The sequence below is a fragment of the Armatimonas sp. genome (assembly GCF_031410135.1).
Lineage (GTDB): Bacteria > Armatimonadota > Armatimonadia > Armatimonadales > Armatimonadaceae > Armatimonas.
Genome location: NZ_JANNYP010000442.1, coordinates 1 through 50,773, shown reverse-complemented (window position 1 = coordinate 50,773; position 50,773 = coordinate 1). Strand labels below are relative to the sequence as shown.

The following is a 50,773-nucleotide window of genomic DNA, read 5'->3' as shown; positions in this document are numbered from 1 at the left end:
AGTTTTTTATTCATATTCGACAACACCCCCCCACCCACCCGCCGGGTTTGTTTTGGGGTGGAGGGGCCGGGGGAGGAGGGCTAGTCTATCGGAAGCATGGGCAGCATGAGCCGCAAGAAGAACTTGACGACAGGTAGCAGGAAATTGCCAATCACCCCGGTGTACGAGAGGCCAAGTAAGACAAAGAAGCCGTACTTCTGCATGAAGCTCACGTAGATTTTCCCAAGCCCCTCAGGCAGGAGCGCGGCGACCACGTGGGAGGCGTCCATCGGGTGCACGGGAATCAGGTTCTCGGCAAAGACCAAGACATTGATCATGGTGCCGATAATCAGCCCGATAAAAACATACTGGAACCAGTCAGGTAGCCCGCCCAGGCTCCCGCCCGCCGCAAGGCGCACGACCAGGGAGAAGAGACTCGCGGCCACCAGGTTCATCACCGGCCCGGCGATTGCCACCAGTGCCATTCCCATGCGTCGGCTCACGCCCGTGAACTTATCGGGGTCGGTCTTGACCGGCTTGCCCCAGCCCAGCGGCATCCCGACGAGCGTCGTCACCGTCATCAGAACAAAGCCCAGAGGGTCAAAGTGTGCAAAGGGGCTGAGCGTCAGACGTCCTTGCTCGCGCGGCCCCGGATCGCCCAGCTTGTCCGCCATCCAGGCGTGTCCGAACTCATGCACCGTCGTGGAGCTAATGATCCCAAACAATACCAGTGCCCAGAACCAGATCGGCAAGGCAGGATCGGCCAGCCCGACGGAGTGTATGGTGTTTAGCAGAAACTCTTTCATGATTATCCCTCCAAAAAGCGCTGTGGGAGTCGCTCTTGCCGTAGCAAGTCGTCGTAGCTCTCCCGCTCCCAGATAAGCTCAGCCTGGCCGTTTTGCACAAAGACCACTGCCGGACGGCGGAAGCGGTTGTAGTTACTGGCCATACCGAAATTGTAGGCTCCTGTGGTCTGTACCGCGAGGACATCGCCCGAGTGTACCTCGCCAAGCCCGATCTCTGAGAAGAGCAGGTCGGTCTCGCAGTGCTTGCCCGAGACGGTCACAGTCTTGTCTTTTGCCTGACTGGCACGACCCGCGACCAGTACGCTGTACTCCGCGCCGTACATCACGGGACGCGGGTTGTCCGAGAGGCCCCCATCTACAGAGACAAAGGTCTTGGTGCGGTCGGCGAGCTCAATAGTCTTGATTGGGCCTACAGTGTAGAGCGTGGTTCCAGCCTCGGCCACCAAAGCGCGGCCTGGCTCTAGCATCAGGCGCGGTAGAGGCAGGTTATGTTGTTTCAGCGCTCCGACAACGGCATCCACCACAGAATCGGCGAAAGCTTCGTAGCTGGGCGGGTTGTGGCTGGGCAGGTAGCGCACCCCGAGGCCCCCGCCAATGTCTAGCTCGGAGCAGACAAAGCCCGTGGCTTCCCGAATGGCGGCGATAAAGCCCACCATGATCTCGGCAGCTTCCTCGTGCGTGTGGCTGTCGAGGAGCTGGGAGCCGATATGGCAGTGAATTCCCTTAAAGTCAATACTGGGAAGCGCCAGCGCATCTTTAACGGTCTGGAGCGCAAGGCCGCTGGCGACACTGATACCAAACTTACTGTCTTCTTGGCCGGTGCTGATCTTGGCGTGAGTATGGGGGTCAATGCCAGGCGTCACGCGCAGCAGAATCGCCTGACGCTTGCCCTGAGCGGCAGCGAGCTCCGCGAGGCGCTGGAGCTCGTAGGGGTTGTCTACCACAAAACGTCCCACGCCCGCCTCAACCCCGAGCTGGAGTTCCTCGCTGCTCTTGAAGTTGCCGTGATAGAGGATTTTCTCCGCCGGGAAGCCCGCTTTAAGCGCCGTGTAGAGCTCACCGCCCGAGGCGACATCGAGTGCCAGCCCCTCCTGGTCTACCAGCTTAGCCATGGCCATCGTCAGAAACGCCTTGCCCGCGTAGGAGACTTCTACCTCACCGGTGTAGCGCTCCGTGAAGACCTGTGTGAAGTGCTGACAGTTCTGGCGAACAAGTGCCTCATCCATCACATAGAGAGGCGTGCCAAACTGCGCCGCCAGTGCGAGCGTATCACACCCACCAATCTCCAAGTGTCCCTGCTCATTGACCCGCTGCGTTCCCAGCAACATACCGCTTCTGTTTTCCTCACTGCAAAGATATGAAAAAACGCGCGGCAGTTGCAAAATCAACCGTCGCGCATCGTCAGAAATATTCTACCATGCCTAATAAACTCCAATCCGCCGGTTGAAATCGGTAAAATAGAGGAGTGACCGAGGCATTTCACCGCTTTGAGGGCGATTACTGGACACAGTCCGAGTGGCGCGAGATGCCCGACACGGCCCGGCGGGTGCGGCGTGCGCTGGGCAGTGAGCCCATTGCAGCATTTCCATATCTCTTGCCCACAGTGACACTTCCGCCTGCACCACGCCCTCTTCCCCCTGGCCCTCGTCCTGGCACGAGCCTCTTGATTGATCTGGCCGATACCCAGCCAATTTATTGTGAAGCGCTCGGTCTTGCTCTGACAACACTTGAGCTTGAAGGGGGCGCACTCTGGGGGTTTTCTTTGGGCGAGTGGCTCCGACTCACACCACAAACGGCCCACCAACGCCCGAGCTACCAGGCCCTGACTCTGGAGTGGGAGCTTCTGGAGCTTCCCGGCGACTCCCTCACAGAGCTGGCAGCCTCAGCGGCACATGGGCTCATGGCCGCGCACACGCTCGCGGTTCGCCTGGGAGTGCGAGTGACGCGTGAAGAGCCTCCTGTAGAGACCGCCCGTCGTGCGGCGGAGCTGGTGCTCCTCAAGCAGCGCTTTGCCCGCTCTATCGAGCTGCGCCTGCTGTCGCCAGGGACTCCCTACCCCTCGCGCACGGTCTGGCGAGCGGCGTATGGCCTGGGTTTTGGCTGGGGGCACCTGGACCTGATCCACTGGCCTGCGGCACCGCAACGCGCCCTCTTCACCCTGACCAGCGCAGGCAAGCCCGGCTACTTCTTGCCCGAGCGTGCCGCTGAGGGCGAGACGATCCCCGGTTTGATCCTAAGCTTCGAGCTACCGTCGTGCCCCGCGCCTCTGGAGACCTTTGATGCGATGGCACTAGCCCTCGCCCACTTCCGTGAGACTCTCGGAGGCCGCCCTACGGATAGCTTTGGGAGAGAGCTGGACATAGAGCGCCTAGAAGCCGAACGCGAGCAAGTGGTCGCCGCCACTCTCCAGCTAGAGCAAGCCGGGATCGCGCCCGGGAGCCGAGAAGCGCTCGCGCTGTTCTAGCACACAGTTGCCAGCGCCACACAAACTATGATAAAAGACTCTTGACTGCCTGCCTCCGATGCTCGTTGGAGGGGCGGCAGCCTCTAAAGCTGCCTGAACCGGGTTCAATTCCCGGCGGGGGCACTCAAATCTAACTCTGGAGGATCACTCAGTTGTAGCTTTATAATCGCCCCCCTTAATGGACCTTGTCTTTTGTCGCGTCGGCTCTGTGCCTGCCGCTTTGAGATCAAAAGCAAGGTGGGCACCCTGTTTTCGTAAGACACCGAAAGGTCTTTCATCCAGTGAACACATTAGGAAAATCCATTACCGAGCGCTTCTTTCAGGAGCCCTCGACAGGTTATGCGTCGCTTCAGGCGCACTGGTCTGCTCTCGTGGCGGCACGCACACCGCTCAGTGCAGCCGATCACCTTCTCTACCAAGCGCTTCGTGGCAAGGACTGGCGCAAGGGCTTCTCCCCTATCACCAACGGGACAAAAATCGCCAACGGTGCAACTTCAGGCGATGGCCCGGGGTTTACTCGTGCGCTTCGTCAGATCCGCCGGGGCTACGTCGGCCCCTTCACGGATCTACTGTCAATTAGTGCACTCCCTCAGCTTGTCGAGCTACTTCCGCAGGTCGGCTACGGAGAAAACCCCCTCCCGGAGGTGGCCTATCGCACCCAGCCGTAGCAAGCCTTAATGTAACCGAAGCCACATTTCGGGTATCATTTAACCAGACTGGCCTGCGTGTTTTCGCACGCAGGCTTTTAGGAGTGAACGAACCATGAAGCGTCTTTTACTTGCAGCAGGACTCCTGACTGCTTTTGCACCTCTCACGATGGCACGGGAGACCCGCCCCGCCCTTACATTTCTTCAGGAACTGAACGCCAAGCAGAGCGCTGCTCTGGGAACCTATAAGGCAGAGATGCCCGGTGTACCGACGATTGTTATTAAGGCCAAGGGCGCACAGCTCATCATGGCTGCCGAGGGCTTTCCCGAGCTTGATGTCACTCTCAACGACAAGGGTGAGCTGTCAGCCGCCGTTCTTCCAGAGGGCTTTAAGTTCACGCTGATCAAGGACAAAGACGGCAAAGTCACGGGCATGAAGGTCGAGACCCCGATGGGCGGCGGCGACCTCAAGCGTGTGGAAGCGGCAAAGCCTGTTGCGGCGAAACCTGAGGCAAAGAAGGCCGAGGTGCCCGATGTGCTGGGTGTCTATGAGTCCGATGAGATCGAGGGAATGCGAATCAAGGGCGAGATGGTCTGGGAGAAGGGCAAGCTGATGCTCAAGACCGACGGCCAGCCGGATCTGGAAGTAAAGATCGGCAAGGACGACTCTCTTACCACCACACCGGAGATCCCCGATGTCACGTCCATGAAGCTCACCCGCGACAAAGACGGCAAGGTGATTGGAAGCGTACTAGAGACGGCTCAGGGCAAGCTAAACTTCACCCGCAAGACGTTTCCCAAGCCCCCCGGAGCCGAGGCGCCTAAGGCAGAAGCGGCGGCGGGACTTCCTGATGTGCTGGGCAAGTACGAGGCCGAGGACCCTGCAAGCCCCGTTGCGGAGCTGGAGGTTCTGGTCAAAGAGGGCAAGCTGGTGATTATGGTCGAGGGCCAGCCCGAGATCAACTTCACGCTCGACAAGATGGACAATGTGGTTGCCCCTAACTCGCCCGAGGGAATTACCTCCAAGTTCCAGCGTGACAAAGACGGCAAGATCACGCATCTGATTGCAGATACGCCGGTGGGCAAGCTCAGTTTCAAACGCAAGACCTTCCCCAAGCCTCCCACCGCAGAGAAAACCGACGCTCCCAAGAAGGCGGATGCCGCAGATCCTCTCGCTCGACTGAAGGCACTAGAAGGGATCTATACCACCGACATGCCGGGCCTCCCTGTCGTGACCATGCGCATCAAAGACGGCAAGCTCGTGGTCGAACCCGAGGGCGACACCCCGATTAGTGATGCCAAGCTCTCCGAGAAAGATGAGCTTTCTGGTGAAGGACTGCCGGATGGTTTCACAGTAACAATCGACCGTGACAAGGATGGTAAGGTCACCGGTATGACGGTCAAGACCCCCATGGGCGATGCCAAGTTCACCCGCGCTCCGCTGAAGTAAGCGGGTTTTCTAGCCCCCGATCCGAGCGGGTCGGGGGCTTTTAACATTTCAAGGCAAGTTACGGGGTAAACTCTGCCCATGACAGATAGCAAAACCAACTTCATCAAAGGCAAGTGGGTGGCAAGTCAGAGTGGCGCGACGTTTGCGTCCACCAACCCCGCCAACACCGACCAGACTCTAGGAATTTACGCCCGCTCCGACCAGCGCGATGTCGCGCTTGCGGTGGCGGCGGCGAAGGCGGCCTACCCAATGTGGCGAAAGACCCCAGCTCCGGCGCGGGGGGCGTTGCTCACCAAAGTGGGGCGGCTTTTAGAAGAACGTAAAGAGGCATTTTCTCAGGCCATGGTCGCTGAGATGGGCAAGGTACTGGTCGAGGCGCGTGGCGATGTGCAAGAGGCCATTGACATGGCGCACTACATGGCCGCATTCGGGCGACTCCCCAACGGCAGTGTGGTTCCCTCGGAGCGCCCCGACATCTACTGTGCTGCGCGTCGCGTTCCCGTCGGGGTGGTCGGGCTGATCACCCCGTGGAACTTCCCAATAGCCGTCCCAACCTGGAAGATGTTCCCCGCGCTTCTCGCAGGCAACACCGTGGTATGGAAGCCCGCCGAGGACACGCCGGGTATGGCGGTGATGCTGGTTCAGCTAATGGCCGATGCCGGGATTCCCGCAGGCGTCGTGAACCTCGTCACCGGCTACGGCGAAGAGGCGGGCGCGGCCTTGGTTGAGGCGGAGGGCGTCTCGACAATCTCCTTTACCGGCTCGACTGCCGTGGGCAAGCACATCGCGGGGCGCTGCGGTCAGCTCATGAAGCGCGTGAGCTGCGAGCTGGGGGGCAAAAACGCCATTGTCGTGCTCGACGACGCCGATATCGAGCTGGCCGTTAAAGGCTGCCTCTGGAGCTCGTTTGGCACCGCAGGCCAGCGCTGCACCGCCGCCAGTAGATTAATTGTAGATAAAAAAATAAAAGCCCACTTTACAGAGCGCTTAGTCGCCGAGACCCTCAAGCTACGCATGGCCCCCGGCGCTGATCCCGATGCCCAGATCGGCCCCGTCGTGAATCGTACGCAGCTAGAGCGCATCCACAGCTACATCGCCATCGGCCAGAGCGAGGGCGCGACGGTGCTCACCGGCGGCACACCGCTCACCGATGCGCCGCTCGACAAGGGCTGCTTCTACGCCCCGACGATCTTCGACAGCATGACCCCCACGATGCGGATCGCCCAAGAAGAGATCTTTGGCCCCGTCACCGGGATCATCACCGTGGACGGCCTCGACGAAGCCATCGCCATCGCCAACGGCACCGACTACGGCCTCTCACTCTCGCTCTACACCGCGAACCTGCGGCGCGGGATGCGGGCCCTAGACGAGCTCGAAAGCGGGATTGTCTACATCAACCTGCCCACCAGCGGCGCGGAGATTCAGCTCCCATTTGGTGGCGTCAAGAACACCGGCAACGGCCACCGCGAGGCGGGCTGGATGGCGATGGACTGGTGCACCGAGTGGAAAGCCGCCTACATCAACTACGCCGAGGGCAGCGAGCTCGTCCGGGCACAGATCGACGTATAAAATCGAACCCACCCGGCCTCGTGCCTCGCCACCCTCCCTCTACGAAGGAGGGCGAGGGGAAACAACGTCTCCCTAGTCACTCTCCCCTTCCTTCGTAGAGGGAAGGGGCCGGGGGATGGGTTCAAAAAGAAATATTATGAATACAAAACACATTTTAGAACTCAATCAGGCCGGACTTCTGGCCGATGTCCTGGGGTTTGAGACCGACGAAGTCGCCGGTCAGACAGCAGGCAGCCATGTCTCGACGCTCTCAGGGCGGGAGTTTGTGGACTTCACGGGCGGGATCGCGGTGCATGCCTGCGGTCACTGCCACCCCAGCGTCGTGGCGGCGATCCAGGCGCAGGCGGCGCAAGTGTTGCACACTTCGGACACCATGCGCCACGCGCCGCAATTGGAGCTGGCGGACTTTCTGCGTGGAAAGCTTGCCAAGGCAGGCATCGAGAACGCGGCGTTTGTCTTTATGAACTCCGGCTCTGAGAGCAACGATGGCGCGGCGAAGCTTGCTCTGAAACTGACGGGACGCAAGAAGCTGGTGGCGTTTGTCGGGGCGTTTCATGGGCGGACGATGCTCTGCTCGGCACTCTCACGCTCCAAGACGGCGCACTGGCAGTCCCTGGAGCCGTTTCTGGCACCGCTCCGCCAGCATATTCTCCACGCCCCCGCCCCACGCTGTGCGGGCTGCACGATGGACTCCCCGAGCTGCTGTAATGTCGGGCTGGAGCAGCTCTTTGCAGAGCATGGCGACGACATCGCCGCCGTGTTTTTTGAGGCACAGCAGGGCGAGGGCGGCTACGTGCCCAGAACACCTGAGTCTGGCAAGCGCCTGCGCGAGCTCTGCGACAAGTATGGAGCCCTACTGATCGCCGATGAGATTCAGGCGGGAATGGGCCGCACCGGGCGCTGGTTTGCCTTCGAGCACCTCGGCATTGTCCCCGACATCGTGGTCTTTGGAAAAGCCGTGGGTGGCGGAATGCCGCTGGCAGGTATCGCGGCCCGTGCCGACTTACTCGCCCGCTGGACACCCGGTGAGCACGGCACCACGTTTGGTGGCAACCCCGTCTCGTGCGCCGCAGGGCTGGCCGCCGTGCGTCTGATGGAGAGTGAGAGCTTGGTAGAGCGCACTGCACGCCTTGGTGAGGAAGTCAAGGCACGCCTCGGCAAGCTCGTCGGCTCCCACGGAGTTACCGATGTGCGTGGCAATGGCTTTATGATTGGAATCGAGCTACGCACCCCCGATGGCGCTCCCGACTACGCTCGAATAGACACCGTAAAAGATGCCTGCCGTGCGCAAGACCTACTCGTGCTCACTTGTGGCGCAAGGCTCGGCGATCCGAAGGCCGACTGCGCCGTGATCCGCCTGATCCCGCCCCTGAACACGCCGGAAGATATTCTCTGGCACGGCATCGAGATCGTCGAGCGCGTTCTGAGCGCGGCGTAAACTCCGTCACACCGTCGCGCGGGCAGAGACAGTTTCCTGCCCCCAGCGCGTTTTATTCTGGTAGTCTACGGTTCCTGACGGATCGGTTTTGTAGCCACAGCGACGGATCAGCTCATCGGCGGGCAAGAACGTATCGCCCGTGGCTTTGAGCTTCACAGCAAGCTTTTTCTCTAGGTCTGCCTGAACGGACTTCAGGGCGGGATCACCCACCCGGTTGGTCTGCTGGTACGGGTCTTCCTGGTTATCGTAGAGGAGCCAGGGGCCGCTGATGTCTCGGACGTAGGTATAGCGGGCCGTGCGCACCCCTCGGTACTCACGGCCTCCACTCTTGCGCAGCCACTCGCCAAAGGGCGCGGGACAGAGAATCAGCGCCGCGTCGTCGTCCCACTTGCGCTTACCTTGCACCACCGAGGCGAGATTGCGCCCCTCGACGGTCTTGGGAATGTCTAGGCCACAGAGCCCCAGCAGCGTTGGCATGAGATCGGGCGTGCCAATCGGGCCGGTTATGGTGCGGGCTTTCCCACCGGGGAGCCGGATTAAGAGCGGCACGCGGATGGACTCGTCCCAGGGCCTTTGCTTTTTCAGCATCCCGTGCGAGTGGAGCATGTCGCCGTGATCCGACGTGTAGACAAAGACGGTGTTCTCCAGCTGTCCACTAACCTTGAGCGCCGCGAGGAGCTTGCCCATGCACTGGTCCAGCGCGTCTATATGCGCGTAGTAGCCCGCATAAGTGCTCTTTGCTGCCGCGCGGCTGGCCTCGGGGACATTGGGGCGAAAGGTGAGCGTCTTACCGTCGTAGTGCTCTAGGAGATCTTCGGGGCACATCCGATAGGGATCGTGGGGCGGGCCAAACGAGAGGCAGAGCAAGAACGGCTTCTCTTTAGCGCGGCTCTGAAGATAAGTAATCGCCTCATCGGTCTGGGCGTAGGCATCGTAGCCGGGCCAGGTGCGTTTTTGTGCTTCGTCGCCTGCAAAGTACTCGGAGTGCTTATAGTTGTGGGTGCACTCTAAGACCCGCCAGTGCTCAAACCCTCGACGACGTTCTTTCGGGATGTGCTGATCTCGCCCTGTGCCATCGATGTGCCACTTCCCGATCCACGCCGTGTCGTAGCCTGCCTGAGAAAAAACTTCGGCTAGGGGTGTTGCCTTGGTGTTTAGGCGCAGGTCGTTGAGGAACAAGCCATGTGTCAGGGGGTACTGGCCCGTCAGAAAGCTTGCGCGCCACGGGGAGCACACGGGCATGGTCGCGACGGCATGGGTGAAGTGCACACTCTCGGCTGCTAAATCATCTAAGTTTGGGGTCTTAACCTCTTTATTGCCCGCATAGCCATGGTCACACCAGCGCCACTGGTCGGAAAACACAAAGACAACGTTTTTTTTCATTGGGGTCTTAAAACAATCCCTTCAATGCGATTTTGGATCAGAAACGGCTGCGCCATCATGAGCCGCCGTGCCACGTGCTGGGCCTCAGGTGTAGTCTCAATCCAGAGAACACGGTAGCCCAATATCGCAAGACGCAGTGCTTCTTGCGCACCCTCTACTTCAATCAAAGGTGGATTCAGCGGATCGTCCAGTGGTGGCCACATTCCACATAGTATACGGCCCTCTGACCAATAATAGTCTTTTTGTTAAATCCCCCTAACCTCACCAGGAAAATTCGCCGACCATTCACATTGATAAAGGATATTTTGGATGGCAAATGTCAGAACCTGCCTTGAAGAAGTGATGAAACTAGAAGGGATTACCGGCGCAGTGCTGGTAGATCTCAAGAGCGGCAAGATGCTCGGGATTGCGGGAGATACTCCCAATCTCGACATTGAAGCCGCTGCCAACGCGGATCTGGTGAAAGCCAAGTTCAAAGTCCTCTCTTCTCTCGACACAAAAGAAACGGTTGAAGATATTGTGATCACCCTTGGACAGCGCTGTCAGCTCTTGCGTTGCCTCGGCGGTGCGCAGGGCTTGATGCTCTATCTCAATATGCATCGCCAGCTCTCGAACCTAACAAATGTACGCCTCAGGCTCAGCCAGCTTGAGGCGGAGCTGGTGATCTAAAGGAATCTCTTAAAAATGATTAAAGCAATTGTGCGAAAGGTGTGTGCCTAGAATGGCTGACTTGATTGGAATCATTGGCCTCGGAACGGGGGCTGCATTTGGCGTCGGGGGCCTGATGAGCTTTCTCAAGGGGAAGCAGCTTATGGCGGATGCCAACCGAGTGCGTTCGCGAAAATCCGCTAAGGAGAGCGAGAGCGAGGTCAAGCTCCGCGACCTTGAACAACAATTTGCGACCCGAGAGACCAGCTTCCGGCAAGAGCTCGACGAAACAGGCCGTCGCTTAAAAGAAGCAGATCAGCGCGCCGAGGCTCTGACCCAAGACCTAGCAACTCAAGTCGCTCGCATGGGCAGCCTGGAGAGTCTCCAAAACACACTGGACGAGCAGAAAAAGCAGCACGAAGCCGAAAAACTCAAGCTGAGTACGGCGCTGGAAGCCGCTCTTGCCCAAGGCTCGGGTGGCAACCCCGAAGAAGTCAGCACACTCCGGGAGCAGCTTGAGGAGACTCGAAGCAAGCTCAAAGATATCGAGGCCAAGTCTGCCGATACCGAAGCACAGCTCCTCAAGGCGGAAACACAAGCCGAGCAGCGCCTGAGTAAGCTCACCCAGATGTCGGAGAAGCTCGCTCTGGAGCTCAAGCAGACCAAAGACGCACTCGCCGCAGCAGAGAGCAACACGGGAAGCAGCGATCCTGCCTCGTCTTCCTCGCTCTCGGGCTCCGATGTCTTTCTCAGCGCGATTGTGGAGTCGTCGTACGATGCAGTCTGCGTGATGGACGAGCATGGGAAGATTATTACCTGGAACCGCGCCGCTGAGGGAATCTACGGCTACGATAGCGCAAGCGCTTTGGGAATGGACGCGAGCCTGCTGGTGGCTCACGACAGCCGCGATAGCTTCCAGAAAGCGATTAACCTGCTAGAGGGCTCGCAGCGTCCCCGCGCTCTGGACATCTACGGGGTTCGTCAAGACGGCAGTGCGTTCCCTGTGGAAGTGGTTCTGGCAACCTGGCAGGATGATGCCACGGGCGAGAAACGCTCCGTTGTGGTGACCCATGATGTTTCCGAGCGGCGCCAAGCCGAGGCCATGCGCCGCGATAAAGAGGCCGCTGAGGAAGCCAACCGCGCCAAGAGCCAGTTCCTGGCCAACATGAGCCACGAGCTACGCACCCCGCTCAACGCCATCATCGGGTTCTCCGAGATCCTCCACGATAGAACCTTCGGCGAGCTGACTCCCAAGCAAGAGCGCTATGTCGGCAATATTCTCTCGTCGGGGCGGCATCTGTTGCAGCTCATCAACGACATTCTGGATCTCTCCAAGATCGAGGCGGGCCGTGTCCAGCTAGAGTACGCTGCCTTCTCGCCGCTGACCGCGGTGCGAACCGTGGATAACTTAGTGAAGGCACTGCTCCAGAAGAAAAATATCACGCTGGAAGTCGAGGGAGGCACAACCCTGCCCCCTCTCATCGCCGATCAGGCCAAGTTCAAACAAGTCCTCTATAACTTAATCTCCAATGCCATCAAGTTCACTCCAGAGAACGGCAATGTCATGGTCGCGCTCTCAACGGTAGGCAATGGGACGCTTCTTCAGGTGGATGTCAAAGACACCGGTATTGGCATCAAGCAAGAGGATCAAGACCGTATCTTCCGCGAGTTTGAGCAAGTGGACAACTCCTACTCTCGTCAGCAGCAAGGCACCGGCCTTGGGTTGGCGCTAGTCAAGAAGTTTATCGAGATGCACGGGGGACGGATCTGGGTCAGCTCGGGGGGCGAGGGTAAGGGAAGCACCTTTAGCTTCACTGTTCCCTTTGGCCCTGAGGACTCCGGCCCGAGTCCTGAGCGCGGTCGTACGACGCGCACCAGTAAATTGGAGTCGGCTGCCTCGGTCAGTGCAAAACCGATGGCCCTGGTGGTGGAGAGTAACGCCGCCTCGGCAGAGCGGCTCACCTACCAGCTCCAAGAAGGTGGCTACGATGTGGCAAGGGCCAGCAATGGGAAAGTGGCGCTCACTCTCGCCCAGGAGCTCAAGCCCACGGTGATCACTCTGGAAGTCGAGCTGGAGGGTGAAGATGGCTGGGAAGTTCTTCGTCAGCTCAAGGCCGACGAGGCGCTCAAGAGCATCCCCGTGGTCGTGGTCTCGGAGACAAAAGACTCAGAGCGTGCCCGTGAGCTAGGAGCGGCTGAGCTGGTGGCCAAGCCTGTGGAGGCGGAGACGCTCCTCCGCACCCTCACCAATGTGCGCCAAGAACCAAGCTCCCAAGAAGCTCCAGTAGCCCGTCTCCGGCGTGGGAGGAGTGAGCGTGCAGCCGCGTAACCCTTGCCAGTCTCTGGCCCGACGAAACGAGACGGAGAAAGATCGTGTCTGAAAAAAAGATACTGGTTGTGGAAGACAACCCCGTCAATATGGAGCTGGTAACCGACCTTCTGGAAGTGGCAGGCTTTGACTTTATCAGCGCCATGACCGCTGAAGAAGGCATCCGACTCGCCGAAAAAGAGCTTCCTGATCTCATCCTGATGGACATTCAGTTGCCCGGAATGGATGGTTTAGAAGCAACCCAGCTCCTGAAGCAAAACCCGAAGACCCGGCATATTACCATTGTCGCTCTCACGGCACATGCCATGAAGGGTGACGAAGAGCGGGCGCTGGCTGTGGGCTGTATTGGCTATATCACCAAGCCCATCAACACCCGGACGTTCCCGAACTTAGTCAAAGAGTTTGCCGAGTCTGCCCTCGAAGCGCCGATGCTCCTAGATGAGCCTCTGGTCGTTGCGGAGCAAGAGCAACACGCTCCTGCCACTCTGTGGGTCACGGATGAAGCGCCCCTGATGATGGAGGCGGAGAGTGATGAGTCGTTCCTAGCCCTCTCGACCGAGAACAGTACCCCCGTGGTACTGGAGCTCGTGAGCATGGTGGAGGTGGAAGGCGCGGCGCTGGAGCCTATCTTACTCGACTTCGAGGAGCTTGAGCAAAGCAGTATCCCCCCTCTGGAGCTTGTCTCTGAGGACTCTGTGCCGGTTCTGGAGCTGGTTCAGACACCTGAGCCTACACCCGCTCCGCTCACCGCCCCTGCTGAGGTGGAAGCGCCCCGGTCGACAGCTCCTCTGCCCGACAAGCGTCGCAAGCGTGGGCTGAACTTTGCCACGGCTACCAACAACCCCACCAAGCTCTTGGTCGTGGATGACGATGAGATCAACCGGGAGATGCTCTCGGCGATGCTGCGGACGCTGGGCTATGACTCAGAGTTGGTGAGCAGCGGCCCTGAGGCATTGGAGAAGCTCAACGCCAGCTATGACATGGTGCTATTGGACTACATGATGCCTACGATGGATGGGGTCGAGGTGTGCAAGCGCATCCGTGAGGAGTCGCGCTTCAATGACATCCCGATTGTGATGGTGACGGCACTCTCCAGCAAAGAGGATCGCCTCCGCGCCGTGGAAGCGGGTGCCAACGACTGGATCTGCAAGCCGGTAGACCGCACTGAGCTTCAGGTGCGAGTGGCCTCGCTTCTGAAGATGAAACGCGCCCAAGACGAGCTCAAGAAGCACCAGAAAAGCCTGGAAGAGACCGTCCGGAGCCGTACTGCCGACCTACGTAGTGCCATGGAAGAGGTCAAGGAATCCCAAGAAGCCGCACGCCGCGCTGCCCTGGATGCGATGCAGCGCATGGCCTACACCGCTGAGTTCCGTGAGGGACCAACCGCCGCCGCGCACATCCGTGCCGTGGGTCAGTATAGCAGTGTTCTAGCACGGGCTATGGGTCTGAACGACGATGCCGCAGAGCTTCTGCTCTACGCCAGCCAGGTACACGATATCGGCCTGCTCGCCATTGAGGACAGCATTGTCAACAAGAAGGGTGAGCGCGACGAGTACGAAGAGTCGGTCTACCGCCAGCACGCGATTCTGGGAGCACGCCTGCTCTCTGGGTCACCGTCGGAGCTGCTGCGCGCCGCCGAGCTAATCGCCCTCTCGCACCACGAGCGCTGGGATGGCCGAGGCTACCCGCAGGCGCTGGAAGGGGACGAAATCCCGCTCTATGGTCGCATTGTCGCCCTCGCGGATCACTTCGACCAGTGGACCAGCTACAACCATAAAAAGCGTGCGCTTACCAACGAGGAAGCCAAGAAGAGGCTCAAAGAAGAATCAGGCAAGACCTTCGATCCTACCATCGTCGAAGCTGCTCTGAAGAACTTTGATGAGCTTGTCGAGTGGCAGCGCCGCTTCCGCCGTGCGGAGGAGCCACCAGACGATCTACCCGTCAGTGCGATCTCCTACGCCGTTTGAGAGAAACAATAGATCACCCCTGCCCCGCTGGAGAAATCCAGCGGGGCTTTTTCGTTGGCGGTACAACGTAGCTCTTGCAAAAGTCGCCGTCGGATAAATTCAGCGGCTTAAGAGGGCGACGGCGACCTTCGTCGCCAACCGAATTTACTGCTCGCGGAGGCCGGGTACCCTTTGAGTGGCTCGCCTTCTTAAGCCCGGAGACTCGTTCTCAGGGGCTTGGTGCCATGACTTTTGCAAGAGGTATAATATCTCCGTCTCCGACAAGACTGAGCCTATGAGCATGACCATTGACAACCTCCGCGTGAACCATCAGGTCACCGTTCTCCGGGACTTCACCGATGCGACAGGCATCACGATGCGCGTCGGCGAGAGCGGTGTTGTGCGGGGGCTTTCCTTGGAACAAATCCGCCTGGAAATCCACATTGAGATCGAATGCGCATCGGGAACAGTGGATCTCGTGTTTTCGTTAAAAGCGCTCACCGGCCCGCGCAACGGTCACATGCGCGAGTATTTTGAACTCGGCGAGGACGTTACCACGCCGCGCATCATCCCGGCTTTCCACAACCACGCCGAACGAAAGATGATCGTGCCCCCGCCGGAACCGGAAAAGGAATCAGCCCAGCGCCATGACTCTGCGTGGGCACGCGTGGCACAGAGCACGGAAGACCCTGACCAGCTTGAAGCCGTGGAAGAAGAGATGCGCCGGGCAATTCCCCATATCGGCGCGGCAGCGTCGATTGCCGAGATGTACGCGCAGCGAATGCGCACGTTTCAGCGCGCGGGCAACGAGCCTCGCGCCATTGCCGCCTTCACGCTGGCCGTGGATTGGATGGCAACGTACGCAGGTTGGGCGACGAGCGGCGGTGAAGGTGCGGCACTCTCCCGCGAACGCGACGATTTCCGTGCCGCCCTCGCCCGTGAGTTTGGTTACGACCCTACCGACGGCAAGTCCTGACCATGCCCCTTCCCGACGAACTTGCCAAAGAGTTCGCAACGTTCCCCACCGAGCTGCGGAAATTGGTCGAGGCGGAACTGAAGGCAGGCAACACCGTCGTCGCCATCGAGTATGGTTTTCCCGCCGCACCATGCGGTGCGTCCCTCAAACTGGCGCAGGCAGTGGCAACCAAACGCCGGAAATCGGTCGGCGAAGTGAAGTTCTACGCGCGGAATAACTCTCGCTACGCGGGAGAGTTCACCACCGAACTGCGGCATTTTTTCGTGCTCGAACCGCCGTTGCCACCCGAACCCGAACCAGATATGGACGCCATCCGCAAAGCGCTCGAACCGAAACCAGATGCGTTGACCCCACTCGCCCAGACACAAATAACTCGCGCAGAGCTTCTGCGCGGACATGCTAGGGAACCCGCCCACGTGCCGAAGCGTGCGCTGACATCCACAGAAACCGCCACCCGTGCGAAGCGTCTCCTGCATTTCCGTGACCATCGCCCGCCGCACGAAATCCAGTTTGCGCTGGAGCGGGATCTTATGACGCTGTTTGCCGCCGCCCTGCAAAACGAACGTTTGACCATGACGGCCAAGGCCAAAGTGGCCGGCACCCCGTATGACATTGAGCTGCGCTTCGAGGCGGCGATGCAACTCACGAATTGTTATTCGCTGCGCGTCGAGACGTCATGGGCCAACCAGGCGGCGACGAATCACGAGTATTACCGCAAGACGGCAGACAGTTGGTTCCGTCACTGGACGCGCGATTTTGTAGCCGCCAATCCGCCTGCCGCAGGTGCGGGTTCACTAGTTCGCTATCAGAAGATTTGCGCCGCGTCGTTGTATGCCGAAGCGCATCTCGACACGGTTCCCGCGTTGAAACAAACCCTTGTTGCAGCAATGAAGCAAGGTGCGTCCTTCGCCACATCGCACAAGGAAGGTGGCACGAACCTCCGTTGGACCGACGGGCGCTTCGAGCGCTCCGATTACGGCGACTATCCCGATCATCAGAGATTTTCCAGCGACGAGGCATTCCTGAAGTTCCTCCGGCAGTTCTACGATTGGGAAACGTCTCAGAGCACTTACCCGGATAAAGTCTCCGATTTTGACGCATGGAAACTCATCCTGCGCCTGCTCCGAACCAGCTGACTCTACCCGCTACCAATCCGGTACAATGTTCTCATGGCCTATAGTGAGTTTCGCCTCGATACCGCTCTGGAGCGTTTGGACTTACAGCTTGCCCGTGATCGTGATCTGTTTGCCCAAACTCCTGATGTGTTGCCCAGCCCAACTCTCCGCTCACAGCTTGATGAGCTCTCCGGCTACGCGCTTGACTTGCGCACCGAGAAAGGCCGCTCGGAGCTGCTCATCATGCCGATCTTGATGGATCTCTGGCGGCAGACCAACCACCAGGTCGCCGTCCTTTCTGGCCCCGAGTTCACCGTTGACCCCGCGCGAGGTCTCGGCGGCTTCTGTGACTATCTTGTCGCCCAAGGCCCCGACCCGCTGCTACTCCGCGCTCCCGTTCTGGCGGTTGTCGAGGCAAAACGGGAAGATATCCCTGGCGGCTACGGTCAGTGCATCGCCGAGATGGTCGCCGCCCGTATCTTCAACGAGCGCGAAGGCACCCCACGCGCTGTGCTCCATGGAACCGTCACCACCGGCGACCAGTGGCGCTTTCTTCGCCTGGAAGGAAGCACGGTCTGGGTAGATCAGTCCCTCTACTACCTAGATCGTATCGAGAAAATCCTCGGCTGCCTCATGGAGATCGTCAGCTCTGTTTAGCTCGCAAAGCCACTCTTTGCACTCGCAGGACGACTCTTCGCACTCGCAAAGAAACTTTCACAAGATGCGGTGCAACTTTTCCGACTCGCGGTGCCACTCAGTAGTGACGCTACAGAACCCCGCGCACAGACAGGAGAAGTATCCAGATGAACACCACGACTCAGCCCAAACGCATCGGCACCCTCGATGCTCGCATCCTCAAATCCCTCGACCTCGACGAAGCTATAGTCGCCACCGCACGCCGCCCCGAGTACGCACCGCTGCTCACTGCCCGTGAGATCACCACCGCCTTTGTAGACACCTTCGCCAGCAAAGTCGCCGCCGCTCGCACCAAGGCCGCTGAGATAGAAACCCAGCTCGCCACCCAGAAATCCACCACCGTCACCGAGGACGACACCCGCACCCAGCTCTTAGACGCCTTCGACGAAATCCAGTCCGCCGCCGCACAGAAATACGCCGAAGACCCCGCCCAAAAGCCCAAGCTCGCCGCCTACGCCATCGGCAACGGCATCCGTCGCCTGTCCCGCCCCGCGCTAGAGCAAGCCGCCCAGACTGCACTCACCGCCCTCGCCACCGACACGCTCCCCGGCATCACCCCCGATAAAGTCACCGCGTTCGCCAGCGCCCTCGCCGCCTGGAAAACCCACGACACCACCCAAACCGCCACGATCTCCGACAAGCAACAGGCTCGCCAGGAGCTAAACACCCTCCTAGAAGACCTCGCCAAGTCCCGCCGCACCATCCAACGCGCCGCCAACGCCCAGTGGCCCTACCACAAAGTAGCCACCCGCCCCATCCGCACCGAGTTCGGCCTTCCCAAAACGAGGCCACTCAAGGTATAACTTGCGAGTATCGAGCACTTTAGTGTATCGGAATATATAATATCGAAAAATAAAATAAACAGGAATTAAAGATGACGGATAGTAGCGAAACCAAAAACTGCCCTTACTGCGCAGAAAAAATATTAGTAGCAGCTGTTTATTGTCGTTTTTGTCATCATGACTTACTAAATAACGATGACAAAAATATTGTGGCTATTCCAGGCAGTAATAGACAAACTCAATTGGCAGCACCTGGAAGTTTAGCCAATCCATCATCTGAAGTTACTTATCTAGAGAATTCTGATGTTACCGTGACAAACTTACGGATATTAATTAGCGGTAAAACTTATGCATTATCGAATGTAACATCAGTAGGAGTCACTACAATACCTCAGAATCATTCTGGAGCTATCACTTTTGGATGTACAGGAACAGTTTTTGGATTATTAATCCTAGGTGTCAATGCTATTCTTGGATCAGATGGCGGAAAATTCTTCGGCATACTCGTTACCGTGCTTTCTATATTCATTCCGATTCAATTATCACAATCAAAAAAGGACAAATACTATGTAGTAATCCGAGGCTCTTCGGGAGAATTCAATGCATTATGGGCATACGATAAAGATTATATAGAAAGCATAGCCAAATCAATTAATGATGCAATAGTTAAGCGTGGATAAATATTAAACTACCGCTAAGGTTGGGTGGATTTGGGGCGGGATGTTGTGCTCTCACGGTGTGTGATGTACTCGACGAGCTGACACTCTAGCTTCTGGATCATCACTTCCACGCCCTCCAGACGACGAAGCTCCGGGTTGCCGGTTTTTTCCACGAGAAGGCTGTCCCAAAGCGCGTAGAGGCGCACGATGCTCTCATGGGTAGCGCATAGTTATTGCTCACTTCTCAGCATTGGGAACTTTCGCCTTGCCAAAAAGCTTGAGTTCCAACTGTTCCCAGAACTTCGGATTTGTGACCACTAACTTGGAAGCGAGTCCTTCGGCGATCAACTCGTCCAATTTCTGTTGGTGTTTCGGTGTCTCGTCCATGCAGGAATTTTACGGCATCGCATCACGGTGGAGCAAGTCTCCCCTTGCCTTTAGGTGAGGAACCTCTCCCCCGGCTCCTCGCGGTACAATGATTTCCGTGGAATACATCAAGATTAAACGGGCGCTGCTCTCCGTCTCCGACAAGACCGGAATCGTCGAGCTGGCGCAGGCGCTGGCGGCGCGTGGGGTGGAGCTGGTCTCTACCGGCGGGACGGCCAAGGCGCTCAAGGACGCAGGACTGGCGGTACGCGCCATCGACGAGCTGACGGGCTTTCCCGAGATGCTGGAGGGGCGGGTCAAGACCCTGCACCCCAATGTCCATGGCGGAATTCTCGCCGACCGGGACAAGCCAGAGCACTTGGCGACCATCGCGGAGCACGGGATCGGGCCGATTGATCTGGTCGTCGTGAACCTCTACCCCTTCGCCAAGACCATCGCCAACCCCGACGTGACCCTGGAAGACGCGATTGAGAACATCGATATCGGTGGCCCCGCGATGGTGCGCTCCGCTGCCAAGAACCACCAGGGTGTCGCCATCGTCGTTGATCCCACCGACTACGACCAGCTTCTGTCCGAGAACGACGGCGACGGTGTGAGCCTGACCCTGCGGCGCAAGCTGATGGCCAAGGCCTACGCCCACACCACCGCCTACGACTCCCTGATCGCCAGCTACTTCGAGAAGCAGTTTGCCCCCCCCGCCCCCGATAACGGGGGAGCCAGTGTTATCCTGCCCACAACCCTGCGCCTGAGCTTTGAGAAGGTACAAGATCTTCGCTACGGCGAGAACCCGCACCAGGTGGCGGGCTTCTACAAAGGCGCGGCGACCACGGAAGCCTGCATCGGCAACGCCACCCGCCGCGACGACTCGGGCAAGGAAGTCAGCTTCAACAACCTCTACGACCTCGACGGCGCACTGGAGCTGGTCAAAGAGTTCCCCGATGCCCCGACGGCGGCGATCATCAAACACGCCAACCCGTGCGGCTGTGCCCAGGGCGAGACCATCGCCGAGGCGTTTGTGCGCGCCCGAGAGGCCGACACGATCAGTGCGTTTGGCGGGATTCTGGCGATCAACCGAAAATTCGACCTCGCGCTCGCCGAGCAGATTGTCGGGCTGAACAACTTTTTAGAGTGCATTGTCGCGCCGGACTACGACGACGCGGCAATTGCGAAAGTGGTTGGCGGCAAGAAGTGGGGCGTGAACCTGCGGCTGCTGCAAGTGGCCGGGATCGCCGGGCCGGGCAAGGATGGCTATCTCCTGAAGCAAGTGGTCGGCGGGATGCTGGTCTCCACCCGCGACTTCCGCCCCCTAAGCGAGAGCGATCTGATCGTCAAATCCGAGCGCCAGCCCGCTGCTGATGAGCTGTCGGAGCTACTCTTTGCCTGGCGCTGCGTCAAGCACACCAAGAGCAATGCAATTGTGATCACCCAAGGCCGAGCACTTCGTGGCGTCGGGGCCGGGCAGATGAACCGCGTCCGCTCCGTGCGCCTCGCCGTTGAGCAAGCCGGGGAATTGGCCAAAGGCGCGGTGCTGGCCAGCGATGCCTTCTTCCCCTTCCCCGACGGCCCCGAGGTCGCGGCAAAGGCAGGCGTCACGGCGATTATTCAGCCCGGTGGCTCCGTCAAAGACGCCGAGACGATCGCGCTGTGCAACCAGTACAACATCGCCCTCGTCTTCACCGGCGTCCGCCACTTCCGTCATTAACCGCCGCCCCGTGAACGGGGCGTCAAGTAGCACTTCGTGCTGTAAAGCCCGTGCCGGGCTGCTGGATTTCCCAGCCCGGCACGGGCTTTACGGCGGAGGAACGACGCCACTTCACGCCTTCTTCAGGAGGCGGTCAGTGCCGCCTCCGCCTCATCGGTCCAGAACTGGCCATCGCGGAGCTTTTCGTAGACGGCGGGGCGGATGGTCTTCAGGTCGGGGAGCGCGGTGAGGGGGAGGTTCTCGATGTGCGGGTAGATCACGGTCTTACCAGAGAATCGGCTGTTTTTAACGGCAGCGAGGCCCTCTGCGAAGGTTTCGAGGCCCCCGATTGCGGCGAGTGAGTCGCCCGTGGCGAGGGTTCCGGCTTCGAGTTTTTCTTTGACGGCGTACATGTCCGCGATACTGGAGCCCGAGGTGCCGACGATCCGCACGTTCTTGAAGCAGATATCCGAGACGTCTATTTTCGCCGTGGTGCCGCGTGCGAGTCCGGCAAAGACATTGAGTACGCCGTTCTCGGCGAGGTGTGGGAAGCTCTGCTCAATGGCCTCGATGCTAGGCACCATCACAACAATATCATCGAAGCCACCCAGCGCGATGGCTTTTAGATCGGGCTCAGGGCCAGTGCGGACATTGCAGAGAATCAGCTCAACGCCACGCTCTTTCGCCAGCGGCCCAAACCGATCCGCGACCGCTTGCAAGCGGGCGTCGTGGCGGTCGGTGATGAGGAGCACACGCGGCGGCTCGGGGAGGGCGAGGGCGCGCTGGGCATGCATCATCCCCATCGGCCCGGCGGCCCCGATAAACCACGAAACCCCGCCCCCTAAGATCTCGTTGCGTGTGTTGGAGCGTGGCCCGACATAGGCGTGGCCATCGTAGTGCACCCGGCCCACATCCACGGCCACCGGGCGCGCGAGTGGCTTGTCGAAGTTCAGCAGCGCCACCCCATTTTTGGTGAGTGTCTTGGCCTTGGCCTCGAACTCATCGGGCGTGGGCGTGGTGTCAAAGCGCAGGGTCGGCTCCGTGCCATGCACCCAGCGGTACGAGGCTTCCACACAGGCCCAGGGCTCCACGAGAGCGCCTTCCGCATCATTCGAAGTAGCATCTAGTGGCAGTAAATAGCAGCCCTCGTCGCCATCAAGCAACTCGCTCCCGATCAGCCCGTACTGGCTCATCCCGCCCGTAATCGCGTAGCCGTACGCCAGGTTCGTGCCCTTGTAGTAGACATCGGCCTGGACAATAAAGCGATCCCCGATAACAAACTGCGTTGCGCGGTTCTCGCCTATCGCCACCACGGTCAAGGTCACCTCATGGCCCATCACCACAGGATTACTGGCCAAATCACGCCCGGTTAAACGCGGGTGCTCGCCGCCGAGATTGATAATCTTGATATCAGAGAAGCAGATGCCACACGCATCATGGCGGACGAGAATCTCATCGGGGCCGGGCATCGTCAGCGGCACCGTTTCGAGCCGGACACTCTCCAGCCCCGCGCCATAGAGATGCCAGCGCTTGTAGGAAGTAGGTAGGTTCACAGACTATTGTAGCGCATAGCATCCATGCGATAGAATGGGCACATGGGAAGTGCGATTCTGGAGCGCAGGACACGCATCACAGCGGAGGGAAACCTGCTTTTAAACCTACCTGAAGCCCTGCGTGGTCAGGAAGTCACGGTTCAGGTGCGCTCGTCCTTGCCTACTACAGAAACGGAACTTATCGCGGAGATCAACCGCCCTCTGTCACTTGCGATCCGCACACGCTACGAAGCTATGATGGAAAAGCGCCGTGCAGAAACTCTCAGTCCAAGCGAGTACGATGAGCTTCAAAGCTTGACAGATACCGTCGAAGGCGACCATCTACGGCGCTGGGAAAACCTTGCCAAACTCGCAAGTTTACGTGGTGAAAACCCTCTGGAGGCTGCTGCTCGTTTTAGCTTGCTTCCCAAAAACTAATGGCTGTTTCAGAACGACTACGTCGCGAGGTTGTCACCAGAGCAAACCACCTTTGCGAGTATTGCCGTTGCCATGCAAGTTTCTGTCCGTATCCGTTCTCCGTTGAACACAATGACACTCCGACCGGAGCAAGCTCCGGGGTATCTACCCGAATCCGGCTTCGCCAGATCTCCGAAAACAGCCTGACGCGATCCAGAAGGCGTAGGCTGCTCAAGAGCAAAACAACCATTCGAGTTGGCTCAGCATTCCATACGGACGCGGAGCAAGCTCCGGGGAATGTACCCGTACGCTATTCACCCACCAAGCTAATGTTCAGTGAATATGCGATCAGACGTCGGGAAAAGCGTACTTATCCGTTATGACTAATCCCGTCACCATGGCTACTTCCTGAGACTGAACCTGAGTATGCTCCCTGGTGGCTTATGCCATCGTGACCATTGCTCTCGTTCATGGCATGTTCATGATCTAAGGCTCTCTGGTAGTTGATGGTCTGAATCGTGGCTTCACTGAGAATGCTGGCTGTGCCCCAAAATGCCCCTTTACGAATATTAGGATGGCGACCTTTGAGCATCTGGTAGGTGACGGAGATGGCTTCTGCTAAGAAGGCCAGGCGACATACCCCTATCAGAACCGCGACACCCAATAAGATCCAGAGATAGACAGACATTGACGGTTTCCCCCAGCGCATTTTAACATGCAAGCCCTCCCCGGCGACAGAGGCGGTATACTTTGGGGATACGACTATGAGCGAAGCTGTAATTGACGAAAGCGGTGGGCGCTACCCCTTCCGCGAGATTGAGAAGAAGTGGCAGGCCCGCTGGGCGGATGCGAAGGTGCACAAGGCCACGCAAGACACGAGCAAGCAGAAGTACTACGTGCTCGTCATGTTCCCTTATCCGTCGGGCTCCGGCCTGCACGTGGGGCACTGCAAGAACTACGTCCCTGGCGATGTCGTGGCCCGCTTCAAGGCGATGCAGGGCTACAATGTCCTTAATCCGATGGGCTGGGATGCCTTCGGGCAGCCCGCCGAGCAGGACGCGATCAAGCGAGGCGTGAATCCGCGCACCGTGGTGCCGACGCTCGCCGAAGTTTATAAGAAGCAGCTCAATATCCTCGGAGTGAGCTACGACTGGGATCGCGAGATCAACTCCACCGACCCGAGCTACTACAAGTGGAACCAGTGGATGTTCTTGAAGCTCTACGAGAAGGGCCTCGCCTACCGCGATGCCGCCCCGGTGAACTGGTGCATCAATGAGAGCACCGTTCTCGCCAACGAGGAAGTGGTCGATGGCAAGTGCTGGCGCTGCGATGGCCCGGTGGTCAAGAAGCCTCTGCCGCAGTGGAAGCTACGGATCACCAGCTACGCGGATCGGCTCCTGGCGGGCCTGGAGGGCATCGACTGGGCGGAGGGCCTGAAAACTCAGCAGCGCGACTGGATCGGGCGTAGTGAGGGTGCGGAAGTTGATTTCGCGTGCGGCACGCATAAAATCACCGTCTTTACGACCCGCCCCGACACGCTCTGGGGTGCCACTTTCATGGTGCTCTCTCCCGAGCATCCGCTGGTGGCGGAGATCACCACGGGTGCGCAAAAAGCCACCTTGGAAGCCTACGCTGCCGAGGCCGCCAAGAAATCTGATGAAGACCGAACGGCGGAGGGCAAGGAGAAGACAGGCGTCTTCACCGGAGCCTACGCCATCAATCCCGTTAACGGAGCGCAGATTCCCATCTGGATCGCCGACTACGTTCTGACAGGCTACGGCACCGGCGCGATCATGGCCGTCCCTGCCCACGACCAGCGTGACTTCGAGTTCGCCCGCAAGTTCGACCTGCCCATTGTGCTTGTCTACGCCGAGGCCGACACGCCTGTCGAGAGCGGGCTGACCGAAGCCTTTGCCAGCGGCGGGGCTTTTCGCGAGTCCCTGGGCTCGCCGTTTTCGGGGGAGCCGCAGGACAAGAGCGTGATCGTCCCCAAGGTCGTGAAGTGGATTGAGGCGCAGGGCTGTGGGCGTGGGAAAATCCAGTACCGGCTCCGTGATTGGCTGCTCTCGCGCCAGCGCTACTGGGGCACGCCGATCCCGATGGTGCACTGCCCAAGTTGTGGGATTGTCCCCGTGCCCGAAGACCAGCTCCCGGTCGTCCTGCCAGACTGCGAGAACTACAAGCCCGGCCCCGACGGTCGCTCGCCGCTCTCGACCATTGAGAGCTTCGTCAAGACGACTTGCCCGAGCTGTGGTGGCCCCGCCGAGCGCGAGACCGACACCATGGCGGGCTCCGTGGACTCGTCGTGGTACTTCCTGCGCTTCGCCGATCCGCACAACGAGAACGCCGCTTGGGACAAGGCCATCGCCGACTACTGGATGCCGATTGACATGTACATCGGTGGGCGCGAGCACGCCGTCGGGCACTTGCTCTACTGCCGCTTCTTCACCAAGTTTTTCCAGGATCTGGGCCTGATCTCCGTGGACGAGCCCGCTGCTGCACTGCGTAACCAGGGGATGCTCAATGCCTTCACGCCCGTGCTCTCAGGAACCGATAAGTCCATCAAGCCTGGCGAGTTTGTTCACTACCCACGCGACGAGTGGATCGCGCAGTATAACGCCAACAAGGCCCCCATCCCGGCAGAGCGCATTATCGAGGTGGACGGCAAGCAGAAGATCGAGCCCATCGAGGTCGAGTTCTCCTGGCTGAAGATGAGCAAGTCCAAGCAGACCGCTGTCACGCCCGATGAGATGGCGGACAAGTACGGCGCGGACTCCCTGCGCACTCTGATCCTCTTTGAAGCCCCGTTTGAGGACACGATCCAGTGGTCCGAGGAGCGCATGAACGGTCCGTTTCGCTTCCTCGCCCGCGTCTGGGACACCGTGAGTGGAATCGTCTCTGCCCCCCCGCCTCCGGGCGCTTCGGAGACGTTGCCGTCGGTGCTGGGTGGCGATCTGCCCGACAACTGGGCGCCCATGCCCGATGCCGATGTGAAAACACTGCGCCGCAAGCTCCACCAGACCATCGCCAAAGTCACCGATGATATCGAGAGCTTCCGCTTCAACACCGTGGTCTCCGCCCTGATGATCCTCCACGATGCCCTGCGCAAGTTCTGCAACGCGGGCGGTGTGGCGCACCCCGCAGCACGGGAAACCGCCGAGGGACTGACGCTCCTACTGGCCCCCTTGGCTCCGCACCTCGCCGATGAACTCTGGGAGAAGCTGGGCGGTCAGGGATTTCTGTTCCAGACTCAGTGGCCCGTGAGCGATCCGTCGCTGGCTGCCAATGAGGAAGTGACGGTCGTGGTGCAGATCAACGGAAAAGTCCGCGAGAAGCTCACGCTCCCCGCGGGGCTGAGCAACGACGCGCTCGAAGCCGCCGCGCTGGACTCAGATAAAGTCCGCGCCGACCTAGAGGGCAAGACGATCCGAAAAGTCATCGTCGTGCCCGGCAAACTTGTCAATATCGTCGCCAACTAAATGCATTTGTTGGCGATCTCCGGGAGCCTGCGGGCTGTGTCGTCGAACACGGCACTGCTTCAGGTGGCGGCCTTGCTGGCTCCGGAGGGCGTGACGGTCACCCTCTACGACGGTCTGGTGCGCCTGCCGCACTTCAACCCGGACGACGATGACAGCTCCAATGCCGAAGTGGTGGCTCTGCGCCAAGCGGTTCGGGAGTCGGCGGGCTTGCTGGTCTCGGTGCCGGAGTACGCCCACGGTCTGCCGGGGAGCTTCAAGAACGCCCTTGACTGGCTGGTGAGTGAGGTGGATTTCTCAGGCAAGCCCGTCGCGATTCTCCACGCCTCCCCGAGTTCCGTCCATGCTCTCGCGTCGCTTCGGGAGGTTCTCAAGACTATGGACGCCCGCATCATCGAAGACGCCTGCCTGACGCTTCCTTTGCGTGGCAAGCACTTGGATGCCGCCACACTCGCCGTAGACCCGGCTTTTGCGGAGCCGCTTCAAGCCGCGCTTCAAGCTCTGACCGGCTTTATCGAAACCTCGGCATAGCGCGATAAAGCGAGCATGGACATTCTGTTTCCCTGCGACTACGACAATCTCACGACGCCCGACCCGGATTTTGCGATTGAGGTGAGCGCAGCGAGGGCGGCGGGGTTTGTCTGCCACTTTTTTGACTTCAATGCGCTTCGGGCGGGAGATGCCTACCGACTGCCAAAGGGCGAGGGGCTGCTGCTCTACCGGGGCTGGATGCTCTCGGACACGGAGTACGCGGGGTTCTATGCACGATTGGTGGCGCGGGGCTGGGAGCCGGTGACATCGCCTGCCGCCTACGACGAGGCGCACTACCTGCCGCTTGCCTACCCGAAGCTGATCGGGGAGACGCCACGTACGGAGTGGATTTTAGGCCGCGAGGAGGCCGACGCCTGGGCGCTCTACGCGGCGCAGTTTCGCACGCAAGACGCGATCCTCAAGGACTGGGTGAAGTCGGCGAAGAATCGTTGGCGCGAGGCGTGTTTCTTGCCTGCGGGAACAGAGCGCGAACCGTTCCGCGAGATCTTCGCAAACTTTCTCACGGAGCGCAGCACGCTCTTTGAGAAAGGCGTTGTTCTGCGGGAGTTTCATCCGTTTCGGGTGCTTCACAAGGACATGCGCGGGATGCCACTCCACGAGGAGTACCGCTTGTTTTTCTTCGACGGCGAGCTCCTCTTGCTGCCACAGCTCACGTTCTTCCCTGGCCCGGAGGAGCAACTGACGCGCTGGAGGGCACTCGCGCAGCGCTTTGCAACCCGCTTTCTCTCCCTCGACGTGGCACGCGATCTCTCGGGCGACTGGTGTGTGGTGGAGACGGGCGATGCTCAGGTGGCCGGGCTTCCGGGCAGCATCGCACCAGAAGCGTTTTATCGAGCGCTACGGTTGGTTGGGGCCTGAAAGTCCCCGTCTAGGCGACGCTTCGCGTCAAGCGCCCCGAGGGCGCGGAGAATACGACTTTCTCTGCGGGCTCGGCTCGCTTCGCGCGAAGCGCGGCCCAGAGGGGGATTTTCAGGCCCCCGCCCACGCTACGCCACTGCAAACTCGGCGATGGCGGGAGGAGCGTCGCTGGCGAGGATCTGGACACGGACGGCTTGGGCGAGCGTGGGTGGCACTTCCTCGACGAGCAAAGCGCCTATTTTTTCCCCGGCAAAGAGCGTGCGCCACTGACCATCGTCGGTGAGGCGGTACTCGACCGCAAAGAGCTGGATCTGCTCACCGCCTGCTTCGGAGAGGGTGACGCGCTGGACTTCCTGCATGCTCGGGAGCGTGAGCTGGAGCCAGCCACGCGGCTCGGCGCTCTGCCAAAAAGTTTCTAAATCGCTGTCGCCCGCAAGCACTGCCTCGTGGCCGTCGGTGGCGCTGGAGGCAGTGAGGGGGAAGAGCGGCAAGGCGGCTTCGAGAACAACGGGCTCCACAACCACTGGTTCCTCCACGGTCGCGAGGGGCTCGGGGGAGACCTCGGGAATCTCAGCGGCGGCATCTGGTGCTTCTGCGGCTTTGGCGGCGTCCGCTTCTTCTTGTGCTTTATCCGTCACTTTCTTGGCGACGGCAAAGACGAGCGGGGTCAGGATCAGCGGGATAAAAAAAGGCAGTGGCATGGGTTCTCTCCTTAGAATTCTTAGGGTTATGATACCCCACGATGCGCACTAGCCGCCCGAGAGAGTGGGGATCGTGGCGCGGAGCGGGTCACCATCGGCGAGGCGGCCTTTTGCGGCGAGCGGGTAGGCGACCAGCTTTACCTTGGCACTTTTCTGGAGATTGTCGCGGGTCTTCTTTCCCAGTGTCTCGGTGGTCTGGGCGGCGGTGAGGGCTTCGACAGCAGCCGCGTAGCGGTCCACGGCGGCAACATACTGCGCTTGGCCTATCTCGATTGTCGTCTGGCCGTCTAGCACCGGAATCGTGAGGGCGGTGTCCTGCGCCGTATTGACCGTGGCCCAGACCTCGGCGATATCGCGTGCGGCTTGGAGGTACTTCTGCGGGTTGCTGCCGCTTGCCACAAACGCCGGGAGCGCCTTTGCACCGAGAACGTCCTCCGTAAGCCCCTTCAGGCTGGTGCGTGCCTGCTTCACCATCGGGTGCAGGGTCTTGAGGGCACCGTCGCGCTCTTCTTGTGCACGCTGCCGGTCGTTCTGTTCGGTAATACGGGCGGATTGTTGGGCCTTAAGCTGATCTTTGAGATCGGTAAATCCGTCAATTGTCGTCTTGTCTTTGAGTAAGAGCGGTCTGCCAGTCTTTGTCTCTACCTGTTGCCAGTGTGCGATCACTTTCACCATCAAGGGGATATAGTCCAAGTTCATAACTGCCATTGCTAAAATCCTTTACTGCACTATTTTTGGTTTGTGTGACTATCCTGTCTCTTCGTGCCACCAATTGATGACTTCGTGCCAAGCACTTACCTCTTCGTGTATCCAGAGTGGGGCTTCGTGTCAGCCTCTTATGGCCTCGTGCCACCAGAAGATTGCTTCGTGTACCCCGAATGCTCTTTCGCGTGCCGAGCGTTAGGCTTCGTGTCCTCTACTCGATCTCCTTTGGCGCGTCTTTCGTCTCTTTTGCTGCCTCTGTCTTGCCGGGGATCAGCCGCAGAAGTGCCTGGAGGATCGGGTCGTCCGCACTGCGCTTGGTAGTCTCCGCCAGCGCCGTGTCCACAATGTCCTTGGACTGCTTCAACCCGAGCCCGGTCTTCTCCATCACTACCTTCATGGTGTTTACCTTGGCCTCGGTCAGCGCCAGCGCACTCTTGCCGCGCAGGAAGTCAATCCCGATCTTGGTGAGCGACCACACGGCGTAGGCCGCCGCGAGCCAGAGTATATCGGGGCCTACCACACCCATACGCTTTGGAGTCGGGCCACCGCGCACTGTGTCCGCGATGCCTAGAAGAAACCCCGAAAGCGGCTCATCCTGCTGCGCCTGCTCTGCAAACTTGTCTTCGTCCATTCTAATCTCCTTGATACTCAAAATATATCATGCATCAGCGTTTTTTTTAGTATCGTCCACTTCACCATCAGACATTGTATAACTAATTATTGACTCACCTTCAGGAGTAAAATTTATACTTATTGTTCTTCTTAATGATGCGTTTGGGTTTGTAATTCGCCATACTGCTTCTTTTATCAACTGAATATTTTTTAAATTTTTAGTTTTCATGACTATAGATTCTGATTTTTCATAAAGCAATAACGCTTTTTCTCTATCTCCACGAGATTCTTCAATTGATCCCATGTTAAAAATCGAAGAATAGTATACATCCATGCTATTATTTTCAGAAATTAAAGCAGATGATTCATACCATTGGTATGCTTCGTCTAAATAATTCTGTTTCTTCTTTATATTGCCTAACTCATTCAGAGCATGTGCTTGAGCATGATTATTATTTGTTTTTTGTGATAATGACAAACACTCACGGAATAATTTTTCCGCATGTGTGCTATCTGTAACATTGCCTCGTTCAATTAACAATTGTCCCAATCGAAGAAGAGATTCAGGAATTCTTCGTATATTATGGAGATGTCGTCTTATTTCTAAACTTTGATGACATAACATTACTGCATCATCAAATTTCCCACATTTTTCTGCTACATGTGACAATGCAAATAATGAAGTTGCAATTTCTGTCTCGTCACCTATTCGTTGCCTTATTTCAAGGCTTTCACGGTAATACCTTTCCACTTCGCCTAAGTTCATCATCGGTTGAGAGAGGAGAAGATTTCCTAGCTGATGTAGTGTGTTTGCAACCCCTGCATCATAACCTATTCGTCTTGAAATTTCAAGACTCTGTAAGTATAGCGCTTTTGATTCAGGAAAATCATGTAAATAATAATAAGCAATGCCCATCTCATGTAATGAGGAGGCTAAATTTAATTCATCACTTATAGACATGTAGTATTCTACTAATCTTTCATGGATTTTTATCTTATTATGAAAATCTCGATAGTAGTATAGGAGAACTGACCGCATTTCCAGACAACGTATCCAAAGATCATTGCGGCTATCTTTTGGTTGCCCATTTGAGTCTTGCACTTCATATTCTAAGTCTAATAAAAGATGTTCTAGTTCTTCTAATCGCCCCTGAGTTGTCCATAGTTTTTCAATTGCAAAAAGAATACCTGAAGTAAATTCATCTCTTCGCATTATCCTTGCGATATTCAATGCTTTTAATAAATTAGATTCTTCATAATCAATAACATTAATAACATCATGCGCATTAGCAGTAAAAGCACTTACAAGATATTCACTGTACTCAGTGTACGATTCTATGAATAATAACTCTAATTTTGGTATATATTTACCAAATCTAGCAATAAGTTTCTCATGAAAAAACCAAGAGAGCGCAGGGTGTATTCTAAAATGAATTCCACCATCTGATCCCATATCCTGCATCAGTCCGATTTCGACAGCAGATGAAAGTATCTGTGTCCACTTTTTTATAGATAATCCACGAAATTCTTTAGGTATACTTGTCGCGCTGGAAATTTGCGCTAGGTTTATTACACTCACAAAACCTTGGAAAAGTCCTACGATGCTTAGACGTGCAATATCTATTGTGCTCATGCTTTCTAGTCGGTACGTCAATGAGGCAGTTAGGGATTTGTCGCGGCCTTGCTCGGTTGTGTCACTCTCCGGTAGGTTCAGGGTTCCTGCTTGCAACCTTGTGAGCAGCACATCTGGCCTCGTTCCATCGGCGAGTACCGGTAACATAACTTGTAGTGCAAGTGGGTTGCCGTTCAAGAATGTGAGTAGTTTATCAAATGAGGGGAGCTTCTTGATCGCCACTTGATTCAGTCCATGTCTCGTGAGAATCGCGCCTGCCATCTCCAGCGCTTCGTGACGCGGCAGGCCACCCAGTGGAACGACGGGGCACGCGGGAACGACGGGCTCGGCCTTGCGGCGGCTGGTGACGAGCACCTTGCTTGCCGCCTTGCGTGTGATGAGATCGCTCAGGAACTCCTTCAGCTCCGCCTGCTCCGTGTCCGTCCACACTGACGGCGTACCGGTCGGGAACCCGCTCACCGGCTCGAAGTTATCGAAGATCACAAAGCAGGGAATCTGCGTGAGCAACGCAACGACTTCTTCACGTTTCTTGCCTTCGTCGTAGTGTTCCCACTCTTCGCCACGCGCTTTCCAGCGCTTGTGGTAGGCACGCCCGATCTCCCCGATCACTGCCGCAAGTGTCTTGTGGTGCTCGAACGAGAAGAAAAACACCGGGCCTTCGAGGGCACCGGTTCGGGCACGCCAGCGGGCGAACGCGGTGGCGGTCGTGGTCTTCCCGACACCTGCCATGCCCCACAGCAGCGCGACCGTGTTGTTCTGAAACGCCCGCTCCAGCTTCAGCGTGATCGTATCGCGCCCATGAAAGCCATACTCGGGCGGCTTGGGGAGCGCGAACTCTGCCGTCTCGTTTGTCGTCTCGGAGCCCGTGCCAGAGCTGCTCGCTGTCTTTGTCAGAGGCGTGACCGCGACACGCTCAAAGAGCACCGGCACCACCCAGTCTTGCAGGTTCTCGTCCGTGCCCAGCGCCGACTTGCGCCTCGGGTTGTCCTTGAGCGCCGCCACCGCTTTTTTGTGGGCACCCGCCAGATCGTCGCCCGCCCGCAAGCGCTCATACAGACTCTTCATAAACGCCGCCGCCGTCTGCACGTATACCGAGTAGCTCATCGCCACCACGCCACACGCCCCCGAGCGCAGCAGCTCATTGCCCAGTGAGACCAGCTCACTTCCCGGATCAACCATCCCCGACTGACAGGCATTGAGCAGCACAATCGGCACCTTCGCCTGCGCCAGCACCCGCCCCAGCCGCTCGCCGGAGATCAGCCCGTCTTCTTCCTGGCCCGACGCCAGCCCGTCCTCAAAGTAGAGCTTCCCGCCCAGCCCCTCTCTTTGGTAGAGCAGGGAGCTGTGTGCCGGAGCGCCTTGAAATGTCCCGTGGCCGTCGAAGTGGAACACATGGTAGTGGTTCGGTTTCTCCTGAAGCCGCCGCGCCAGCTCCGTGAAGGTCGCCGGACGCAGCACCTCGATATTCACGCGCCCCGCCTGATTCTCGAACGCCTCCAGTAAGTGCCGCGCAACCGACTGAAACGCCACGTCTTTCTCGTCATCGGGGCGGCTAATCGCCAGCAGGATATTCAGCGCCGAACCCTGCGGCGGCGGTGCGACCGTATTGGGAATGTTGGGCTCCCCCCGCACAAACGAGTGGGCCTGATAGGCCAGCTCACCGTATGTCAGCCCCGGATCGCGGATCAGCTCCCAAGGCAGCGCAATCCCCCCCGACGTATTTGCCTGCACCACAATCCGCGTCTCGCTCAGCGTATCGCGCACATTTCGGTAGAGATCGTAGGCAGCACGCTCTTTAAAAACTGCCTCAAACAGCCCAGCACTCAGCGTCTCCATCTGCGCCTCGGCTTGCAACGCCCGCTCCCGGTAGACCGCCAGCGGACACTGGAGATACTCCTCCAAGTACCAGCGCAACCGCTCCCGACTCTCGTCGGAAAAATCCAAAACAAACGGAAACGGCCCGACTGTTTCCTGTTGAAACGTCGTCGGGTCTTGATAGATCACCGTAATTGTCGGATTAGTGCCATCGGGCTCGGCGTGGTGGCGAAGAACAAGCTGCTTCATGTCTACGAACTCCTGGTAAAAAGGAAAATTCGCCGCAATAAGTCGGGTTTCCTCTTCGTCAGGCGTGCATCCCCTCGGCAACAGCGCCATTTCTGGGCGCCCTTTGGGCATGGCAAGTGAAGGGGATGTTGACGAGCGCACCAAACCCTTCGCAGGGAGGAACGACCGGTCAGCCGAAGGGTGACGAGCCTAAGCGAGCCGGGATGTAAAAGCGTCTGTAACGTAGCCGTAACGCCACGGGGATAGAGTGCAAGCTATGGAACCTAGACAAGTCTCTCGCCCGGTGCAGCAGCTCGGTGGGCTCTTTATCGCCGCGCTGGGTGCATTTCTCACCTGGCAGGTCTGGCAAGTGGCCCAAACCGGAAAATACTTTATGTCGGTCGGAGCGGCAGGCCCTGCGTTTGCCGTCATGGGCCTCGCGCTCATCGCCTTCCCCGACTCCCGCACCGAGCGGCGAGAGCGCGGCGAGTCTCTGGTCGGGCTAGAAGGCTGGGACTTACTCACGACCCGCTGGCGTATCGTCGCCGGGATCGGAGTTCTGGTGGCTATCGGGTACTTTTTTTACCTAACGAGCGGCATCTGACGCTACAATACTCTCCAGAATGCCCGACAACGAAATCGAACTCTGGGGTGGCTCGTTTCTACACACCCGCATCAAGCTACTTGTGACCCGTCTGCAAGAGCAGACCTGGGAGTGGGCTACCTACCGTCGCTGCGATGCGCTTGTCTCGCTTGATGGCCGACAGCTCACCCCCTACACAGGAGAGCCGTTTGAGCCATCAGAGTTTCAGGTGGTAGAGCATGGCTGGACACACGATCATTGCGGCCTCTGCAACTGGAGCATTGGAGAGAGCGACGATCCTCGCGATGGGACGGGCTACACCGGTGGCAAACGCTGGCTCTGCACGGGGTGCTTCGAGCGCTTCTTCTCATGAGTCTCTTAACCGTTCTGGTCAAGGAAAACAGCGATACCGACGCTGAGCCGCGTTTGCTGGGGCGCTATCTGAGCTGTGAGGAGGCGATTGCGGCGTGCAAGCGGCGCGTGGACGAGTCGCTGGCAGAGCTCTACACGCCGGGGATGAGTGCGGAGACACTGTTTCAGCACTTCAGCCTCTTTGGCGAGGAGGCGTTTGTGGCAGGAGTAGACTTTTCTTCTTGGGACTATGCCCGCTCTCAGTCGGCTGCCTTTGCTGGCGTTTCTGTCACTCGGGGTAGTCTTTCTTGAGGAGCATCACGGGTCAAGTGCCGTACCGCTGGGATTACTCACAACCCGCTGGCGTATCTCGGTTATTTTTTCTACCTAACTGGTGGCATCTGAGCCTACAGTGGCTTCTGACGAAGTCGCTCTGGCCCTAGTAGTAGTAGCCAACAACTCCCTCCCCGCGAGAAGCGGCAAACTCACACCATGCCAGAATCGCCGCCAGCTCTTCGGACTTGCCCTCTGCGGCGCGTAGGGGCACAACGCTTGCCGCCACTGCATCGGCCTTCCAGTGTCCATAGACAGGAAAATCATCGGGAGCGGGGGCATCAATGGGCCTCTCAAATAGGAGTGAGTCCATCTCCACCACTGCCCCCGCAGCTCTGAGCTGCTCCCCGATCTCCTCGCGGAGCCAATCAAACTTGCAGGTATAGAAAAGACTATTGTCAAGAGGTTTTGCGTAGAACTCCACGAGATACTCAAAGGCATAGCCATAGACAAACCCGGGAAGTGTCTTCTCTCCCCCCATAACCAGGTGCCGGATGCCCCCGAAAATCGAAGGCTCACCCCGCTCATTAGAGAGATCCAGATCGCTGTTGCGCCGGATAATCTGTTGTCGGAACCGCCCACTGATACTACGACGTACGGTGTCGTTTCCGGAGCCACACAGAGCCATAACCTTGTCTAAGTCCACGGAGTGAGCCATTAAGCCATATCCCATACCGAAAGGATAGGCCACTCAAGCCGCCATAACCAGTATTAATTTTCACAGGTTCCGCTTCTGCCGAAAGCCCTCGATTCGGTGAAAGGTCAGAGAGGTGGTATCTGAGCTGCTCCGTCGGCTATGCCCGCTGGCGTTTCTGCCACTCGGGGTAGTCTCTCTTGAGGAGCATCGCGGGCCAGGTGCCGTACCAGGGCGTGCCGGTGCGGCGCTCGCGCTCGATCTCGGCGAGGGTGTAGCGCTTGACGGAGTCGCGGCCTGAGAAGATCGGGCGGTTGTTGCCGATCTCGTAGTGCCGCGCCCAGAGCGGTGGCGCGGCGGGGTCTTTGACGACGATCATATCGGTATCGGTGTCGTGGAACTCGAATTTTTCGGGCGGGGCCTTGATCTTCTCAACCCGAATCCCGGTGAGCTTCACCCGAGTAAGCCACGTGGCTCCGTTGGTGATGGCCCCCACGATCCCCGAGCCGGGTTTCTCGAAACGCATCAGAAACCGCAGAATCTCCACGGTATCTTGCGGGCAGATTGAGGCCAGCTCAAACGTCCGGGCGGAAGTGGCCTCGAAGGTCTTTTCGTCGTGCTGCTGGCACCAGCCGGTCTGCTTAATCTGGCACTTCAGGATGCAGGTTACCCCCCGCGCCACGGCTCTGCGGGCTTTGTCGCGCCGCGCTGCATCTAACCAAGCCCAGTGCGGCTGACTCTCCGCGATGTCTTTGAGCAAGTTGAGATTGCCGACCGTCACGCCGTCGTTAAACGTGATGTGCGCGGCGTAGCCTTTTGGGCTGGGCCAAGACTGCGGGAAGCCCCCCACGGAAAGCTCAGTGGAAAAGACAAAGTCCAGGCCACGACAGATCGCAGCGTGCGAGGCGCTATCGCCCAGTAGTGCCGATGCCCGAGCTAAATAATCGAGCTGGGAGTGGATATTGTGGTTGTCAAACGACGTGTCCGTGCGTGTTTTTGTTGCGACAACGGCTTGCTTCTGCGCATCGGTGAGGATCGCCGCCATGTCAAAGTCGCAGGGCCAGCCACCATTTTCACGCTGAAAAAGTAAGATATTCAGGGCGATCTCTCGAACTTGAGCCGGCGAGTAGCTTGGCTGCTCGGGGCTTGTGGGCAGGATCACGCGGTCTTTCTTGATCTTGCGCCAGTGGCTCGCGCTATCACGAAAGCCATCCAGCGAGAGGGACGGAAATTGGGGCTGACACAGACTCATGGTTTTCTCACGATACTTTATTTTGGGATGCGGGGCGGTAGGGACTCAAGCAGGCCAAGAGTTGCCCAGCAGGTTCCCCAGTAGGTCGCTGTGGCCTCGATAAACTCCCGACGTACTTTTTTCGTGCCTTTAACGGGCCAGGAACCCTCTTCTCGTTGCGTCTTTTGGAGGAAATAAACGGCTCGCTGAATGGATTCGTGATCGCGGCTTACTCCCTCGCGGAGCAATGCATAAAGTACAATGCCTGTCCCGAGTGCATCGCTTTCGTCGGTAAGAAGCCACCCCCACCCGCCCTCTTTGTGCTGGCTCTGAAAAAGCTTCTCACGGCAGGTACTGGCGACTTTTTCTTGCCCACGCCCACGTGCCCACATCATTTTTACGGCCCACCACTCGGTAGACTCACCCACCGTTGTCTCCTTGAGCCAATCTGCCCCTTTTTTATCCGCTGCCCGCACGACTGCGTCGTCCTGCGTCTGGGCTGCGTTTAGTGTTAGGAGTGTCCACATCGTCGTTGCTTCGTCGGTCTCACGGAGGGAGCGCTTCTGGCCTGGTAGCTGCCCGCCCGCCTTCCAGCTCCCATCGGCTTGCTGTCCTTCAAGAAGGTGGGAGCGCATCGTGAGCGCCCACTGCTTCTCCGTGTCGCTGATCGGCTTCAACGGTTCGGGGCGTCCCAAGAGCAACTGACTCACAACATCGGGACTGCGTTGGAACGCCTTATGAGCGGGTTCATCCTTAAAATCCTTGTTGTCCACTCCCTGAATGTTGCGAAAATCCCGTGCCCATGCGTTCCACGTGGTCAGTGCCTCCGTATTGATGGTGAACCCACGCTCGGCGGCAGTGTTCAGCGACCACACCATAAAAGTCGAGTGGTGGCATGTCACGCATTTCTTGTCCTTCATCCAGTTGACACCCTGCTTCTCGATAAACGGCAGTGCGCGCTCAATCGTAGCCCGAGTCGTTTGTTTGTGGGGCAGCTCTTGGGAGTGGGCAAGAAGTAGCGAACCAAAAAACAAGGTGGGCAAGAAAACTCCAACCAGACTCTTTCGAAACAACATAGGGGCAGTGTAACAAAAAATGGCCCCGATTCCCAACGGTCTCATGGCCCCTGAATTTTCAATGGCCTGAAAGGCCATCTCTGGGCCGCGCTCTGCGCGAAGCGGGCCGAGCCCGCCGAGACACGGGGCCTTTCAGGCCTCGGCAAACCATTCGTGAAAAAGGCTCTAATGTTTTTGTATTTTTTTCCCACCTCATGAATTCTTCATGTTATTGAGGCATACTCTTAGCCTAAGAAGGAAAGTAACTACTATGAAAAACATCACGAAATCCGGTTTTGGTTTGATTGCTCTGGTGGCACTGAGCGGCTGTGGTGGCGCGGGTGCAGGCACGAGCCTTGAGAGCATCTCGAACTTGCTGAGTCTAGACGGCGGCGAGCTCGTTGGAATTTCTCGTGCGGCGAGCACAGGAGCCGTGACGGTCGAGCAGACACACACACGCACCTTTGAGGATCGCACCATTGGCGGGCCTCCTAGCGGCGTGGGGGGCAGGCCCGGTGGCATCGGCGGACCGGGCGGGCCTCCTCGTGGCACAACGCGCTGGAACGTGGCGCAGGGCGTGGGCCGGGCTGTGAAGGTGAGCGTCCCTGAGGGAGCTACCCTGCCCGCGTCGTTTACCCTGAGCAATATCGAGATGAGTATGCGCGTCACCGATGGTGAGCGGGTGGCGGAGCGAACCACCACGATTGCCGGGCCGGTTACGCTCACGCGCGTGGGTGAGACCAGCTCCTACACGGCCAGCGCAGAGCTGACACCTGAGGCAAGCTTCACAGAGGGCTCGTTTGAGACACTCCACGCGATCATCACGACCGCGCCGTCTCCCAATACCTCCACGGCCACCCTGCGCTACGATGCCAGCGCCGAGCTACCCGCCGGAGCCAAGCTACGCTTTGGCCTAGAGCGCGGCAAGGCTCAGATGAAGTAGGCTCTCCTAAGCCCGCTCACTGCCGACCTTCTGCCGGAACCCTGTGATCCGGTGGAAGGTCAGGAAGTTCGCATCGTGGCTACGATAGGCACCACCTGTCTCGTCGTCGTAGGCCGTGCGGCAGGCAGCGATAATATCCTCACCCTCAAAGAGCCACTCGACATACTGAAAGCCGTGGTAGATCGTATCGGGATGTGAGAGGATCACGGAGCGCACCTCCCAGTCACGCAGGTTAGTGGAGCTGGTGAGGGCGAGGGTGTTGCGAATCTTAGCGGGATTCGGCGCACGGAATTTTTCGATGACGATGCTCGCGAGGCTCCAGTAGCGCTTACTTTTCTTATCCCAGCGAATGGCGAACTTCTTTGCGCCGCCCGGAAAGGCAAAAAAGCCTGTCACCGGATCGAAGCTCGCTGTCTTTCCATCCTCGGAGATCTTCACCCACGCCGCTTTCTCCTCGGGGGACTTTGTCTGGACCCGCAGAATATCCACCAGCGAGCCGTCCGGTGCGACGACCACATTACCCTCCAGCCACGCGCCCATGTCGCCACCGTTCCAGCTTCGGTCACTGGGCAGAAAGTTGGTTGCACTCCAGTTTTTCGGCTCCATCAGGTCGGCATTTATGGAAACCGAGAGCACACCTGCGCAGTAGTTTATCCCCCAAGCCAGCGGCGGGTTGCGCCACTCAAATGCCCGCCAGAGCCGCCCCTTGTGCAGGGTAATCGGCATGGGAGCGCAGTGGTACTCGCCCTCGTTGCGCAAGACCACGCTGGTCCAGCTCACACCACCATCGGTGGACTTGTGGAGCATCACATTGCCGTGGTGCCGATCCGTGCCGAGTAAGTACAGCGCTTTTTTGTGCACAAACAAGTTCGACCAGAACGCCCCGTTAATCGTCGCGATCCTCTCCCAGCTCTTGCCCTTGTCCTTGGAGCGGAAGACATGCGAGACGGCTTTGGTGTGCTCGGTGCTCTTGGGGCCAAATTCATCATGGCTGGCGACATAGGTGCCATCGGGAAGAACGGCTAGGCCAGGCGAGCCGACATAGATGCCCGTGCTGGCGGGGATATGGTCAATCACGACTCCAGGGACACTCATTTTGAGGATTCCTTTCGCTGGGCGAGTAAGGCTCCCAGCACAACAATGGTCAGTGTACCGGCGGTGAGGGTGAGCAGGGTGTGAAGCGGCGCTTGGGGCAGGCTTACAGGCCAGTAGGGCTTTTGCGAAAAGCTCACCCAGATACTCACTAAGGCTCCAATAATGGTGGCGGGAAGGGCTGCCGAGCCCTGCGCCTTGGGCACCAGGCGATCCAGTAAGAACAGCCCCAGCATGCCGCCTGAGAGCACGCCCGCCAGGTCCCACCAGACATCCAGCGCCGTCTTCACCGAGATCATCGCAATGGCGGCGATAACGCTCAGGAGCCCGAAGCCGACCGCGGCGATGCGAAGCATCTTGAGCTTCTCGGCCTCGCTGGCACTCTCGCGCTTGGCCCAGAGATCGTGGACAAAGAGGGTGGCGGAGCAGTTGAGATTGGAGTCCATCGCGGCGGCGCAGACCGCCGCCAGTACCAAACCCTTGAGCCCGACGGGGAGCTGTGTCTGGATAAACCAGGGAAAGACCGCATCGGGCTTGGTGCCAGGTGGCAGGGCGCTGGCATGAGCCTGGTAGAACGCCCAGAGCGCCGTCCCGATGAAGAAAAATAGCGCCGCGATCGGGATATAGAGCAAGCCCCCTAGCCAGACACTCCGGGCGGCATCGCGGTCTGCCTTTGCGGTGAGGTAGCGCTGGACATAGGCCTGGTCCACCCCGAAGTTCTGGAGGTTGATCGCCATGCCATAGATGAGCACCACCCAGAAGCTGGAGCTCGCAAAATCCGGCGCGAGGCTCCCCAGCGAGAATTTATCGGCAGCGACTCCCTGGCTCACGACGGCTCCAAAGCCTCCGGGCACGCCCGCTAAGATAACCCCAATACAGACCAACGGCCCCACAATCATCACAATAGCCTGCACGACTCCAGTCCAGATCACGGCCTCGGTGCCTCCCAGCATCGGGTAGATCGTCACCAGTAGCCCGAGCAAGAGAATTAGTACCGGAAGTGGCAGGCTGCCGACCAGTGGCTGGAGCGCCAAGGAGAGCAAGTAGAGAATCGTCCCTAGCCGCGCGACCTGCACCAGCAAAAAGCACATCGTCGCATAGACCCGCGCCCAGCGCCCGAAGCGCTTCTCGAAGCGCTCGTAGGCGGAGATCTGCTCCCCCGCACGGTAGAGAGGGACAAAGTACTTAGCCGCCAGCCAGCAGGCCAGCGGCAAGGAGAGCGCAAAGGCAAATGGGTTCCAGTTACCATTGTAGCTCTTACCGGGGTTAGCCAGAAAGCTAATGGAGCTCACGTAGGAGCCAAAGAGTGAGAGCCCGACTGCCCACCCTGGAAGCGAGCGCCCGGCGGCCATGAACGCCGTGCTGTCTTTGTTCTTTCGCAAGAAAAGACAGCCATAAAATGTTGTTGCAAGTAAATAGCCAACCAGAACCACCCAGTCCAGTGCGCTCATACTCTCCTAGTTCGGCAGGAGGAGGAGATTGCCCTGCTTAACACGGAGTGCGATGGTCTTGAGGTTGGCCAGCTCTAGAAGAGGGTTCTTCTCCAGCACTAAGAAACTTGCTTCGTAGGCGTCATTGAGCTGACCAATCTTTCTGCCGGGGAAGATGGCTTGCGGCGTGGCTGTCCACCAGGTTCTCAGCACCTCGGGGAGCGAGAAGACCCCCAGTCCCAGGAGGTACTCAGCCTCGGGCCAGGCTGTCGTGGCGTAGCTGTCCATTCCGATTGTCACAGGAACACCATGGCGCTTGAGTAGGGCAAGGTTGCGGCGCTGAACCGCACGCACGCGCTCCAGTGACGCTGCATCCGGGGCGTAGCCCTTGGCAATGGCGACTGTCGGGTTGACAATAATTCTGCGACGAGCGGCCTCACGAACATCGCGCTCGTCTAAGAGATAGGGTGCTGCGTCGTCTTTGCCCATGCCGTAGCCCGGTAGGTGCGCAAAGCCATCAATCCCGGCCTCAACTCCCACATGGAAGTCGTAGGCGGTATCCACGTGAAGCCAGACCCGCAGGCCGATTTTATGGGCACGGGCGACCACTTCCGGCAGAAGCACCGGGTCGAGACCATAACCACCGGGGACTTGCTTGGCGAATCTCTCTTTGTGACGCTCACCGTTGGAGAGCATCACTTTCAAAAAATCCGGGCGGCGCTTCTCGTACTGTGGCCAGACTTTGGCGAGCATGGCGGCATTGTCGGCGAAGATATAGGCATCGCCCTCGGCTTTGCGCAGGTCGCGGATCTTCTCCGCAACTCCTGACTCGCCCTGGTTAAACAGACCGTTGGCCAGCGCCTCGTAGACAAAAAACGGGTGCCCAAGAGTGCTTGTCAGAGACGCATCCGCCCAGGTCACATCCACAGAGTCTGGGCGGTTCAGCCGGAGCGCCACACTCGGGTCGCGTCGGTTTGCCGCGCTGTTGCCGGTATTCTGGGCGTAGAAAATCCCCTCGGTGAGATAGCGCTTCGTCAACTCCGCGATGGTTCGAGCGCTGTCAAAGTGGTGACAGTGGGCATCGCCCAGCGGCGGCACCACAAAGCCACCCGCCAGATCAAGCGTCTCCGTTGGCACAGACGGCTTGCGGCGCGTGAGAAGCCCTCCCACGCAGTGAACAGTCTCTGGGCGAAAGCCCCTACCATCCCACCAGAGCCCGTTACGCAGCGTCAAGTCTCTCATCGCACCTCCAAGCTTCCGTTGAAGGCGCTCAGACGAACCCGATGGGTTGCTCGTCCAAGGCGCGCCTCGGCTCGTCGTTTTGGCTCACGCCAGGAGAAGAGTGGCTCTGGCAGGAGGAGCTTACCGTTGTAGGTCTTTGCCTCGATCACTTGGTCGGCCCCACGGGTTAGGGAAAACTGCAGGCGTCCATTGTGGGTTGTTGCCTCTATCTCCCCCAGAAGCTCCATCAGCTCCAGGCTCGCGTTATGGCTCAAGATCGTCAGCCGCGCCGACGAGGGAACAGACACCTGGATGTGGGTAAGAGCGGGCCAGAACGGGCGTCCCGGGCCATCGCGTCGCCAGTCGTAGGTGCTGGCATCCGTGTAGCGCTCGCGCACCCGGAGCAGAACGTGTGTGGGGTGGGCGGAGAACTCAGGGAGCACCTCCGCCAGCTTCTCTTTCTTATCTGCGCGGACAACAAGCTCGACCGCGACTTCTGGTCGCTCCCAGCCCTGCACCACGATGGCACCATTGTCGGCCTGTAGCGTCACCTCTCCGCTTGGTGGAAGGGGGAAACGCCGACTCAGTGTCTGCTTAAACGACAGTGTGGGGATCTGACTTTGCATCTTATTCGTTCCTCTCTCGTGGCCGTTTGGGCCAGCTTGCAACCGTGGCAATAACTCCTTGAAGCCACTCGCGCTCAAAGGCGATTCGTCCAAAGCTATGCGCGACCCCGGCCTCGACCCAGGGAACCTCGCGCAGGATACGGTGAAGCTCGCTCTCGCCAGGCACTTGCCGCGCTTGCTGATAGCCTTCGATAGATTTTTCTAAATAATGATAGCGTGGCTCCAGCGCTACCAGCCGCTCCGTAAGCAGGGAAACGCGCTCGTCGGGAGGGAGCTGATCGATGAAGGCGAGGGCCATGTCTAGGTCACGCGTCTCGGGGTCGGCGGTGCGGCAGGTATGGCGCAGGAGCGTCAAAAACGCCTCCTCACCTTTTTCGGTGATGCGATAGACCGTGCGTGGCGGGCGGTTGCCGTCCTGCTCCAGCCGTAGCTCGACAATCAGCTCGTCTTCCTGGAGCTTGCCGAGCGCATGGTAGATCGAGCCAAAGCCGATCTTTGCCCAGCGCTCGATCCCCCAGAGTTTGGCGACCTCTTTGATCTCATAGCCGTGGGTATCGCGCAGAAAAATCAGCCCTAGCGTAAAAAGTTTTACTGACATCTTGAATACTCAAATTTGAGTATATCGCAGTTCCCGCACTTGTCAAATCCGCCGCCGGTTGGAAACCGGCGTCTGCAATAGCCTTCGGCTGCGAAGCCCGTGCCGGGCTGGGCAATAGGGTCGGTAGCCCGGCACGGGCTTTGCGACACGCAGTGCCACGGTTGACGCCTAATTCGATTGGGCGACACAGATCTGATTGCAGCCGTTGCGATGCCGCAGAAAGGCGACTTGCTTACCGTTGGGGGAAAAGACGCAGGCGAGGGCCAGTGGCGCGACGTTTGTCTTTTTCGTCAGGCGGCGTAGCTTGCCCGTCTCGGCATCTATGGCCATCACGCTCCCGTCGGCGAGGGCGGCGATGCAGGAGCCGTCGGGGTGCCAGGTAAAGGCGGAGGCAATCGGGAATTTGTTGCGCGTGAGCTGCCGAAGTGCGCCCGTAGTGGGAGAGACGAGCCAGAGCTGGACTATTCCCGTGTCGTCGGCCATGAGAAAGGCGAGCTGGCTACCATCGGGCGACGAGCGTACCCAGTGGCGCGGGGTTAGTGCGACCCCGTTTTTGGTGTGGGTCAAGCGGCGTTGTGTGGGCTTCTGGCTCTCAAGCCCCTCGGCCAGAAAGACCTCGATACGGCCATCTTCCAGCTCCCCCAGAAACGCCAGGGTGCGGGAGCTTCCTACCCAGCCCTCTTCGAAAGCGCGACGTAGCTCGTCGGTGCCGGGCTTGGGATTTGGGGTGCTCTTGGTTGCCAGAAACGAGAAGTGCGTGCCATCGTGGTTGCGCGGGTGGGTCTTTGGCACCGAGACGGCTTTCGGGAAGCAAACCCCGACCTCGCGCACACCGCTGTTCGCCAAAGCGTCGTTGTAGGTGTAGCTCAGCCAGTCGCCCTTCGGGTGCCAGATATGGACGTGCGAGCCGCCGCGCAGCGCCCCGAGCGTTCCTGGCGGCGTGAGATCGCGTGCATCCAGTGGAAGAGAAGCCAGCGTGTCGGTATTGACCATCATCCCCTGCCGGTGCGAGATGCCGTAGCTCCAGTCAGTTGTGGGATTTTCCGGGCCCTGGATAAAGACAATCTTATTCTCACTCGGATGGTGCGTCCCCACCCCGACATACGCCCCGTTCTTCGCCTCAAAAAGCCGCTGCACCTCGCCGGTCTTCACCCGAACCCGCTCGATAAAATTCCCATCGAAGACCGAGCCGTCGCGATCGGAGCGTGTGTCGTAGACCAGCCACTCCGAGTCGGGTGACCAGACGTTTGTATTGGTGAGAATCCGCCCTCCGGGGCCATGGGTGACTTGTTGCTCTGGCATCTCAGAGCCCTGAGGTATCAGCCACAGGCAGCGTCTCACGTTGGCACTGCAAAAAAAGCCTAACGACAGCAGGATCCCACTGAACTGCCGCACCTTCCTCCAGGATATCTAGGGCACGCGACGCCGGCATTCCTTGGCGATACGGACGATCTGTGGTCATTGCGGAGAAGGCATCCGCCACGGCCATCAAGCGTGCGACCAGAGGTATTTCTTCCCCGGCAAGCCCATCAGGATAGCCCTTTCCATCCCAGCGCTCATGGTGATAGCGAATGGCCGGGAGCGTCTCCTCAAGCCCAGGAACTGCCGCGACAATCACAGCCCCCATGACCGGGTGCTGCTGAATGGCCCCTAGCTCCTCGTAGGTGAGGGCACCCGGCTTACGCAGGATGGCATCGGGCACTCCGATCTTTCCCACATCATGTAGGAGCGCTGCCACGGCCACATTCTGCAGCGTGGCCTCATCCAGGCCAAGAAGCCGTGCAAGCTGGATACTATACATCAGAACATCTTCGGAGTGGTGCTTGGTGTAGCGATCTTTGTTGTCTACTGCGGTTACCAAGGCATCTAGCATCGAGAAGCCTTGAAAAGTACTGCCTGCCCGCTCCCGTGTGAGCGTCGCAGCATTGTCTCTCATGCCCCCTGTCTTCGCGTGGCGCAGGCGCTCGTCGGCCAGTCGGATCGCATCGTGCCAGTCGGGAACGGGTGCAAACGGCTCCAGGGGGGTTGGGGGGAAGATCGCCACTCCCAGGGAGACGGTGATCGGGATCTGCGTTTGTTGGTGAGGAGGCTGAAACGAGAGCTTAAGCTGCGAGCGAAGGCGTGTCTCTAAGTCGGGGAGGGCAGCGGCCTCAATCCCCGGCAAGAGAAGCGCAAACTCATCTCCTCCAAAGCGCGAGATCGCGTCGTACATACGACAGATCTCACGCAGGCGCTGCGCCACCAAGCAGAGCACCTCATCGCCGATAACATGGCCGTAGACATCGTTGAAGAACTTGAAGTTGTCTAGATCCATCATCACCACGGCGAGCGTGCTCCCTTCCCGCTGAGCACGTGCCACTTCTTCCTCTAGGCGCTTATGGAAGACTCGGTGATTGAGGAGTCCGGTAAGCGGGTCGTGGTCAGCGCTCTCCTGAAGGGCAGCTTCATGGAACTTGAGCTGGGTGACGTCCGTACAGACCCCTACCGCTCGCCAGCGGCCCAGAGCAAGTGTCTCGACCTCAACATCCTCCTTGAGCCAGACCACGGTGCCATCGTTTCGCCGACAGCGGAACTCCTGGCTGTAGTCCTGTCCGGCGCGAATCGTGATGGCGGAAGTTCGATCGAGTCCAGGCCAGTCCTCCTCAATCCGACTCGCAATCCAGGCTTCTGTGTAGGACTGTCCGGGTGCCTGCACGACAGGCAGAAAGTCCGCCGCCGCTGCCTCATTGGAGACATGGAGCTGCCAGTTAAGTCCTTCTCCCTCATCGGTAATGGTTGCGTGCCAGAGCAGGCAGTGTGCTCCGGTCATCAGGTACTGAAAGTCCGTTTCGATCTGTTTCTGGGGCGTGATATCTGTGCAAACACCAATGACCCTCCAGAGTCGGTCACCCAGAACCTGGACTTTGACATCCTCCTTGATCCATCGCAAAGAACCATCCTGAAGGTAACAGCGAAACTCCTGTGAGTAGCTCTCTCCCAGACGAAGCTTTTGATGGCTCAGCTGATTCGTACGCACACGATCCTCTGGATGGCGCGCCCAGTACCAAGACGGTGTAAAGCTGCTCTCCGGAAGGATAACGATGGGAAGAAAGCGGTACGCCGCAGCTTCGTCCTGAAAGTGGATATCCCAGTGAAGCTGGGTCTCTCCTCGGTCTTCAACCGTTCCTGACCACAGTAAACAGTGAGCATGGCTCACAATCGTGCGCAAGTCACTTTCCGTCTCAAGTCGGGAGCGTTCTGACTCAATGCGCGCCTGCTCGGACTGAATGCGCTCGATTGCAACCGACGCCAGTGCACTGGCCGCACGAATGGTCGCGATCTCCATCTCACTGGGAGAACATACCTGGTAGTGGTAAATGGCAAATGTCCCCAGAACCTTCCCCAGCGAACTAAAAATCGGCTCCGACCAGCATGCTCGCAGTCCTGTAGGAAGAGCGATATCGCGGTACTTTTCCCAGAAAGGATGGGTTTGAATATCCTCAACAACAACACGCTGTCCCAGAGAGGCGGCAGCTCCACACGATCCCTCTTCAGGGCCAATAGCAAGCCCGTGGATCGCATCATTGAAGGCATCAGGCAGGCTAGGAGCCGCTCCCAGAAGCAAGTGAGTCCCATCAGAGTCAAGAAGAAGAATGCTGCATAAAGTTCCGGGATTTCGCGCCTCAATACTCAGGACAATCGCCTGGAGTACATCAGAGAGAGGTGCCCCACCAGCAACGAGGGCAAGGTTATGGAGATCTCGTGTCGCAATCGCCTTTTGTTCGGTAATATCAGTCCGAATAGAGATGTAGCGACAGGGTCCCTGCTCGCTGTCTTGAAGAGGCACAATAGTGGTGTTCTCCCAATAAAAAGAGCCATCTTTAGCCCGATTTCGGAGCTCACCCTGCCAGATATTGCCTGCCGCAATGGTTGCCCAAAGCTCGTGAAAAAAATCTTTGGTATGGTATCCCGAGTTAATGATCCTGTGATCCTGACCAAGAAGCTCTTCAGAGGAGTACTGTGAAAAGGCACAGAACCTACCATTGACATAGATAATGATGCCTTGGCTGTCTGTCATTGCGACGCTGGCGTGAACATTGAGCGCTTCCTCAATATCGCTCCAAGATCGACTTTGTTGTGCGAGCGTTTTCATTCTTTTGGCAGGATACCCGCAACAAGGACATTGGAGCAAGATTGAGAGAGCTTTACAACACCAGAGTGGTCGCGTAAATCCAGGTACAATACCCACATGGACCCGCGTTTTATCAACCGCCTCAAGGATATTGTCGGAGAAGATGGTATCCGCCTCGCCGATGCGCAGCGGGAGGCCTATGCCTCTGATGCCTACACACTTGCCAAGGCTCGCCCCGGTGTGATCGTGTTGCCGCGCCTCACGGACCAAGTCGCTGCGATTGCTAAGCTCTGTAAAGACTTCAGCGTGCCAATGGTGCCCCGTGGCGCAGGAACGGGCCTAGCAGGCGGGGCGATGGCCTATGAAAACGCGGTGCTACTCTGCCTCTCGCGGATGAACGCCATTCTCTCGGTGGATATTCCCAACCGGCGCGTCCGGGCGCAGGCGGGCGCGGTCAATACCTACCTGAGCAAGGCCGTGGCGAGCGAGGGCTATCACTACGCCCCCGATCCCTCGTCGCAGGGGGCTAGCACCATCGGGGGAAATATTGCCAACAACGCAGGCGGGCCGCACACGCTGAAATACGGTGTGACGGTCAACCATATTCTCGCGGTTCAAGTGGTCTTACCTGATGGCCAGATCATGGAGCTAGATGCCAGCGACCACGGCTACGATCTGATCGGGGTGTTGGTGGGCTCCGAGGGGACGATGGGAATTATCACGGAGGCGACGGTCAAGATTGTCCCCAACCCGGAGGCGATTCGCACGCTTCTGGTGGTCTGCGACTCCGTGCTCACCGCCACCAACCTCATCTCCGCCATAATCGCTGCGGGCATTGTCCCCGCCGCGCTGGAGATGATTGACCAGACCATTCTGCGCGTCGTCGAGGAAAACTACAAGCTGGGCCTGCCGATTGATGCGGGGGCGGTGCTCTTAGTCGAAGTAGATGGAGCTGCCGTTGGGATTGAAGCACAGGCGGAGCGAGTCGAGTTGCTCTGTCGTGATGGCGGGGCGCTTCGGGTGGAGGTTGCCAGCGATCCCGCCGAACGCGCCAAGCTCTGGACGGCACGTAAAAAAGCGGTCGGCTGTCTGGGTAGGTTGGCACCGTCGCACGCCACGCAAGACGGGGTCGTGCCACGCACCAAGCTCCCGATTATCCTCAAGGAGATCGAAGAAATTGCGGCGAAACATAACCTTAAGATCGCCAATGTCTTTCATGCGGGCGATGGCAACTTGCATCCCGTGGTGCTCTTTGATGAGCGCGATCCCGACGAGGTCAAGCGCGTCTTAGAGGCAGGAGCCGATATCTTGCGTGCTTGTGTCGCGGTTGGTGGCGCACTGACGGGCGAGCACGGGATCGGTCTCGAAAAACAAGAGTTTATGGACATGATGTTCACCGAAGACGACATTGATACGATGCTACGTCTCCGCTCCGTCTTCAACCCCGAGGAGCTACTCAACCCCGGCAAGCTCTTCCCTGTCGGCGGCAACTGCTGCCCCCATCTCCCCCGCGCCGATGGAGCCAAGCTCGCCGGAATCGCGGCAAAAGCATCGGGAATCTAGCACCGCCCGTTGGAGGAGCGGTGCTGGAGAGCTAAAGCTACGAAGGGCGTGCCGCCCATAAATCCGAATATTCTGTATGGCCGGAACGGCCTTCGCAGCGGAGGCACGACGCTCTCCAGTCCTGCCCCTCCAACGGGCGGGACGAAAGGCAGATAGATGAGTATTCTCTTAGGCTACTACCCCGACTGGGTGGAGGCGATGCCACCCGCAAAAGTGCCCTACAAGCGCTACACGCATCTGACACACTCTTTTGCGCTCTTCAACACCGACGGCACGCTCAAAACTCCTAGCGGTGCAGCAGAGTTCTGCAAGCGGGCAAAGGCGGCCAAAGTGGTTCCGATTCTGGCCGTCGGTGGGGCGGAGAGTGGCCCTGCCTACGCCAAAGCCGACACGGAGACGCTCGCCCGCCACATCGTGGCTATGGTTGAGAAAAACGGCTACGGTGGCGTCGACATTGACTGGGAGTTCCCCGACACGGTAGGTGCCCCGCAAAAGCTCGTCGTGCTGGCGCAAGCACTCCGCAAGCGCCTACCCAAAGCTCTACTCACCGCCGCTGTGCCCGGCTCCGAGTGGAACGGCAAGCACTACGATGTCAAGGCACTCCTACCACTTTTAGACTACGTGAACATCATGGCCTACGATTTCGCCGGGCCGTGGAGCCTTGAGTCGGGCCATAATGCACCGTACAGCTTCTGTGAGTCGTCCATTGCCTACTGGATCAAGCGCGGCTGGCCCGCAAAAAAGCTCCTACTCGGGCTGGCAAGCTATGGGCGTGGCTTCAAGGCACGCAGCTTTGGCGAGAAAACCGCTGGAAAGTCCACACACGAGTACACCGGCTACACGGAGATTCTGCCGCTCCTGGCAAAAGACTGGAAGAAGCAACGAGACTCGAAAGAGCGTGTCCCCTATCTTGTCTCCTCCAGCGGCGACGAGCTCATCTCCTACGACGATCCTGAATCCATCACACTCAAGGCGACACTGGCCAAAAAATCGGGGCTAGCAGGCTGCTTCTTCTGGGAAATCACCCAAGATGATGGCACACTCGCTGCGGCAACTATGGTAAAATAGGGCCGCTATGCCCTCCATGCGTCAGATTCGCGGTCGTATTCGCACCGCCAAGAACATTCAGCAGATTACCAAGGCCATGAAGATGGTCGCCGCTGCCCGTCTCAAGCGTGCCCAAGACCGTGTGGTCTCTGCCCGCCCCTATGCCAACAAGATGAAGGAAGTCATGGGCTCCCTCAGCAAGGCTGGTGCGGGAAGCATCACCCATCCGCTTTTGGAAGTGCGCGAGCCCGTAAAAGTCGGGATAGTGGTGATCAGCGCCGACCGTGGCCTCTGTGGCTCGTACTCCACCAACCTGCTGAAAAAAGTTCAGGAAGTGCTACGAACCGGTGGCCTCAACGGGGGAGCCGTCACCCCAGAGACGACCAAGCTACTGCTTGCAGGTCGCAAAGTGCAGACCTACTTCCGTCGCCGCCCCTATGCCATCGCCGGGGAGTTCGTACTCAATATGAC

At 58.5% G+C, this 50,773-nt stretch carries 47 protein-coding genes; 25 read left to right on the top strand and 22 right to left on the bottom strand.

The window, feature by feature from the left end; all coding sequences use genetic code 11:
• Positions 1 to 80: 80 nt before the first annotated feature.
• Together RMO15_RS16495 and lysA are read right to left on the bottom strand one after the other, a co-directional pair.
• Positions 81 to 785, bottom strand: coding sequence for a site-2 protease family protein (locus tag RMO15_RS16495; protein ID WP_309714543.1), 705 nt, complete (start codon positions 783 to 785; stop codon positions 81 to 83).
• Positions 786 to 787: 2 nt separating this feature from the next.
• Complete coding sequence (gene lysA / locus RMO15_RS16490) at positions 788 to 2,113, bottom strand: diaminopimelate decarboxylase (protein WP_309714542.1); 1,326 nt, start codon at positions 2,111 to 2,113, stop codon at positions 788 to 790.
• Positions 2,114 to 2,250: 137 nt separating this feature from the next.
• Here lysA and RMO15_RS16485 point away from each other — a divergent pair, with 137 nt between their 5' ends.
• From RMO15_RS16485 to RMO15_RS16465, 5 genes are all read left to right on the top strand, one after another.
• Complete coding sequence (locus tag RMO15_RS16485) at positions 2,251 to 3,249, top strand: cell division protein ZipA C-terminal FtsZ-binding domain-containing protein (RefSeq protein ID WP_309714541.1); 999 nt, start codon at positions 2,251 to 2,253, stop codon at positions 3,247 to 3,249.
• A 281-nt stretch (positions 3,250 to 3,530) separates the two neighbouring features.
• Positions 3,531 to 3,917 carry a hypothetical protein gene (locus RMO15_RS16480; protein WP_309714540.1) on the top strand — a complete coding sequence of 129 codons (387 nt, stop codon included), beginning with the start codon at positions 3,531 to 3,533 and terminating at the stop codon, positions 3,915 to 3,917.
• A 94-nt stretch (positions 3,918 to 4,011) separates the two neighbouring features.
• Positions 4,012 to 5,346, top strand: coding sequence for a hypothetical protein (locus tag RMO15_RS16475; protein WP_309714539.1), 1,335 nt, complete (start codon positions 4,012 to 4,014; stop codon positions 5,344 to 5,346).
• Between the two features lie 78 nt (positions 5,347 to 5,424).
• Positions 5,425 to 6,915, top strand: coding sequence for an aldehyde dehydrogenase family protein (locus RMO15_RS16470; RefSeq protein ID WP_309714538.1), 1,491 nt, complete (start codon positions 5,425 to 5,427; stop codon positions 6,913 to 6,915).
• A gap of 136 nt (positions 6,916 to 7,051) precedes the next feature.
• Positions 7,052 to 8,353: an aspartate aminotransferase family protein gene (locus RMO15_RS16465; protein WP_309714537.1), complete on the top strand. Its 1,302-nt coding sequence runs from the start codon at positions 7,052 to 7,054 to the stop codon at positions 8,351 to 8,353.
• 6 nt (positions 8,354 to 8,359) lie between these two features.
• On the opposite strand, the gene RMO15_RS16460 is transcribed toward RMO15_RS16465, so the two are convergent.
• Both RMO15_RS16460 and RMO15_RS16455 read right to left on the bottom strand, forming a co-directional pair.
• Positions 8,360 to 9,736 carry a sulfatase gene (locus RMO15_RS16460; RefSeq protein ID WP_309714536.1) on the bottom strand — a complete coding sequence of 459 codons (1,377 nt, stop codon included), beginning with the start codon at positions 9,734 to 9,736 and terminating at the stop codon, positions 8,360 to 8,362.
• Complete coding sequence (locus tag RMO15_RS16455) at positions 9,733 to 9,939, bottom strand: hypothetical protein (protein ID WP_309714535.1); 207 nt, start codon at positions 9,937 to 9,939, stop codon at positions 9,733 to 9,735. Before RMO15_RS16455 ends, RMO15_RS16460 begins: the two co-directional genes overlap by 4 nt.
• A gap of 106 nt (positions 9,940 to 10,045) precedes the next feature.
• On the opposite strand from RMO15_RS16455, the gene RMO15_RS16450 reads away from it, so the two are divergent.
• The 8 genes from RMO15_RS16450 to RMO15_RS16415 all read left to right on the top strand — a co-directional run bounded on the left by RMO15_RS16450 (position 10,046) and on the right by RMO15_RS16415 (position 18,908).
• The gene (locus RMO15_RS16450; protein ID WP_309714534.1) at positions 10,046 to 10,405 is read left to right on the top strand and encodes a hypothetical protein; all 360 of its coding nucleotides are present in this window, start codon (positions 10,046 to 10,048) and stop codon (positions 10,403 to 10,405) included.
• A 52-nt stretch (positions 10,406 to 10,457) separates the two neighbouring features.
• Positions 10,458 to 12,713: an ATP-binding protein gene (locus RMO15_RS16445; RefSeq protein WP_309714533.1), complete on the top strand. Its 2,256-nt coding sequence runs from the start codon at positions 10,458 to 10,460 to the stop codon at positions 12,711 to 12,713.
• Between the two features lie 44 nt (positions 12,714 to 12,757).
• Complete coding sequence (locus tag RMO15_RS16440; protein WP_309714532.1) at positions 12,758 to 14,680, top strand: response regulator; 1,923 nt, start codon at positions 12,758 to 12,760, stop codon at positions 14,678 to 14,680.
• A 175-nt stretch (positions 14,681 to 14,855) separates the two neighbouring features.
• A complete protein-coding gene (locus RMO15_RS16435) occupies positions 14,856 to 15,635 on the top strand; it encodes a hypothetical protein (RefSeq protein WP_309714531.1) in 780 nt (259 codons plus the stop codon).
• Between the two features lie 2 nt (positions 15,636 to 15,637).
• Positions 15,638 to 16,771 carry a hypothetical protein gene (locus tag RMO15_RS16430; RefSeq protein WP_309714530.1) on the top strand — a complete coding sequence of 378 codons (1,134 nt, stop codon included), beginning with the start codon at positions 15,638 to 15,640 and terminating at the stop codon, positions 16,769 to 16,771.
• A 33-nt stretch (positions 16,772 to 16,804) separates the two neighbouring features.
• Entirely contained in the window at positions 16,805 to 17,407 is a 603-nt protein-coding gene (locus tag RMO15_RS16425; protein WP_309714529.1) for a hypothetical protein, read from the top strand.
• Between the two features lie 146 nt (positions 17,408 to 17,553).
• A complete protein-coding gene (locus RMO15_RS16420) occupies positions 17,554 to 18,249 on the top strand; it encodes a hypothetical protein (protein ID WP_309714528.1) in 696 nt (231 codons plus the stop codon).
• 71 nt (positions 18,250 to 18,320) lie between these two features.
• Entirely contained in the window at positions 18,321 to 18,908 is a 588-nt protein-coding gene (locus tag RMO15_RS16415) for a DUF6232 family protein (protein WP_309714527.1), read from the top strand.
• 14 nt (positions 18,909 to 18,922) lie between these two features.
• Here RMO15_RS16415 and RMO15_RS16410 read toward each other — a convergent pair whose 3' ends face one another.
• Positions 18,923 to 19,060: a hypothetical protein gene (locus RMO15_RS16410; RefSeq protein ID WP_309714526.1), complete on the bottom strand. Its 138-nt coding sequence runs from the start codon at positions 19,058 to 19,060 to the stop codon at positions 18,923 to 18,925.
• 64 nt (positions 19,061 to 19,124) lie between these two features.
• Positions 19,125 to 19,274, bottom strand: a complete 150-nt coding sequence (locus RMO15_RS16405; protein ID WP_309714525.1) for a hypothetical protein — start codon at positions 19,272 to 19,274, stop codon at positions 19,125 to 19,127.
• Between the two features lie 97 nt (positions 19,275 to 19,371).
• Between RMO15_RS16405 and purH the strand changes: the two genes are divergently transcribed.
• Positions 19,372 to 20,976, top strand: coding sequence for a bifunctional phosphoribosylaminoimidazolecarboxamide formyltransferase/IMP cyclohydrolase (gene purH, locus RMO15_RS16400; RefSeq protein ID WP_309714524.1), 1,605 nt, complete (start codon positions 19,372 to 19,374; stop codon positions 20,974 to 20,976).
• 122 nt (positions 20,977 to 21,098) lie between these two features.
• Here the strand turns inward: purH and RMO15_RS16395 are convergent, their stop codons facing one another.
• Complete coding sequence (locus tag RMO15_RS16395) at positions 21,099 to 22,508, bottom strand: alcohol dehydrogenase catalytic domain-containing protein (protein ID WP_309714523.1); 1,410 nt, start codon at positions 22,506 to 22,508, stop codon at positions 21,099 to 21,101.
• Positions 22,509 to 22,550: 42 nt separating this feature from the next.
• On the opposite strand from RMO15_RS16395, the gene RMO15_RS16390 reads away from it, so the two are divergent.
• Entirely contained in the window at positions 22,551 to 22,925 is a 375-nt protein-coding gene (locus RMO15_RS16390) for a hypothetical protein (RefSeq protein WP_309714522.1), read from the top strand.
• 349 nt (positions 22,926 to 23,274) lie between these two features.
• Here RMO15_RS16390 and RMO15_RS16385 read toward each other — a convergent pair whose 3' ends face one another.
• Positions 23,275 to 23,592 (bottom strand): hypothetical protein, encoded by a 318-nt coding sequence (locus RMO15_RS16385; RefSeq protein WP_309714521.1) that lies wholly within the window; start codon positions 23,590 to 23,592, stop codon positions 23,275 to 23,277.
• A gap of 76 nt (positions 23,593 to 23,668) precedes the next feature.
• Between RMO15_RS16385 and leuS the strand changes: the two genes are divergently transcribed.
• From leuS to RMO15_RS16370, 3 genes are read left to right on the top strand one after another with little or no spacing between them, the layout of a single operon-like run.
• Complete coding sequence (gene leuS / locus RMO15_RS16380) at positions 23,669 to 26,383, top strand: leucine--tRNA ligase (protein WP_309714520.1); 2,715 nt, start codon at positions 23,669 to 23,671, stop codon at positions 26,381 to 26,383.
• Complete coding sequence (locus RMO15_RS16375; RefSeq protein WP_369016126.1) at positions 26,384 to 26,911, top strand: NADPH-dependent FMN reductase; 528 nt, start codon at positions 26,384 to 26,386, stop codon at positions 26,909 to 26,911. It abuts the gene before it with no gap.
• Positions 26,912 to 26,926: 15 nt separating this feature from the next.
• Positions 26,927 to 27,790: an ATP-grasp domain-containing protein gene (locus tag RMO15_RS16370; RefSeq protein WP_309714518.1), complete on the top strand. Its 864-nt coding sequence runs from the start codon at positions 26,927 to 26,929 to the stop codon at positions 27,788 to 27,790.
• 128 nt (positions 27,791 to 27,918) lie between these two features.
• On the opposite strand, the gene RMO15_RS16365 is transcribed toward RMO15_RS16370, so the two are convergent.
• The 4 genes from RMO15_RS16365 to RMO15_RS16350 form a co-directional block, all read right to left on the bottom strand.
• Positions 27,919 to 28,491 (bottom strand): discoidin domain-containing protein, encoded by a 573-nt coding sequence (locus RMO15_RS16365; RefSeq protein WP_309714517.1) that lies wholly within the window; start codon positions 28,489 to 28,491, stop codon positions 27,919 to 27,921.
• 48 nt (positions 28,492 to 28,539) lie between these two features.
• Positions 28,540 to 29,199 (bottom strand): hypothetical protein, encoded by a 660-nt coding sequence (locus tag RMO15_RS16360; protein ID WP_309714516.1) that lies wholly within the window; start codon positions 29,197 to 29,199, stop codon positions 28,540 to 28,542.
• 208 nt (positions 29,200 to 29,407) lie between these two features.
• The gene (locus RMO15_RS16355; protein WP_309714515.1) at positions 29,408 to 29,827 is read right to left on the bottom strand and encodes a hypothetical protein; all 420 of its coding nucleotides are present in this window, start codon (positions 29,825 to 29,827) and stop codon (positions 29,408 to 29,410) included.
• A 27-nt stretch (positions 29,828 to 29,854) separates the two neighbouring features.
• Entirely contained in the window at positions 29,855 to 33,505 is a 3,651-nt protein-coding gene (locus RMO15_RS16350) for a CHAT domain-containing protein (RefSeq protein ID WP_309714514.1), read from the bottom strand.
• A gap of 256 nt (positions 33,506 to 33,761) precedes the next feature.
• On the opposite strand from RMO15_RS16350, the gene RMO15_RS16345 reads away from it, so the two are divergent.
• The 3 genes from RMO15_RS16345 to RMO15_RS16335 are packed head-to-tail and all read left to right on the top strand — an operon-like array spanning position 33,762 to position 34,730.
• A complete protein-coding gene (locus tag RMO15_RS16345; RefSeq protein WP_309714513.1) occupies positions 33,762 to 34,088 on the top strand; it encodes a hypothetical protein in 327 nt (108 codons plus the stop codon).
• Positions 34,089 to 34,107: 19 nt separating this feature from the next.
• Positions 34,108 to 34,440, top strand: coding sequence for a hypothetical protein (locus RMO15_RS16340; protein ID WP_309714512.1), 333 nt, complete (start codon positions 34,108 to 34,110; stop codon positions 34,438 to 34,440).
• Positions 34,437 to 34,730, top strand: a complete 294-nt coding sequence (locus RMO15_RS16335; protein WP_309714511.1) for a hypothetical protein — start codon at positions 34,437 to 34,439, stop codon at positions 34,728 to 34,730. Before RMO15_RS16340 ends, RMO15_RS16335 begins: the two co-directional genes overlap by 4 nt.
• A 127-nt stretch (positions 34,731 to 34,857) precedes the next feature.
• Here RMO15_RS16335 and RMO15_RS16330 read toward each other — a convergent pair whose 3' ends face one another.
• The 3 genes from RMO15_RS16330 to RMO15_RS16320 form a co-directional block, all read right to left on the bottom strand.
• Positions 34,858 to 35,409 carry a hypothetical protein gene (locus RMO15_RS16330; protein WP_309714510.1) on the bottom strand — a complete coding sequence of 184 codons (552 nt, stop codon included), beginning with the start codon at positions 35,407 to 35,409 and terminating at the stop codon, positions 34,858 to 34,860.
• Between the two features lie 136 nt (positions 35,410 to 35,545).
• Entirely contained in the window at positions 35,546 to 36,637 is a 1,092-nt protein-coding gene (gene pelA / locus RMO15_RS16325) for a pectate lyase (RefSeq protein ID WP_309714509.1), read from the bottom strand.
• Between the two features lie 17 nt (positions 36,638 to 36,654).
• A complete protein-coding gene (locus RMO15_RS16320) occupies positions 36,655 to 37,692 on the bottom strand; it encodes a hypothetical protein (protein ID WP_309714508.1) in 1,038 nt (345 codons plus the stop codon).
• 250 nt (positions 37,693 to 37,942) lie between these two features.
• Between RMO15_RS16320 and RMO15_RS16315 the strand changes: the two genes are divergently transcribed.
• The gene (locus tag RMO15_RS16315; protein ID WP_309714507.1) at positions 37,943 to 38,614 is read left to right on the top strand and encodes a hypothetical protein; all 672 of its coding nucleotides are present in this window, start codon (positions 37,943 to 37,945) and stop codon (positions 38,612 to 38,614) included.
• A gap of 6 nt (positions 38,615 to 38,620) precedes the next feature.
• Here the strand turns inward: RMO15_RS16315 and RMO15_RS16310 are convergent, their stop codons facing one another.
• From RMO15_RS16310 to RMO15_RS16280, 7 genes are all read right to left on the bottom strand, one after another.
• Positions 38,621 to 39,709 (bottom strand): hypothetical protein, encoded by a 1,089-nt coding sequence (locus RMO15_RS16310; RefSeq protein ID WP_309714506.1) that lies wholly within the window; start codon positions 39,707 to 39,709, stop codon positions 38,621 to 38,623.
• Positions 39,706 to 41,157: a sodium:solute symporter gene (locus RMO15_RS16305; RefSeq protein WP_309714505.1), complete on the bottom strand. Its 1,452-nt coding sequence runs from the start codon at positions 41,155 to 41,157 to the stop codon at positions 39,706 to 39,708. Before RMO15_RS16305 ends, RMO15_RS16310 begins: the two co-directional genes overlap by 4 nt.
• A 6-nt stretch (positions 41,158 to 41,163) precedes the next feature.
• The gene (locus RMO15_RS16300) at positions 41,164 to 42,378 is read right to left on the bottom strand and encodes a hypothetical protein (RefSeq protein ID WP_309714504.1); all 1,215 of its coding nucleotides are present in this window, start codon (positions 42,376 to 42,378) and stop codon (positions 41,164 to 41,166) included.
• Positions 42,375 to 42,983, bottom strand: a complete 609-nt coding sequence (locus RMO15_RS16295) for a hypothetical protein (RefSeq protein WP_309714503.1) — start codon at positions 42,981 to 42,983, stop codon at positions 42,375 to 42,377. Before RMO15_RS16295 ends, RMO15_RS16300 begins: the two co-directional genes overlap by 4 nt.
• 1 nt (position 42,984) lies before the next feature.
• Positions 42,985 to 43,581 carry a PadR family transcriptional regulator gene (locus tag RMO15_RS16290; protein WP_309714502.1) on the bottom strand — a complete coding sequence of 199 codons (597 nt, stop codon included), beginning with the start codon at positions 43,579 to 43,581 and terminating at the stop codon, positions 42,985 to 42,987.
• Between the two features lie 168 nt (positions 43,582 to 43,749).
• Positions 43,750 to 44,883: a DUF3748 domain-containing protein gene (locus tag RMO15_RS16285; protein ID WP_309714501.1), complete on the bottom strand. Its 1,134-nt coding sequence runs from the start codon at positions 44,881 to 44,883 to the stop codon at positions 43,750 to 43,752.
• A gap of 1 nt (position 44,884) precedes the next feature.
• Entirely contained in the window at positions 44,885 to 47,713 is a 2,829-nt protein-coding gene (locus RMO15_RS16280) for an HD domain-containing phosphohydrolase (protein ID WP_309714500.1), read from the bottom strand.
• A 96-nt stretch (positions 47,714 to 47,809) separates the two neighbouring features.
• Here RMO15_RS16280 and RMO15_RS16275 point away from each other — a divergent pair, with 96 nt between their 5' ends.
• The 3 genes from RMO15_RS16275 to RMO15_RS16265 form a co-directional block, all read left to right on the top strand.
• Positions 47,810 to 49,255 (top strand): FAD-linked oxidase C-terminal domain-containing protein, encoded by a 1,446-nt coding sequence (locus RMO15_RS16275; RefSeq protein ID WP_309714499.1) that lies wholly within the window; start codon positions 47,810 to 47,812, stop codon positions 49,253 to 49,255.
• Between the two features lie 156 nt (positions 49,256 to 49,411).
• Positions 49,412 to 50,323 carry a glycoside hydrolase family 18 protein gene (locus RMO15_RS16270; protein ID WP_309714498.1) on the top strand — a complete coding sequence of 304 codons (912 nt, stop codon included), beginning with the start codon at positions 49,412 to 49,414 and terminating at the stop codon, positions 50,321 to 50,323.
• 7 nt (positions 50,324 to 50,330) lie between these two features.
• Positions 50,331 to 50,773, top strand: a 443-nt coding sequence (locus tag RMO15_RS16265) for a F0F1 ATP synthase subunit gamma (RefSeq protein ID WP_309714497.1), incomplete at its 3' end; no start/stop codon positions are given.

Excerpts from the sequence above, each read along its gene's own strand:
- RMO15_RS16310 (WP_309714506.1), bottom strand. The coding sequence starts at position 39,709 with ATGAGTGTCCCTGGAGTCGTGATTGACCATATCCCCGCCAGCACGGGC.
- RMO15_RS16475 (WP_309714539.1), top strand. The coding sequence starts at position 4,012 with ATGAAGCGTCTTTTACTTGCAGCAGGACTCCTGACTGCTTTTGCACCT.
- RMO15_RS16350 (WP_309714514.1), bottom strand. The coding sequence starts at position 33,505 with ATGAAGCAGCTTGTTCTTCGCCACCACGCCGAGCCCGATGGCACTAAT.
- RMO15_RS16470 (WP_309714538.1), top strand. The coding sequence starts at position 5,425 with ATGACAGATAGCAAAACCAACTTCATCAAAGGCAAGTGGGTGGCAAGT.
- RMO15_RS16340 (WP_309714512.1), top strand. The coding sequence starts at position 34,108 with ATGCCCGACAACGAAATCGAACTCTGGGGTGGCTCGTTTCTACACACC.
- RMO15_RS16390 (WP_309714522.1), top strand. The coding sequence starts at position 22,551 with ATGGGAAGTGCGATTCTGGAGCGCAGGACACGCATCACAGCGGAGGGA.
- RMO15_RS16455 (WP_309714535.1), bottom strand. The coding sequence starts at position 9,939 with ATGTGGCCACCACTGGACGATCCGCTGAATCCACCTTTGATTGAAGTA.
- RMO15_RS16430 (WP_309714530.1), top strand. The coding sequence starts at position 15,638 with ATGCCCCTTCCCGACGAACTTGCCAAAGAGTTCGCAACGTTCCCCACC.
- RMO15_RS16335 (WP_309714511.1), top strand. The coding sequence starts at position 34,437 with ATGAGTCTCTTAACCGTTCTGGTCAAGGAAAACAGCGATACCGACGCT.
- RMO15_RS16495 (WP_309714543.1), bottom strand. The coding sequence starts at position 785 with ATGAAAGAGTTTCTGCTAAACACCATACACTCCGTCGGGCTGGCCGAT.
- RMO15_RS16330 (WP_309714510.1), bottom strand. The coding sequence starts at position 35,409 with ATGGCTCACTCCGTGGACTTAGACAAGGTTATGGCTCTGTGTGGCTCC.
- leuS (WP_309714520.1), top strand. The coding sequence starts at position 23,669 with ATGAGCGAAGCTGTAATTGACGAAAGCGGTGGGCGCTACCCCTTCCGC.
- RMO15_RS16285 (WP_309714501.1), bottom strand. The coding sequence starts at position 44,883 with ATGCCAGAGCAACAAGTCACCCATGGCCCCGGAGGGCGGATTCTCACC.
- pelA (WP_309714509.1), bottom strand. The coding sequence starts at position 36,637 with ATGAGTCTGTGTCAGCCCCAATTTCCGTCCCTCTCGCTGGATGGCTTT.
- RMO15_RS16405 (WP_309714525.1), bottom strand. The coding sequence starts at position 19,274 with ATGGACGAGACACCGAAACACCAACAGAAATTGGACGAGTTGATCGCC.
- RMO15_RS16305 (WP_309714505.1), bottom strand. The coding sequence starts at position 41,157 with ATGAGCGCACTGGACTGGGTGGTTCTGGTTGGCTATTTACTTGCAACA.
- RMO15_RS16320 (WP_309714508.1), bottom strand. The coding sequence starts at position 37,692 with ATGTTGTTTCGAAAGAGTCTGGTTGGAGTTTTCTTGCCCACCTTGTTT.
- RMO15_RS16365 (WP_309714517.1), bottom strand. The coding sequence starts at position 28,491 with ATGCCACTGCCTTTTTTTATCCCGCTGATCCTGACCCCGCTCGTCTTT.
- RMO15_RS16465 (WP_309714537.1), top strand. The coding sequence starts at position 7,052 with ATGAATACAAAACACATTTTAGAACTCAATCAGGCCGGACTTCTGGCC.
- RMO15_RS16450 (WP_309714534.1), top strand. The coding sequence starts at position 10,046 with ATGGCAAATGTCAGAACCTGCCTTGAAGAAGTGATGAAACTAGAAGGG.
- lysA (WP_309714542.1), bottom strand. The coding sequence starts at position 2,113 with ATGTTGCTGGGAACGCAGCGGGTCAATGAGCAGGGACACTTGGAGATT.
- RMO15_RS16445 (WP_309714533.1), top strand. The coding sequence starts at position 10,458 with ATGGCTGACTTGATTGGAATCATTGGCCTCGGAACGGGGGCTGCATTT.
- RMO15_RS16460 (WP_309714536.1), bottom strand. The coding sequence starts at position 9,736 with ATGAAAAAAAACGTTGTCTTTGTGTTTTCCGACCAGTGGCGCTGGTGT.
- RMO15_RS16375 (WP_369016126.1), top strand. The coding sequence starts at position 26,384 with ATGCATTTGTTGGCGATCTCCGGGAGCCTGCGGGCTGTGTCGTCGAAC.
- RMO15_RS16280 (WP_309714500.1), bottom strand. The coding sequence starts at position 47,713 with ATGAAAACGCTCGCACAACAAAGTCGATCTTGGAGCGATATTGAGGAA.
- RMO15_RS16275 (WP_309714499.1), top strand. The coding sequence starts at position 47,810 with ATGGACCCGCGTTTTATCAACCGCCTCAAGGATATTGTCGGAGAAGAT.
- RMO15_RS16345 (WP_309714513.1), top strand. The coding sequence starts at position 33,762 with ATGGAACCTAGACAAGTCTCTCGCCCGGTGCAGCAGCTCGGTGGGCTC.
- RMO15_RS16420 (WP_309714528.1), top strand. The coding sequence starts at position 17,554 with ATGAACACCACGACTCAGCCCAAACGCATCGGCACCCTCGATGCTCGC.
- RMO15_RS16415 (WP_309714527.1), top strand. The coding sequence starts at position 18,321 with ATGACGGATAGTAGCGAAACCAAAAACTGCCCTTACTGCGCAGAAAAA.
- RMO15_RS16370 (WP_309714518.1), top strand. The coding sequence starts at position 26,927 with ATGGACATTCTGTTTCCCTGCGACTACGACAATCTCACGACGCCCGAC.
- RMO15_RS16300 (WP_309714504.1), bottom strand. The coding sequence starts at position 42,378 with ATGAGAGACTTGACGCTGCGTAACGGGCTCTGGTGGGATGGTAGGGGC.
- RMO15_RS16295 (WP_309714503.1), bottom strand. The coding sequence starts at position 42,983 with ATGCAAAGTCAGATCCCCACACTGTCGTTTAAGCAGACACTGAGTCGG.
- RMO15_RS16315 (WP_309714507.1), top strand. The coding sequence starts at position 37,943 with ATGAAAAACATCACGAAATCCGGTTTTGGTTTGATTGCTCTGGTGGCA.
- RMO15_RS16290 (WP_309714502.1), bottom strand. The coding sequence starts at position 43,581 with ATGTCAGTAAAACTTTTTACGCTAGGGCTGATTTTTCTGCGCGATACC.
- RMO15_RS16385 (WP_309714521.1), bottom strand. The coding sequence starts at position 23,592 with ATGTCTGTCTATCTCTGGATCTTATTGGGTGTCGCGGTTCTGATAGGG.
- RMO15_RS16270 (WP_309714498.1), top strand. The coding sequence starts at position 49,412 with ATGAGTATTCTCTTAGGCTACTACCCCGACTGGGTGGAGGCGATGCCA.
- RMO15_RS16355 (WP_309714515.1), bottom strand. The coding sequence starts at position 29,827 with ATGGACGAAGACAAGTTTGCAGAGCAGGCGCAGCAGGATGAGCCGCTT.
- RMO15_RS16360 (WP_309714516.1), bottom strand. The coding sequence starts at position 29,199 with ATGGCAGTTATGAACTTGGACTATATCCCCTTGATGGTGAAAGTGATC.
- RMO15_RS16425 (WP_309714529.1), top strand. The coding sequence starts at position 16,805 with ATGGCCTATAGTGAGTTTCGCCTCGATACCGCTCTGGAGCGTTTGGAC.